Origin of the sequence: Brevibacterium sp. H602, from assembly GCF_051172395.1 — a bacterium.
Taxonomy (GTDB): domain Bacteria; phylum Actinomycetota; class Actinomycetes; order Actinomycetales; family Brevibacteriaceae; genus Brevibacterium.
Window position 1 is genome coordinate 115,343 of record NZ_JBPIZD010000003.1, and the last position, 55,786, is coordinate 171,128.

General features: G+C 64.4%; 53 protein-coding genes and 1 pseudogene (2 of these 54 cut by a window edge). 31 read left to right on the top strand and 23 right to left on the bottom strand.

Going from position 1 to position 55,786, the window contains the following annotated elements:
* The 3 genes from ACSBQT_RS03670 to ACSBQT_RS03680 form a co-directional block, all read right to left on the bottom strand.
* Positions 1 to 1,259, bottom strand: the 5' portion of a protein-coding gene (locus tag ACSBQT_RS03670) for an amino acid adenylation domain-containing protein (RefSeq protein ID WP_435000915.1). Its footprint begins 9,391 nt before the window's first position; the window shows 1,259 of its 10,650 coding nt (coding positions 1–1,259); its start codon is at positions 1,257 to 1,259; its stop codon lies off the left edge, out of view.
* 116 nt (positions 1,260 to 1,375) lie between these two features.
* Entirely contained in the window at positions 1,376 to 1,591 is a 216-nt protein-coding gene (locus ACSBQT_RS03675) for a hypothetical protein (RefSeq protein WP_410709818.1), read from the bottom strand.
* Positions 1,592 to 1,846: 255 nt separating this feature from the next.
* Positions 1,847 to 2,008: a hypothetical protein gene (locus ACSBQT_RS03680; protein ID WP_435000916.1), complete on the bottom strand. Its 162-nt coding sequence runs from the start codon at positions 2,006 to 2,008 to the stop codon at positions 1,847 to 1,849.
* A gap of 61 nt (positions 2,009 to 2,069) precedes the next feature.
* Between ACSBQT_RS03680 and ACSBQT_RS03685 the strand changes: the two genes are divergently transcribed.
* The 3 genes from ACSBQT_RS03685 to ACSBQT_RS03695 all read left to right on the top strand — a co-directional run bounded on the left by ACSBQT_RS03685 (position 2,070) and on the right by ACSBQT_RS03695 (position 3,628).
* Positions 2,070 to 2,378, top strand: a complete 309-nt coding sequence (locus ACSBQT_RS03685) for a dihydrofolate reductase family protein (protein ID WP_410709820.1) — start codon at positions 2,070 to 2,072, stop codon at positions 2,376 to 2,378.
* Positions 2,379 to 2,456: 78 nt separating this feature from the next.
* Entirely contained in the window at positions 2,457 to 2,981 is a 525-nt protein-coding gene (locus ACSBQT_RS03690; RefSeq protein ID WP_410709821.1) for a hypothetical protein, read from the top strand.
* 14 nt (positions 2,982 to 2,995) lie between these two features.
* A complete protein-coding gene (locus ACSBQT_RS03695; protein WP_410709822.1) occupies positions 2,996 to 3,628 on the top strand; it encodes an RES family NAD+ phosphorylase in 633 nt (210 codons plus the stop codon).
* A gap of 167 nt (positions 3,629 to 3,795) precedes the next feature.
* Here ACSBQT_RS03695 and ACSBQT_RS03700 read toward each other — a convergent pair.
* Both ACSBQT_RS03700 and ACSBQT_RS03705 read right to left on the bottom strand, forming a co-directional pair.
* A pseudogene (locus tag ACSBQT_RS03700) lies at positions 3,796 to 4,074 on the bottom strand (C4-dicarboxylate transporter DctA); the annotation flags it as partial.
* Positions 4,053 to 5,591, bottom strand: a complete 1,539-nt coding sequence (locus ACSBQT_RS03705) for an AMP-binding protein (protein WP_410709823.1) — start codon at positions 5,589 to 5,591, stop codon at positions 4,053 to 4,055. The pseudogene ACSBQT_RS03700 and the gene ACSBQT_RS03705, both read right to left, overlap by 22 nt.
* A gap of 149 nt (positions 5,592 to 5,740) precedes the next feature.
* Here ACSBQT_RS03705 and ACSBQT_RS03710 point away from each other — a divergent pair, with 149 nt between their 5' ends.
* A complete protein-coding gene (locus tag ACSBQT_RS03710; protein WP_410709824.1) occupies positions 5,741 to 6,547 on the top strand; it encodes an SDR family oxidoreductase in 807 nt (268 codons plus the stop codon).
* 5 nt (positions 6,548 to 6,552) lie between these two features.
* Here ACSBQT_RS03710 and ACSBQT_RS03715 read toward each other — a convergent pair whose 3' ends face one another.
* Together ACSBQT_RS03715 and ACSBQT_RS03720 are read right to left on the bottom strand one after the other, a co-directional pair.
* Positions 6,553 to 7,938: an MFS transporter gene (locus tag ACSBQT_RS03715; RefSeq protein ID WP_410709825.1), complete on the bottom strand. Its 1,386-nt coding sequence runs from the start codon at positions 7,936 to 7,938 to the stop codon at positions 6,553 to 6,555.
* 98 nt (positions 7,939 to 8,036) lie between these two features.
* Complete coding sequence (locus ACSBQT_RS03720) at positions 8,037 to 8,996, bottom strand: phosphotriesterase family protein (RefSeq protein ID WP_435000917.1); 960 nt, start codon at positions 8,994 to 8,996, stop codon at positions 8,037 to 8,039.
* A gap of 180 nt (positions 8,997 to 9,176) precedes the next feature.
* Between ACSBQT_RS03720 and ACSBQT_RS03725 the strand changes: the two genes are divergently transcribed.
* From ACSBQT_RS03725 to ACSBQT_RS03755, 7 genes are all read left to right on the top strand, one after another.
* On the top strand, positions 9,177 to 9,656 hold the full coding sequence (locus ACSBQT_RS03725; protein WP_410709827.1) for a MaoC family dehydratase: 480 nt from the start codon (positions 9,177 to 9,179) through the stop codon (positions 9,654 to 9,656).
* Positions 9,657 to 9,670: 14 nt separating this feature from the next.
* A complete protein-coding gene (locus ACSBQT_RS03730; protein WP_410709828.1) occupies positions 9,671 to 10,453 on the top strand; it encodes an SDR family oxidoreductase in 783 nt (260 codons plus the stop codon).
* Positions 10,454 to 10,586: 133 nt separating this feature from the next.
* Positions 10,587 to 11,594 (top strand): NADPH:quinone oxidoreductase family protein, encoded by a 1,008-nt coding sequence (locus ACSBQT_RS03735; protein WP_410709829.1) that lies wholly within the window; start codon positions 10,587 to 10,589, stop codon positions 11,592 to 11,594.
* Positions 11,595 to 11,630: 36 nt separating this feature from the next.
* Complete coding sequence (locus tag ACSBQT_RS03740; protein ID WP_410709830.1) at positions 11,631 to 12,854, top strand: acyl-CoA dehydrogenase family protein; 1,224 nt, start codon at positions 11,631 to 11,633, stop codon at positions 12,852 to 12,854.
* Positions 12,851 to 13,879 carry a phosphotransferase family protein gene (locus ACSBQT_RS03745; protein WP_410709831.1) on the top strand — a complete coding sequence of 343 codons (1,029 nt, stop codon included), beginning with the start codon at positions 12,851 to 12,853 and terminating at the stop codon, positions 13,877 to 13,879. The genes ACSBQT_RS03740 and ACSBQT_RS03745 overlap by 4 nt, the downstream gene beginning before the upstream one ends.
* Positions 13,880 to 13,928: 49 nt before the next feature.
* Positions 13,929 to 14,615, top strand: coding sequence for a TetR/AcrR family transcriptional regulator (locus tag ACSBQT_RS03750; protein WP_410709832.1), 687 nt, complete (start codon positions 13,929 to 13,931; stop codon positions 14,613 to 14,615).
* A gap of 109 nt (positions 14,616 to 14,724) precedes the next feature.
* The gene (locus ACSBQT_RS03755) at positions 14,725 to 15,696 is read left to right on the top strand and encodes an alpha/beta fold hydrolase (RefSeq protein ID WP_410709833.1); all 972 of its coding nucleotides are present in this window, start codon (positions 14,725 to 14,727) and stop codon (positions 15,694 to 15,696) included.
* Positions 15,697 to 15,865: 169 nt separating this feature from the next.
* Here the strand turns inward: ACSBQT_RS03755 and ACSBQT_RS03760 are convergent, their stop codons facing one another.
* From ACSBQT_RS03760 to ACSBQT_RS03775, 4 genes are all read right to left on the bottom strand, one after another.
* Entirely contained in the window at positions 15,866 to 17,251 is a 1,386-nt protein-coding gene (locus ACSBQT_RS03760) for a cation:dicarboxylate symporter family transporter (protein WP_410709834.1), read from the bottom strand.
* A gap of 200 nt (positions 17,252 to 17,451) precedes the next feature.
* A complete protein-coding gene (locus ACSBQT_RS03765; RefSeq protein ID WP_101546193.1) occupies positions 17,452 to 17,757 on the bottom strand; it encodes a hypothetical protein in 306 nt (101 codons plus the stop codon).
* A gap of 38 nt (positions 17,758 to 17,795) precedes the next feature.
* Positions 17,796 to 19,187, bottom strand: coding sequence for an alpha,alpha-trehalose-phosphate synthase (UDP-forming) (locus tag ACSBQT_RS03770; RefSeq protein WP_410709835.1), 1,392 nt, complete (start codon positions 19,185 to 19,187; stop codon positions 17,796 to 17,798).
* A gap of 122 nt (positions 19,188 to 19,309) precedes the next feature.
* Positions 19,310 to 19,525 carry a CsbD family protein gene (locus ACSBQT_RS03775; protein ID WP_410709836.1) on the bottom strand — a complete coding sequence of 72 codons (216 nt, stop codon included), beginning with the start codon at positions 19,523 to 19,525 and terminating at the stop codon, positions 19,310 to 19,312.
* Positions 19,526 to 19,798: 273 nt separating this feature from the next.
* Between ACSBQT_RS03775 and ACSBQT_RS03780 the strand changes: the two genes are divergently transcribed.
* From ACSBQT_RS03780 to ACSBQT_RS03795, 4 genes are all read left to right on the top strand, one after another.
* Positions 19,799 to 20,455 (top strand): TetR/AcrR family transcriptional regulator, encoded by a 657-nt coding sequence (locus ACSBQT_RS03780; protein WP_410709837.1) that lies wholly within the window; start codon positions 19,799 to 19,801, stop codon positions 20,453 to 20,455.
* A 101-nt stretch (positions 20,456 to 20,556) separates the two neighbouring features.
* On the top strand, positions 20,557 to 20,985 hold the full coding sequence (locus tag ACSBQT_RS03785) for a hypothetical protein (RefSeq protein WP_101546189.1): 429 nt from the start codon (positions 20,557 to 20,559) through the stop codon (positions 20,983 to 20,985).
* A complete protein-coding gene (locus tag ACSBQT_RS03790; RefSeq protein ID WP_410709838.1) occupies positions 20,985 to 22,721 on the top strand; it encodes a sensor histidine kinase in 1,737 nt (578 codons plus the stop codon). The genes ACSBQT_RS03785 and ACSBQT_RS03790 overlap by 1 nt, the downstream gene beginning before the upstream one ends.
* Positions 22,711 to 23,412, top strand: coding sequence for a response regulator (locus ACSBQT_RS03795; protein WP_410709839.1), 702 nt, complete (start codon positions 22,711 to 22,713; stop codon positions 23,410 to 23,412). The genes ACSBQT_RS03790 and ACSBQT_RS03795 overlap by 11 nt, the downstream gene beginning before the upstream one ends.
* A 156-nt stretch (positions 23,413 to 23,568) precedes the next feature.
* On the opposite strand, the gene ACSBQT_RS03800 is transcribed toward ACSBQT_RS03795, so the two are convergent.
* Positions 23,569 to 24,504, bottom strand: a complete 936-nt coding sequence (locus ACSBQT_RS03800; protein ID WP_410709840.1) for an Ltp family lipoprotein — start codon at positions 24,502 to 24,504, stop codon at positions 23,569 to 23,571.
* Positions 24,505 to 24,850: 346 nt separating this feature from the next.
* On the opposite strand from ACSBQT_RS03800, the gene ACSBQT_RS03805 reads away from it, so the two are divergent.
* Positions 24,851 to 27,091, top strand: coding sequence for a helix-turn-helix transcriptional regulator (locus ACSBQT_RS03805; protein ID WP_410709841.1), 2,241 nt, complete (start codon positions 24,851 to 24,853; stop codon positions 27,089 to 27,091).
* Between the two features lie 43 nt (positions 27,092 to 27,134).
* Here the strand turns inward: ACSBQT_RS03805 and ACSBQT_RS03810 are convergent, their stop codons facing one another.
* Positions 27,135 to 27,485: an ArsR/SmtB family transcription factor gene (locus ACSBQT_RS03810; RefSeq protein WP_410709842.1), complete on the bottom strand. Its 351-nt coding sequence runs from the start codon at positions 27,483 to 27,485 to the stop codon at positions 27,135 to 27,137.
* 120 nt (positions 27,486 to 27,605) lie between these two features.
* Between ACSBQT_RS03810 and arsB the strand changes: the two genes are divergently transcribed.
* Genes arsB through ACSBQT_RS03825 form a run of 3 tightly spaced genes read left to right on the top strand, consistent with a single transcriptional unit; the run spans position 27,606 to position 30,602 of the window.
* Positions 27,606 to 28,703: an ACR3 family arsenite efflux transporter gene (gene arsB, locus ACSBQT_RS03815; protein ID WP_410709843.1), complete on the top strand. Its 1,098-nt coding sequence runs from the start codon at positions 27,606 to 27,608 to the stop codon at positions 28,701 to 28,703.
* Positions 28,700 to 29,182 carry an arsenate reductase ArsC gene (locus tag ACSBQT_RS03820; RefSeq protein ID WP_410709844.1) on the top strand — a complete coding sequence of 161 codons (483 nt, stop codon included), beginning with the start codon at positions 28,700 to 28,702 and terminating at the stop codon, positions 29,180 to 29,182. Before arsB ends, ACSBQT_RS03820 begins: the two co-directional genes overlap by 4 nt.
* Positions 29,175 to 30,602, top strand: a complete 1,428-nt coding sequence (locus ACSBQT_RS03825) for an NAD(P)-binding domain-containing protein (protein ID WP_435000918.1) — start codon at positions 29,175 to 29,177, stop codon at positions 30,600 to 30,602. The genes ACSBQT_RS03820 and ACSBQT_RS03825 overlap by 8 nt, the downstream gene beginning before the upstream one ends.
* A 60-nt stretch (positions 30,603 to 30,662) precedes the next feature.
* On the opposite strand, the gene ACSBQT_RS03830 is transcribed toward ACSBQT_RS03825, so the two are convergent.
* Both ACSBQT_RS03830 and ACSBQT_RS03835 read right to left on the bottom strand, forming a co-directional pair.
* Positions 30,663 to 31,316 (bottom strand): histidine phosphatase family protein, encoded by a 654-nt coding sequence (locus ACSBQT_RS03830; RefSeq protein ID WP_139469872.1) that lies wholly within the window; start codon positions 31,314 to 31,316, stop codon positions 30,663 to 30,665.
* Between the two features lie 63 nt (positions 31,317 to 31,379).
* Positions 31,380 to 32,279 carry a LysR substrate-binding domain-containing protein gene (locus tag ACSBQT_RS03835; protein ID WP_139469873.1) on the bottom strand — a complete coding sequence of 300 codons (900 nt, stop codon included), beginning with the start codon at positions 32,277 to 32,279 and terminating at the stop codon, positions 31,380 to 31,382.
* Between the two features lie 158 nt (positions 32,280 to 32,437).
* On the opposite strand from ACSBQT_RS03835, the gene ACSBQT_RS03840 reads away from it, so the two are divergent.
* The 3 genes from ACSBQT_RS03840 to ACSBQT_RS03850 all read left to right on the top strand — a co-directional run bounded on the left by ACSBQT_RS03840 (position 32,438) and on the right by ACSBQT_RS03850 (position 35,687).
* Positions 32,438 to 33,352, top strand: a complete 915-nt coding sequence (locus tag ACSBQT_RS03840) for a CoA transferase subunit A (protein WP_181271956.1) — start codon at positions 32,438 to 32,440, stop codon at positions 33,350 to 33,352.
* On the top strand, positions 33,349 to 34,197 hold the full coding sequence (locus tag ACSBQT_RS03845; RefSeq protein WP_410709846.1) for a CoA-transferase subunit beta: 849 nt from the start codon (positions 33,349 to 33,351) through the stop codon (positions 34,195 to 34,197). Before ACSBQT_RS03840 ends, ACSBQT_RS03845 begins: the two co-directional genes overlap by 4 nt.
* A gap of 158 nt (positions 34,198 to 34,355) precedes the next feature.
* Positions 34,356 to 35,687: an MFS transporter gene (locus ACSBQT_RS03850; RefSeq protein WP_435000920.1), complete on the top strand. Its 1,332-nt coding sequence runs from the start codon at positions 34,356 to 34,358 to the stop codon at positions 35,685 to 35,687.
* A 212-nt stretch (positions 35,688 to 35,899) separates the two neighbouring features.
* Here ACSBQT_RS03850 and ACSBQT_RS03855 read toward each other — a convergent pair whose 3' ends face one another.
* A complete protein-coding gene (locus tag ACSBQT_RS03855; protein ID WP_435000921.1) occupies positions 35,900 to 38,428 on the bottom strand; it encodes an HNH endonuclease signature motif containing protein in 2,529 nt (842 codons plus the stop codon).
* An 802-nt stretch (positions 38,429 to 39,230) separates the two neighbouring features.
* On the opposite strand from ACSBQT_RS03855, the gene ACSBQT_RS03860 reads away from it, so the two are divergent.
* On the top strand, positions 39,231 to 40,436 hold the full coding sequence (locus ACSBQT_RS03860) for an NAD(P)-dependent malic enzyme (protein ID WP_435000923.1): 1,206 nt from the start codon (positions 39,231 to 39,233) through the stop codon (positions 40,434 to 40,436).
* A gap of 264 nt (positions 40,437 to 40,700) precedes the next feature.
* On the opposite strand, the gene ACSBQT_RS03865 is transcribed toward ACSBQT_RS03860, so the two are convergent.
* The 3 genes from ACSBQT_RS03865 to ACSBQT_RS03875 form a co-directional block, all read right to left on the bottom strand.
* Complete coding sequence (locus ACSBQT_RS03865; RefSeq protein WP_101546164.1) at positions 40,701 to 41,123, bottom strand: organic hydroperoxide resistance protein; 423 nt, start codon at positions 41,121 to 41,123, stop codon at positions 40,701 to 40,703.
* Between the two features lie 33 nt (positions 41,124 to 41,156).
* Complete coding sequence (locus ACSBQT_RS03870) at positions 41,157 to 41,714, bottom strand: MarR family winged helix-turn-helix transcriptional regulator (protein WP_435000924.1); 558 nt, start codon at positions 41,712 to 41,714, stop codon at positions 41,157 to 41,159.
* A gap of 271 nt (positions 41,715 to 41,985) precedes the next feature.
* Positions 41,986 to 43,164 carry an SPFH domain-containing protein gene (locus ACSBQT_RS03875; RefSeq protein WP_435000925.1) on the bottom strand — a complete coding sequence of 393 codons (1,179 nt, stop codon included), beginning with the start codon at positions 43,162 to 43,164 and terminating at the stop codon, positions 41,986 to 41,988.
* A gap of 201 nt (positions 43,165 to 43,365) precedes the next feature.
* Here ACSBQT_RS03875 and ACSBQT_RS03880 point away from each other — a divergent pair, with 201 nt between their 5' ends.
* Positions 43,366 to 44,064 (top strand): FadR/GntR family transcriptional regulator, encoded by a 699-nt coding sequence (locus ACSBQT_RS03880; protein WP_410709853.1) that lies wholly within the window; start codon positions 43,366 to 43,368, stop codon positions 44,062 to 44,064.
* 78 nt (positions 44,065 to 44,142) lie between these two features.
* Positions 44,143 to 44,925, top strand: a complete 783-nt coding sequence (gene nagB / locus ACSBQT_RS03885) for a glucosamine-6-phosphate deaminase (RefSeq protein ID WP_410709854.1) — start codon at positions 44,143 to 44,145, stop codon at positions 44,923 to 44,925.
* 123 nt (positions 44,926 to 45,048) lie between these two features.
* On the opposite strand, the gene ACSBQT_RS03890 is transcribed toward nagB, so the two are convergent.
* The 4 genes from ACSBQT_RS03890 to ACSBQT_RS03905 all read right to left on the bottom strand — a co-directional run bounded on the left by ACSBQT_RS03890 (position 45,049) and on the right by ACSBQT_RS03905 (position 49,575).
* Positions 45,049 to 45,735: an N-acetylmannosamine-6-phosphate 2-epimerase gene (locus tag ACSBQT_RS03890; RefSeq protein WP_410709855.1), complete on the bottom strand. Its 687-nt coding sequence runs from the start codon at positions 45,733 to 45,735 to the stop codon at positions 45,049 to 45,051.
* Positions 45,736 to 45,816: 81 nt separating this feature from the next.
* A complete protein-coding gene (locus tag ACSBQT_RS03895) occupies positions 45,817 to 46,986 on the bottom strand; it encodes an ROK family protein (protein ID WP_410709856.1) in 1,170 nt (389 codons plus the stop codon).
* Positions 46,983 to 47,900, bottom strand: a complete 918-nt coding sequence (locus ACSBQT_RS03900; protein ID WP_435000927.1) for a dihydrodipicolinate synthase family protein — start codon at positions 47,898 to 47,900, stop codon at positions 46,983 to 46,985. The genes ACSBQT_RS03895 and ACSBQT_RS03900 overlap by 4 nt, the downstream gene beginning before the upstream one ends.
* Positions 47,901 to 47,910: 10 nt before the next feature.
* Positions 47,911 to 49,575: a sodium:solute symporter gene (locus ACSBQT_RS03905; RefSeq protein ID WP_435000928.1), complete on the bottom strand. Its 1,665-nt coding sequence runs from the start codon at positions 49,573 to 49,575 to the stop codon at positions 47,911 to 47,913.
* Between the two features lie 320 nt (positions 49,576 to 49,895).
* On the opposite strand from ACSBQT_RS03905, the gene ACSBQT_RS03910 reads away from it, so the two are divergent.
* From ACSBQT_RS03910 to ACSBQT_RS03935, 6 genes are all read left to right on the top strand, one after another.
* Positions 49,896 to 50,726 carry a CoA transferase gene (locus ACSBQT_RS03910; protein ID WP_435000930.1) on the top strand — a complete coding sequence of 277 codons (831 nt, stop codon included), beginning with the start codon at positions 49,896 to 49,898 and terminating at the stop codon, positions 50,724 to 50,726.
* 155 nt (positions 50,727 to 50,881) lie between these two features.
* Positions 50,882 to 51,835 (top strand): CHAP domain-containing protein, encoded by a 954-nt coding sequence (locus ACSBQT_RS03915; protein WP_435000931.1) that lies wholly within the window; start codon positions 50,882 to 50,884, stop codon positions 51,833 to 51,835.
* Positions 51,836 to 51,941: 106 nt separating this feature from the next.
* Positions 51,942 to 53,021 carry a glycosyltransferase family 2 protein gene (locus ACSBQT_RS03920; RefSeq protein ID WP_435000932.1) on the top strand — a complete coding sequence of 360 codons (1,080 nt, stop codon included), beginning with the start codon at positions 51,942 to 51,944 and terminating at the stop codon, positions 53,019 to 53,021.
* Positions 53,018 to 53,935: a hypothetical protein gene (locus ACSBQT_RS03925; RefSeq protein WP_435000934.1), complete on the top strand. Its 918-nt coding sequence runs from the start codon at positions 53,018 to 53,020 to the stop codon at positions 53,933 to 53,935. The genes ACSBQT_RS03920 and ACSBQT_RS03925 overlap by 4 nt, the downstream gene beginning before the upstream one ends.
* A 12-nt stretch (positions 53,936 to 53,947) precedes the next feature.
* Entirely contained in the window at positions 53,948 to 54,409 is a 462-nt protein-coding gene (locus ACSBQT_RS03930) for a DUF3151 domain-containing protein (protein WP_435000936.1), read from the top strand.
* A 127-nt stretch (positions 54,410 to 54,536) separates the two neighbouring features.
* Positions 54,537 to 55,786 carry the 5' portion of an MFS transporter gene (locus ACSBQT_RS03935; RefSeq protein ID WP_435000937.1) on the top strand. Its footprint extends 196 nt past the window's final position, so only the first 1,250 of its 1,446 coding nucleotides appear in the window; the start codon lies at positions 54,537 to 54,539; its stop codon lies off the right edge, out of view.

Genomic DNA, 55,786 nt, shown 5'->3' on the forward strand with positions numbered 1-55,786 from the left:
CTCGGATCGAACTGGCGCAGGACGGAGAGGAACTGCCGCAGGTGCTCGGCGAGGCTGTGCTGATCGTAGAGTTCGGCGTTCGCCTCGAACCGAACGATGGCCGGCCTGCTGCCTCCATCGGAGCTGGGATCCGCTCCGATGCCGTGGATGATGATCGAGAGGTCATCGACCGGGCCGGTCGACAGCAGGTGCAGCGAGGCGGTCGACATTCCGAAGTCAATGTCGTCGACGTGCGGGAAGATGTTGACCGAAGGCCCGATGTAGTCGCTGTCGGTGCTCAGCTCCTGATACTGGAAGCGCTGGTGAATGAGCGTCTCGCGCAGTGTGGCGCCGGCGTCGGCGACGAGATCTGCCGACGTCATCCCTGGTGCTGCCTGCACCTGTACCGGCAGGATCTTCGACATCATGGACGGCACTGATTTGGACAGGGCGCTGCGACGAGCAGTGACCGGAAGGCCCACCGAGATGGACTCTCGTCCGGTCATGCGGTGCAGGTAGGCCGCTGCGGCGCTGAGGATGAGAGTCGGTGCCGACCGGGAGCCGGCCAGGCGTGATGAGAGCTCCTGGGGGATGTCGGCATCGCAGGTGACAAGCCGTCGTGCCGGTGATGCCGGACGGTCGGCCAGGCCGGTGGCCGTCTCCGACTCGGAGCGCACCTGCTTCCAGAACTCGGCGTCGGTGGTGAAGCGCTGCGAGGAACGGTACTGAGCCTCCTCGGCCACCAGATCGTCGAGGTTGCCGAAGGGCGAGTCCGATGCGGTTCCCTGATCGGCGAGTTCCCGGTAGACCTGGGATTCGCGGCGGAGGACGAGGACGGCGGAATAGCCGTCGACGAGGAGGTGGTGGGCCCGCTGATAGAAGATCCAGTGGTCGGGTCCGATGTGGAACAGCTGGGACCGGAGCAGGTCACCCTCATCGACACCGTGGACGGTTTCGAGATCCTCCTGCATCAGCGCATGGGCCGAGGCTTCGGGATCCTCACTCGACTCCGTCCGCAGGTCACGGACCAGGAGATGGCTGCGTGCCGGTCCGAGCTGTTGGAAGGGACCTTTTTCGTCCTCACCGAAGACGACGTTGAGCGAGTCGGCTTCGGCTACGGTCGTGGCGACCGCCTTGCGCATTCTGTCGACATCGAGCGGCCCGCGAATATCGACGTAGAGCCCGATCTGGAACGTCGGGTTGTCTGGTTCGATCTTCTGGGCGTACCAGATTCCGCGCTGTGCTGAGGTGAGGTCGATTCGAGCGTTCTCGTCAGTCATCGTGTCTTTCGCATTGGGTGGGGGTTTCCTGGGCGAGGTTTCCGTCGGCAAGGAGGCGCGCGGGTGCTCAGCGCAACCCGGCTGTAGGCTCACGTGAGCAAGCAGGGGATCGGTCGTTACTGGAACTGTCCGATGTTGATATCGCCGAGGAGGTGGCCCAGATCGATGATCGGGCCGTTGATGAGCGCCCCCGAGGCCTCGGTCGAATCGGTCGGTGAGGTCTCGGCAGCGGAGGCGCTGACTGGCGCGGCCATGAGGCCGACCGAAATGAGGATGGCCGCGAGTGCGGCACCGGAGACGGTGCGGGCGTTGATGAGCTTGAGATTCTTCATGGTCCCTGTCCTCTTCTGGCATCGGTTGCAATCGTCCGTATGGGGACGGACATGTGTCATTCGGAAGACTCGCGAATGTGGATTGGCTGGCCAAGAGTTTTTCTTGGTCCGATGTCTCGAACCCTTCGTCACAGCACTACGACAGGGGAGGGCCGCCTCGGCGAGGGGAGACGAAAAACCACGGGTGCCGACGTCCTCATGATGAGGACATCGGCACCCGTGGTGGTTGTGGAGCGGGAGCGACCGAAGGTCAGCTCACGGCGACCTTTTCGCCGTCAGTGCACGGCACTCGGGCATGAACATGTCGATGCCGACGATGACGCCCATTCCGTCGGGGAGCCCGACCACGGTGCGTTCAGGACCCCAGAACCTCTCGAAGAAGCCATTGATGACTGTAACCGCGAGGTCTACGCTCAAACTGATTGCAGGGCACAATCACAGCGGACTGTTGTCATCGGGTGAGCCGCGGAGGAGCACCATGAGCAGTGTCATCGTCAACCAGACCATCAGCCTCGACGGGTATGCCGCCGGGACAAACGAGACCGAGGAGCGCCCGTTCGGCGACGACGGCGGCGATGGCTGGGGCAACAGGCTGCACGCCTGGATGTTCGACCAGGGTGAGGAGAACCGTGCCGAAGTCGACCAATTGGCCGGCGCGCGTGTACACATCATGGGCCGAAACATGTTCGGGCCTGTGCGCGGCAAGTGGGACCGCGACTGGAAAGGGTGGTGGGGAGACGACCCGCCGTTCCGCGGCCCGGTATTCGTGCTCACCCTGAAAAGGTAGTTGACATGGTTGACGCGGTTGAAGTGAGGTGAGATGCTGGTTGACACGGTTGACAACATATAAGATTGAGGCCTGAGCATGAACTCGCCGACCGCTGCGCACCAACGACGTGCTGCGAACGAGCGCGCGATACTTGAGGCTGTCAGGCGCGAGCTCGCTGAAGTTCCGACAGCTGACCTGGAGAACGTCAAGGATGCCGAAGCTCTCGGCTCCAAGATGGTCGCCATGGTTCCGCGGAGTGCGGGAGGCCAACTAGGCAGAATCATCGGCCCGGTGTACTCCACTAAAGCATTGATGACGATGTGGGGAATCACCCGTCAAGGTGTGAGTAAGAGGGTCCGTGAAGGTCGCCTTTTCGTGTTGACCGTTCAGGGGCGGACACTATTCCCCGCGTTTCAGTTCAACCGCAAGCGTGTCCGCGAGGACGTCCTGCGTATAGTCGGCATTCTCCGCGTTTCAGCTGATGCGTTCACCATCGCACAATGGATGCGTACACCACTGGTCGAGGCAGGGGACCGAACACCAATTGAGCTGCTCGACGCAGATGAGACTGACCTGGTGGAGAACCTGGCCAAGCGCAGTGCTTCTCGTTGGTCTGCGTAAGTCGACGCCAAACAATGGACAGAGAGACCGTTGCACAGCGACAACCGGATCCTGATCGCGATCTGAGCACTTTCCCAAGCCGACCCGTGGATGCCGGCACACGCTGGCGGAGAGGGCACTGGCAAAAGTATGAGCCGTGGTATTTCGCTTCGGACGGAAAGGGGCGGTTCAACCTCGCTGCGCCGTTCGGTACCTGTTACTTGGCGAGCAGTGACGACGTTGCTGCTCGTGAGGCCATTGGCCCCGATATTGCTCGATCCGGTGTGGTTGCCAGCACATTTCTCGAAGGCAGGGTTGTATCGAGTCTGACTTTGGCCGAGTCGATCCAGGCGGCGCATGTCTCGAGTGATGAAGCTTTTCCGTTCGGGGTTACGTCTGAGTTGTGCTCTATGGCGAAGTTTCAAGTTCCTCGTCAGTGGGCTCATAGCTTGCACGAGTTCGGATTCGAAGGGATTTGGTACCACCCGCGATTCTCTCCAGGTGCAGATGCACGCGCCATCGCGGTATTCGGTCCAGCAGGTGTGGAAACGGGTGAAGTCCACGAGCAGAAGTCACTTCGCGCCGTTGTTGAGAGCATGGCAATCGAAATTGCCGATCCTGACAATCTCGAAGAATTCGAGATCCTGGACGAGCCGACCGAAACGTAGATACACGACGGCCCGAAGGGCCACTGTGGACTCACCAGTGTGTCAGACGATGGCATGACGATACTGCTTCCCGCCTCGGCGAGGGGAGGCGAAAAACCACGGGTGCCGACGTCCTCACGGTGAGGACGTCGGCACCCGTGGTGGTGTGGAGCGGGAGCGACAGTCGGTCAGCTCACGGCGACCTTTTCGCTTTCAGCTGGGCGAGCCGCCTCGGTGGCATTGGTCGACGTACCGTGCGTATCCGGTTCGAGCGAGAGCTCGTCGAACGGGTTCTGACCGGACAGGGTGGCGCGAGCCTGGTCCATATCGATCTCGCCGGTCCACTTGCCGATGAGCAGGGTAGCCACGGCATTGCCGGTGAAGTTCGTCAGCGCACGGCACTCGGACATGAACTTGTCGATGCCGACGATGACGCCCGCCTGCCTCAGCCCGTCTCGGTGCTCGGGGTGAACATGCGCACGATCTCGCGCTTGAGGATCTTGCCGCTGGGTCCCTTGGGGAGTTCGTCGAGGAATTCGATGATCCGCGGGATCTTGTAGGCGGCGAGATTCTCCCGACAGAACCGCTCGACCTCATCGGCGTCGAGGTCGGAGCCTGGGGTGCGGGCGATGACAGCCGTCACCTGCTGACCGTACTTCTCGTCCGGGGTGCCCACGACGCTGGCCTGATCGACCTCGGGGATCTCATAGAGGACCTCTTCGACCTCGCGCGGGTAGACGTTGTATCCGCCGTGGATAATGAGGTCCTTGATGCGGTCGACGATGAAGAGGTACCCGTCCTCGTCCACCCGGCCGAGGTCGCCGGTGCGGAACCAGCCCTCGGCGTCGAGCACCTCGGCGGTGGCCTCGGGTTTCTTCCAGTAGCCGGCCATGACCGCGGGCCCACGGAGCAGCACCTCACCCACCTCACCGGCAGGCAGCTCGTCGCCGGTGGTGGGGTCGATGATCTTGACCTCGAATCCGGGCACCGCCGGACCGACGCTCGTGGGCTTCCTCGTCCCGTGCAGCGGGTTGAAGGTGCCCAGCCCGGACGTCTCCGTGAGCCCGTAGCCCTCGGCCAGCGGTGCCGTGAAGCGATCTTCGACCCGACGGACCACCTCGGCGGCGATCGAGGCGCCTCCCGAGCTGATGATGCGCAGGTCCGGGGCGTCGCCCTCGGGTGCCTTCGCCAGCACCGACATCCACATCGTCGGTACGCCGGAGACGATGGTCGTCTCATCCTCGGCGAGGGAATCGATGAAGGCCTGCGGATCCCAACGGGGGAAGAGCGTCACCGGTGCGCCGGCACTCATCGCCGGCAGGGTGACGGCCGCCAGACCGAACACGTGGAAGAGCGGCAGACCGGTCGCGGACCGATCCGACGGGGTGGCCTCGATCATTTCGCGGACGATGTCGGTGGCCGAAATGAAATTGCCCAAGGTCAGCATCGTCCCCTTCGGCTTGCCCGTCGTGCCCGAGGTATAGAGGAGCGCGGCGAGGTCATCCCAGGCGAAATCGGCACGATCGACGGTGACATCGGACTCGGCGCCCACCTCGGCGCGCGGACCCTCATTGCCGACGATGGCCAGGGTCCGGAAGCCGACATCGTGCTGCGCAGCCGCGGTCTTCCCTGCCTCGGCCGAAGCAGGATGAGCCACGAGCACGCGGGCCTCCGAGTCGGCGAGGATGTAGTCGAGCTCCCTGACCGTCGAGAGCGGATTGACGGCGACGACCACCAGCCCGGCAGCGTGCGCACCGAAGAACTCGACGAGGAACTCCGGGCAGGTGGGCGCGATGAGCACGATCCGATCACCCGGGCGGACATCCGCAGTCAGGTACCGGTCACGCGCGGCACCGATCTCGCCGAGGAGGCGCACCTTCGACAGTGACACCCGATCCGGTCCCGGAGGCGTGGCCGCTGCGACGGACTCCGGGTACTTCTCCGCCCACGGGGTGAGCAGGTCAATGATCGATGTGCGGGTCATGAAACTCCTTCGGATCACGACGTGGACGGGCCCGCGGCGGGGCTCGACAGCAATACGTGGATGCTGAAATACTTGAACCTGAGTACAGGTTCAACTATAGGTCGGTCGCGTTTCGGACACAACGGGGTGCGCCGGAGAGGAAGAGGGCTATGGACATCGAGGGACGCACCGCCGTCGTCACCGGGGCGGCATCGGGGATCGGGGCGGCGCTGGCCGCGGCCCTGTACGAGCGCGGAGCCCGAGTGCTGCTCGCCGACCTCGCTGAGGCGGTCGCGGACACCGCGACGCAACTGGGCCAACCGCACTGGACCGGGGACGTCTCCACGGCGACAGGCGTGGACGATCTGTTGGCCACCGCCGAGAGCGAGCTCGGCGACGTCGAGCTCTACTTCGCCAATGCCGGGATCGCCGGAGCCTCCGGAATCGGCGGCGAACGCGACTGGGACCGCATCCTCGACGTCAACTTGCGGGCGCACGTCCGCGCCGCAGAACGGCTCGTGCCCCGCTGGCAAGCTCGGGGAGAAGGATATTTCGTGGCCACCGCCTCGGCGGCGGGACTGCTCACGCAGATCGGGCAGGCCGGCTACTCGGTGACCAAGCACGCCGCGCTCGCCTTCGCCGAATGGCTGTCGGTGACCTATGGCGACGACGGCGTGGGCGTCTCCGTGCTCGCCCCGATGGGAGTGAACACGAAGATCCTGTGGGGCGAAGACCCGGACTCCCTGACTGCAGAGGAACTCGCCGCCCAACGGGCCGTGTCCGAGGCCGGCAATGTTCTTGAGCCGGCGGACGTCGCCAAGACCGTCATGGCCGCCGTCGAAGCCGAGACCTTCCTCATCCTGCCCCACCCCGAAGTCCTGGATATGTACCGGATGAAGGGGTCGGACTACGACCGCTGGATCCGCGGGATGCGCCGCTACCAGGCAAAGCTGCGTGGCAGCGGCGCTGCGGGCTGAGCCGATTAAGCAGGCTGGGCCGCGACGGTCTCCGTGCGCAGGTGCTCACCTGGCACGGCCGTCGGGGACTGCCTGACGGATTTCGGGTTCGTCTCCTTCAGAGCCAAGGTCGACACAACCGTGATCAGCGCCATCGCACACACGAACAGCGTGATCCCCAGCGTCGATCCGTCCATCTTCGCGATCAGCCACGTCATGACGATGGGCGTCGAGCCCGACACGACGATCGCGCTGAGCTGATAGGCCAGAGAGACCGCGGAGAAGCGGATCTGCGGGGCGAACAATTCGCCGAAGTACGCGGCGATCGGGGCGTAGATGAGTGACTGGAACACGCTGGCCACGCTGATCGAGACCGCGAAGAGGACGATGTCCGTCGTATTGATCAGGGCGAAATAGGGGAACGCCCACGCCAGCAGGCCGACGCCACCGATGATGATGACCGGACGGCGACCGATCTTATCGGCGAGCCTGCCGCCGATCAGAATGGTGGCGATGCCGAACACGCAGGAGAGCATGGCGGCGATGAGCATCTGTCCGTAGTCCATCCCCAGGTAGCTCGTGCCGTAGGACAGGGCACCGGCGATCGTGATGTAGAAGACGCAGTTCGTTCCCGACAGTGTGCCCGCCGCCAGCAGGATCGTCTTCCAGTGCGATCTGATCGCCTGCCACAGTGGGGCCTGCACGACCTTCGGCTTGGCCGCGGACACATCGTTCTCGAGCTTCCTGAACTCGGGGGAGTCCTCGACCTTGAGCTGGATGTACATGACGATCGGCACGAGCAGCGCCGTGGCCCAGAACGGGATCCGCCAGCCCCAGGAGACGAATGCCGCCTCATCGACTGCGGACGAGACGATGACGAAGGCCAGATTGCCCAGCAGGGCGCCGGTGGGAACGCCGACCTGCATGAACGAGCCCGAGAATGCTCGGTGCTTGGGCCCGGCGGACTCGCTGAGCAGCAGTGCCAGTCCGCCCCACTGGGCGCCGCAGGCGATGCCCTGGATGAATCGGCACGTGACGAGCAGGACCGGGGCCATGATGCCGATGCTCCCGGCCGAGGGCAGGCAGCCGATGAGGAAGGTGAAGACAGCCATGCCCAGCAGGGCGATGACCACCATCGGTTTGCGGCCGATCTTGTCGCCGAAGTTGCCGGCGACGAGCCCGCCGACCGGCCGCGCGATGAAGCCGGTGGCGAAGGTCGAGAACGACAGGAGTGTGCCGGTGACCCCGCTCGCATCAGGGAAGAAGACCTGAGGGAAGACCAGTGCGGCCGCTGTGCCGTAGAGGAAGAAGTCGTACCACTCGATTGAGGAGCCGACGAGACCGGCGGCTCGCAGCCCGGCATGCTTGGCCGGTGCCGCCTGCGGTGGGGTGGTTTGTGCGGTGGCTGACATGGGAGATTTCCTTCATCGTTGAAAATGGTCTCTCAGTGCATGTGGTCAGTGCATGTGGTCGGTGCGTGCATGGGGTCGGTACGTGTAGTCAGCGCATGTCACTCGAAGTAGCGGCGCGGATTCTTCACCAGCATCGTGTCGATATCGTCTTCGGATACGCCCTTGTCCAGCAGCATCGGAATGACGTCGTCGCTGATGTGGCGGAAGTGCCAGTTCGGCTGGATCTGCGCCTTCTCTTCCTGAGTGAAGTAGTCGATGTAGCACGCTGCATCGTGGGCCAGGGTGATGCGTTCGACATAGCCGCGACGGACGAGTTCGACGATGGTGTCTACGCGCGGTTCGGTCGGCAGATAGGCGTCGATGCCGAACCGGTCCATGCCCAGGAACGATCCGTTCTCGGCGATCTGGGACAGGTAGTCAAGATCCGTCGAATCGCCCGAGTGGCCGATGATGACCTTCTCCAGCACCGCGCCCTCCTCCTTGAGCACACGCTGCGTGACCAGGCCGGAGCCGGTAGCCGGATTGGTGTGCACGGTGATGGGAGCACCGGTCTGAGCGCTCGCCTGACCCACCGCCCGCATCGTGCGCTCGACTCCCTCGGTGAGTCCGGGGGATTCGATGGCGCATTTGAGGAATGCGGCCTTGATGCCGGTGTCGGCGATGCCCTCCGTGAGGTCGCGGACGAACAGCCCCACGAGTGGTTCCGGTTCGTCGATGAGCAGGCCCGGGCCGCGATGTTCGAACTGGTGGGGGAGATCGGTGAAGGTGTAGAGGCCGGTGGCCACGATGATGTTGAGATCGGTCCGCTCGGCCACCTTCTGCACTCGGGGGATGTAGCGTCCGAGGCCGACGACCGTGGGATCGAAGATCGTGTCGATGCCTGCGGCCTTGAGGTCATTGAGCTTGGTCACGGCGTCGGAGATTCTCTCCTCGTCGTCCCATGTCGTGTCATAGTTCTGCCGCATCTCCTCGCTGAGGACGAAGATGTGCTCGTGGACGAGGGTCCTGCCGAGTTCGCTGCTGTCGATGGTGCCGGTGACGGTCTGGACTTCTGTCATGGGTGCCGCTCCTTTGCGTAGACGTCCCTGCCGTGTGGTGTGTTTCGGTTGCACCTTGAAGTGACCCGGCATACACGGCTAGTCTCAGACTAATGAATCTGAACTCAATTTCAAGAGTGGTTTCAGATTCCGGATTCACCTGATCGATTCCGACTCGCTCCACTGATCGAAAGGCAGACAATGACGACTCCCATCAGGCCCACGACGATCGCCGAGATCGACGCGCTCGTCGGCAAGGAACTCGGTCCCACCGGCTGGCACACGCTCGTCCAGGACGACATCAACACCTTCGCCGACCTGACGAATGACCACCAGTGGATCCACGTCGATGAGGATCGTGCCGCTGAGGGTCCCTTCGGCGGCACGATCGGCCACGGTCTGTTCACCCTGTCTCTGGGACCGGCGTTCATGGAGGAGCTCATGGCCTTCGACGGGTTCGCCCACAGTCTCAACTACGGCTACGACAAGGTGCGCTTCCCGCAGCCTCGACCGGTGGGCTCGAAGGTGCGCATGCGGGCCACGATCTCCGCCGTCGACCCGCGCGGAACCGGTTCCGCACAGGTGACCACCACCCAGATCTTCGAAGCAGACGGCATCGAGAAGCCGATCTGCGTCGCCGAATCACTCGGCTACTTCACCGAACACGGCGCAGATATCTGAAAAAGGGAGTTTCCATGGACATGTCGACACTGTTTGCACTGAAGGGGCGCAGCGCGCTGATCACCGGCGGCTCGCGCGGGATCGGCAGGATGATCGCCGAGGGGTTGGTGCAGTCGGGCGTGCGCGCCTATATCACCGCCCGCAAGGCCGAGGCCTGTGACGCGACCGCGGCCGAGCTGTCCGAACAGGGAACCTGTGTGTCCCTGCCCGGCGACATTTCGACGAAGGAGGGACTCGCCTCGGTGGTGGCCCGACTCCGGGAGCACGAGACGAATCTGGACATTCTCGTCAACAACGCCGGTGCCGCCTGGGGTGCGCCGTTCGACGAGTTTTCGGAGGACGGGTGGGACAAGGTCATGGACCTCAACCTCAAGGCGATGTTCTTCCTCACCCAGGCACTCGCGCCGGACCTGCGGGCCGCCGCGGCCGCGGGCGACCACCTCGCCAAAGTCATCAACGTCGCCTCGATCGACGGCATCCGACCCAATCCGCTGGAGACCTACAGCTATCACGCGTCCAAGGCCGGAGTGGTCCACCTGACCAAACGCTTGGCCTCCCGACTGGCCCCAGACGGAGTGATCGTCAGCGGCATCGCCCCCGGAGCCTTCGGGACGAAGATGAACAAGGACGCCCGCGACCACGGCGACGAGGTGAAGACGCAGATCCCGGCAGGACGGATCGGCACCGGTGAGGACATGGCCGGAGTCGCGGCCTACCTCGCTTCTCGGGCCGGGGACTACGTCGTGGGGGAGACGATCGTCGTCGACGGCGGTGTCGTCGCCTCGTCTCGTCTCTGACGTCCTCGACGACGACCCAGTCGGCCGCCCCGCTGACGGCTTCACTCGCTGCTCCGCCCAGATCCGCTCCCGATCGACCGCCCTGACAGCATCACCCACGTGGCGAACCCAAACGAAAGGACCCCCGACCATCATGAGAGCAATGCAGCTGAGAGCCACCGACGGCCCCGGCTCCCTCGAACTGCGCGACATCGAGACTCCGACACCCGGGCCTGGCGAGGTCCTCATCGACGTCGCCTATGCCGGCGTGACCTTCCCCGAACTGCTCCAATCTCGCGGGCAGTACCAGATGCAGCCGCCGCTGCCCTACACAGTGGGGTCGGAAGTCTCCGGAGCCGTGCGTGAGCTGGGCGAAGGCGTCACCGGTCTCAGCGTCGGCGACCGCGTCGTCGGGGTGGCGAATACGGGGGCCTACGCGGAGTCCATCGTCGTCCCGGCCGCCAGCGTCCTCCCGCTTCCGGAGTCCGTATCGCTGACCGCAGGAGCAGGAATGCCGATGAACCTACTGACCGCGGACTTCGCGCTGCGCGTGCGCGGGAGACTCGAACCGGGTCAGACGGTCCTCGTCCACGGCGCCGCAGGCGGACTCGGCAGCGCCCTCGTCCAGGTCGCCCGCGCCTACGGCGGAGAAGTCGTGGGCGTGGTCTCGACCGAGGAGAAGGCGGAAACGGTGCGCAGCCTCGGCGCTTCTCGTGTGGTCTTGGCCGAACGGTTCAAAGACACGGTCAAGGACCTGCTCCCTGGCGGTGTCGACCTCGTCGCCGACCCGGTCGGCGGTGATCGGTTCACCGATTCCCTGCGCACACTGAAGACCTTCGGCACTCTTCTGGTCCTCGGATTCACCGCAGGATCCATCCCCGAAGTCAAGGTCAACCGTCTGCTGTTGAACAACATCTCCGTGGCCGGAGTGGGGTGGGGCGCGGCACTGGCCGGACGACCGGAGATGGTCGCCACCCAGTGGGACACGCTGTGGCCGCATCTGAGTTCAGGGGCACTCGATCCCGTCATTCACAGCGTGCTCCCGTTGGAAAGGGCGCAGGAGGCCCTCGAGCTCATCGACTCCCGATCCGTGCGCGGCAAGGTCGTCCTCGAAGTCAGAGGAGAGACCGGCGGCGCCGGTGCCCATGATCAACAGACCTGACACCGCATACACCCTCTCACCGAGAAAGCAGGAACTATGGACTTCGCACCAGATGAGACGACCCGCGACTACCAATCCAGACTCAACGCCTTCATGGACGACTTCGTCTACCCGGCTGAGCCGGTCTACCACCGGCAGCGGGCCGAGGCCGGGGACCCGAACTTCCACCCGCCCGTCCTCGAAGACCTCAAACGTGAGGCCCGGTCCCAGGGACTGTGGAACCTGTTCCTGCCGTACGACGAATGGGGTGCAGGACTGACGAACCTCCAGTACGCCCACCTCGCCGAGATCACGGGACGCAGCGCAGAGATCGCCCCCGAGGCCATCAACTGCAACGCCCCCGATACCGGGAACATGGAAGTGCTTGCGCTCTTCGGAACCGACGAACACAAGGAGAAGTGGCTCAAGCCGCTGCTCGACGGTGAGATCGCCTCGGCGTTCTGCATGACGGAGCCAGCGGTGGCGAGCTCTGATGCGACGAACATCGAGATGAGCATCGTTCCTGATGGGGACGACTATGTGCTCAATGGGCGGAAATGGTTCGCCTCGAACGCTCTGCACGCCAACTGTCGGGTCTTCATCGTCATGGGCAAGACCGACCCGAACGCCGAGGCCCACCGACAGCAGTCGATGCTCGTCGTCCCCAAGGACACCCCCGGCATCACCGTCGTCCGGGGACTGCCCGTGTTCGGCTACCTCGACCGGGAAGGCCACGCCGAGGTGGTGTTCGAGGACGTGCGAGTGCCGAAGACCGCGCTGCTGTCCGGTGAGGGCGACGGATTCGCCATCAGCCAAGCCCGGCTGGGCCCGGGCCGCATCCACCACTGCATGCGCTCGATCGGGATGGCCGAACGCGCCCTCGACCTGCTCATCGACCGTGCTCAGGAGCGGGTGACCTTCGGTCAGCCGCTGGCAGAGCGGGCGAACATCCAGGACTGGATCGCCGAGGCGCGCGTCGAGATCGAAGCCACCCGCCTCCTCGTGCTCAAAGCTGCGTGGATGATGGACACGGTCGGCAACAAGGAAGCGGCCACGGAGATCGCGGCCATCAAGGTCAAGGCCCCGAACATGGCGCTTGAGATCATCGACCGGGCGATCCAGGTCCACGGTGGCGGCGGAGTCACCGACGATTTTCCGTTGGCCAGCTTCTACGCCCATCAGCGCACCCTGCGTTTGGCCGATGGCCCCGACGAAGTCCACAAACGTTCGATCGCGCGGCGTGAACTGCGGCGCAGGAAGAACGCACGGGAGTCTCGATGAGCGTCGAACTCGATCTGCCGAGCCTGGCCGGCTGGATGCGGGACGCGGGCGAACCGGTGACCGGTTCGCTCCGCGGTGCCCGTGTGGGTCAGGGGCAGTCGAATCTCACCTACCGTATCGACGACGAGGCGGGCCGGTCCTGGATCGCCCGTCGGCCCCCGCTGGGACATCTCCTCGCCTCGGCCCATGACGTGGCCCGCGAGTTTCGGATCATCTCCGCACTGCAGTCGACCGAAGTGCCGGTGCCTGCCACAGTCGGAGTCTGTGAGGATCCCGCGGTCGCCGATGTCCCCGTCGTCATCATGGAACATGTCGAGGGAACCGTCATCGACGATGAGGAGGCCGCGCGCAAGCTCGCCCCCGAAGTACGCAGACGTCTCGGTCTCGAACTGGCTCGGACCCTGGCGAAGATCCATGTCGCTGATATCGACGCCGTGGGCTTGGGTGACCTGGCTTCGCGGAAGCCCTACGCGCCGAGGCAGCTGAAGAGGTGGAGCCGCCAACTCGAGGAGAGCCGGACCCAGGACCGCCCGGATCTCGACGCACTGACGACGGTGCTGACCGAGCACCTGCCCGAGCCTGGCGAGATCACTCTGGTCCATGGCGACTTCCACATCCGCAACGTCATCATCGACGACGCCACCGGTGACATTCGGGCTGTTCTCGATTGGGAACTGGCGACATTGGGTGACCCGCTGGCCGATGTGGGCAGCTCGTTGGCGTATTGGACTCAGGCCGGCGAGACGCCCGATGAACCCCTAGCCCCCACGGCAGTGGACGGATTCCCGACCCGGGCCGAGATCGCTGCCGAATACCTGGCGGCATCGGGCCGCAGCGGGCGAACACTCGGTTTTTGGCACACACTGGGGCTGTGGAAGATCGCGATCATCGCCGAGGGCATCCGTCGTCGGGTGTCGGAGAACCCTGAGAATGCTGCCGCCCATGGCGTGCCCACAGCGCGTGACATCCAGGAACTCATTGATCAGGGATGGGCCGTTGCGCGGGAGAGCGGGCTGGCATCATGAGGCCCTCACCTCGCTCGCACCGAAGAGATGGATTGTAGGATTGGCTGTCATGTCGATGACCGAAGATTCAGCTGAGGATCTGCCCACGCTCGTGGATGGCGCGCTCCTGCGTGATATGCCGACGACCACGCGAGGAATCCGCACCCGAGCGGCCTTGGTCGCCGCCGCTCGAGTCGTGTTCGAACGTGATGGTTTCATCGATTCTCGGCTGACCGACATCACCAAAGAGGCCAAGTGCTCCACGGGCACGTTCTACACCTACTTCGACAGCAAGGAGCAGGCTTTCGCTGCTGTGCTCAGCGAAGCCCAGGAGGACATGCTCCACCCGGGCCCGCCGCACAGCGGCGACGAAGAGCGCACCGTTGTCGAGCAGCTCCAAGCCGGACATCGGGCCTATGTCGAGTCGTATAAGCGCAACGCGAAGCTGATGCTCCTGCTCGAACAGGTCGCCGCGATCGACGCGAACTTCCGTCGCCTGCGCCTCGACCGGGCGAGGGCCTTCGCCGAACGCAATTGCCGGTGGATCCAAAAGCTCCAGGACGAAGGCTACGTGGACCCGAGCCTCGACCCCCTCATGTCCGCCCGGGCGCTGTCAGCGATGGTCGGGCGGATGGCGTACTTCAAATATGCGGTCGAGGAACCAGGGTGGGGCAGTGACGATCTGATCGTGGAGACTGCGACGAAACTGTGGATCAACGCACTGGGCATTCCCACCGACGGTTCACGTCGCAAATAGCAGTCACCGGGCCGCCGGGTGCCCAGCATCGGCCGACGGCCCAGCGGCCGGTGGCGGGTGGCCGCTGGACCGAGAACCCATGCACCTTGATCAACGAGGAGACTGACCCATGACAATATCGACGACGTCCCAGCCCTTTAGCGGTGCCCCGTTCGACAACGCCTCGGTGGCCGCACGCTTGGCAGAGCTGCCGGCGACTGCTGACGCCGAGGCGCTGACGGTGACCACTGACCAGGGGGAGTTCACCGCTTTCCGAGCAACGCCGACGCACCCGGATCCCGACCTCGGCGAGGCGATCCTTCTGCACGGGTGGCCTGAATACGCCTCCTGCTGGGAGAGGACTGCTGGCCTGCTCCTCGCACAGGGGATGGGGGTGTTCGCCTATGACCAACGAGGATATTCGCCGGGAATACGGCCGGATTCAGTCGGGGAGTATACGATCGCGCGCCTGGTCGCCGACCTCGACGAAGTCTCCCGCGCGGCGGGACTCGAACGCTTCCACCTCGTCGGTCATGATTGGGGCGGACTGGTCGCGTGGCCCTTTGTCGCGAACCACCCGCAGCGTCTGCACACCTGCACCGTCGTGTCGACGCCGCACCCCCGAGCGCTGGGCAAACAACTGAAGACGGACGACGATCAGTATGAACGCATGGGCTATATGCGGTCGATCCAAGACCACCCGGAGGGAGTGGCCCGAACATTGCTGCGCGATGTCGGAAAGAAGCTGGTCGATCTCTACGGCGGCGCCGTCCCCGAAGATCTCGCAGCCTCCTATGTTGCGCGATTCAGTGAACCGGGGGCTTTTCTGTCCGTGCTCAAGTACTACCAGGCGATGGATGGCCGCGATCGGACGCCGAGCACTCCCGTCACGGTGCCCACCAGTCTTGTGTGGGGCAGCGAGGACATCGCATTCTCCCGCACAACTGCAGAGCTCAGCGCTCGCTACGTCGATGGGCCCTATCGTTTTGTCCCTCTCGAGGGCGCGTCTCATTGGCTTCCCGAATCACACCCGAACGACATCGCTTCCACGGTCATCAACCAGGCACGGGAGCACGCGGCGGACCGCCTGAGATGTAATTAGTTTCCCGGCGGCCCGGAGGACCGCTGTGAACCCGCCAGGGCGTCAGCCGATGACATGACGATACTGCGCCCCCGCCTCGGCGAGGGGAGACGAAGCACCACGGGTGCCGACGTCCTTACGATGAGGACATCGGCACCCGTGGTGGTGGTGGAGGGGGAGCGACCGAAGGTCAGTGCACTGTGACCTTTTCGCTTTCAGCGGGGCGAGCCGCCTCGGCGGGGGCACCGTGTGCATCCGGTTCGAGCGAGAGCTCATCGAACGGGTTGTCACCCGACAGGGTGGCGCGGGCGACGTCGAGGTCGATCTCGTTCGTCCACTTGCCGATGAGCAGGGTGGCCACGGCATTGCCGGTGAAGTTCGTCAGCGCACGGCACTCGGACATGAACTTGTCGATGCCGACGATGACGCCCATGCCGTCGAGCAGCTCGGGACGGTGCGACTGCAGACCCGCGGCCAGGGTAGCCAAGCCCGCACCGGTGACTCCGGCGGCGCCCTTCGACGCGATGATCATGAACACGAGCAGCGAGATCTGCTCGGGGATCGACATCGGCATGCCCATGGCCGAGGACACGAACAGCGAGGCCATGGTCAGGTAGATGGCGGTGCCGTCGAGGTTGAACGAGTAGCCGGTGGGCACGGTGATGCCGACGACCGGCTTCGAGACTCCGGCGTGCTCCATCTTCGCGATGAGGCGCGGCAGGGCCGACTCGGACGACGAGGTGGAGAAGATGAGCAGGAACTCACGGGCCAGGTACTTCAGCAGCAGGAAGATGTTCAGGCCGGTGACGATCTTGAGCAGACCGCCGAGGACGATGACGATGAACAGCGCGCAGGTGAGGTAGAAGGCGCCCATGAGGGTCGCCATGGCACCGATCGCGGCCCAGCCGGTCTTGCCGACGACCGCGGCGATCGCACCGAAGGCGCCGACGGGAGCGGCCCACATGATCATCATCATGAGCTTGAAGACGACCGCCTGGATGTGCTTGATTCCGGTGAGCACGGGCTCGCCGGCCTTGCCCATCGACTGCAGGGCGAAGCCGACGAGGAGTGCGAGCACGAGGGTCGGCAGCACCGGGATGTCACCGGGGATGAGGCTCATGAGGAAGCCGACCATGCCGCCTTCCTCACCGCCGGCAGCTTCCTCGTACGGCTGGAGGTGGAGTCCGTCGCCGGGGTGGATGAAGTTGCCGACGACGAGGCCGATGACCAGGGCGAAGGTCGCCATGACCAGGAAGTAGATGAGGGCCAGTCCGCCGACCTTGCCGACGGTGGCCGCCTTCGCCACGGAGCCGACGCCGAGCACGATGGTGCAGAAGATGACCGGGGCGATGATCATCTTGATGAGCGCGACGAACGCCTTGCCCAGCGGTTCGAGTGCGATTCCCGCCTCGGGGGCGATTAGCCCGATGGCGGCACCGGCGAACACGGCCACGATGACCATGATGTAGAGCCAGTGAGTGCGATCCTTCTTCCGCTGCGGGGCTCCCGGTTCAGGAGCGTTCGCCGCGGCGGTGCTCTCCTTGTCGAAGGAGCCGCCCTTCTGTTGTGGCGACATTGCCATGATTCCTCCAAATGCTGTTCGCAACCTCACCCGTCGGTGGATGTGATTGCGCGCGACTGCTGGCCGCGGTAGTTCTGTACCCGACAACTGTGCCAGCCGATGTGACGGGTGTCTCGGTTGCGTTCATAGTGTTCACAGGAGGAGTGAGACGCGCCGAGGCAGGAGCATGGCCAGGGAGGACGGGCCGGCGAGGGTCAGGCCTGCGGCTCCTCCGCGTGCTGGTGATCGGCATCGGCACGCGGTGCCCGCTGTTCGAGGGCCTTGAGGCCGATGGGGCAGGTGATGGTGAGCTTGAGGCGTCGGCTCTTCGCGTCTTCGACGGCGCGCCGCATGAGCTCTCGGCGGTGCTGATCCGCCTGCATAGGCTCGATAGCTTCGCAGTAGATGAACATGACCTCATTGGCATCAGGCTCGAGTTTGTAATGGAGCGCGGCCACGAGTCTGCCGGGAAGGTAGAGGTCGTACTTCGAGGATTCCTGGTTGTTGAGCATCGTGTACATAGTGGTCTCCTGGGGTGGGTCGGTCAGAATGGTCGGTGTCACCAGTCGCTGGGCGACAGAGCCGCCGCAGATGCTGGGTCTCGCAGGTCATGGAGGAAAGTTTGCGCCCAGTGGCGGACGTCGAAAGCGGCGACGGTGTCGGCCATCGCATCCATGCGCTTCCGGGCCTCGTCTTCGCTGAGCGTGGCCGCGTGATGGATGGCCGCCTTCAGGCCGGCCCGATCATGGGGATTGACGATGATGGCTTGGTCGAGTTCTTCGGCGGCTCCTGAGAATTCGGAGAGGACGAGTGCACCGCCCCTGCCTCGGCGGGCAGTGACGAATTCCTTGGCCACGAGGTTCATCCCATCCCGCAGGGAGGTGACGAGCAGGATGTCGGCGGCCAGGTACAGGGCGACGGCTTCCTCTGTCGAATGTGAGTGGTGGGAGTAGTGGATGACATCGCCGCCGAGAGTGGAGAACCTCCCATTGATGCGCCCGACCGTATGTTCGACCTCGTCGCGCAGGTCCTGGTAGGCGCGCACGCCTTCGCGAGAGGGGACTGCGATCTGCGCGAGACAGGTTCCCTGCGCATCGAGCAGTCCGTCGTCGATCAGCTCCTCGAAAGCCCACAGCCGGTGCAGGATTCCCTTCGAGTAGTCGAGGCGATCCACCCCGATCATGAGGGTGGCGGGATCGCCCAGGTCACGGCGAAAGCATCGGGCCATCTCCTGTACCGCGGGGGATTCGGCCGCGGCCCGGATCTCATCAACGTCGATCGAGATCGGGTACGAGCCGACGCGGCCGCGAAGTTCCTCGGGATCCATGCCCAGCAGCTTCTGCATAGCCTGGCGGGCCTTAGCGGCATCGGCCTCTCGCTGGAGACCGATGACATCGGCCCCGAGCAGGCCGCGGAGGATTTCGTCACGCCAGGGCAGCTGGGCCATCTGCTCGACGGGAGGGAACGGAATATGGCAGAAGTATCCGATCCGGATGTCCGGTCGTTGAGCGCGGATCATCGCCGGTACGAGCTGGAGGTGGTAATCGTGTACCCAGACTGTCGCCCCAGTCTCGGCGGCCTCGACCGCGGCCTGTGCGAATCGCGCGTTGACTTCCCGATAGGCCAGCCACCATGAGCGGTGGTACTGCGGTGCGACGATGAGGTCGTGGTGCAGCGGCCATAGAGTAGCGTTGCAGAATCCCTCATAGTACTGCTGATGTTCGTCATGGCTGAGCGAGACGGGGACGAGGCTCATCCCGTCGAAATCGAAGGGCTCGAGGCTGTCGTCATGTGTGTTCGCCCAGCCGACCCAGGCTCCGGCGTGCTCACGCACCACGGGAGCCACGGCTGAGACCAGCCCGCCGGGCGAGGCCTCCCACGTTCCGTCGATGCGGTCGACGGGGAGGCGATTGGCCACCACGACGAAAGCATGGCGGTCAGTTTCCATCATCTTCTCTTCTTCTCGTGCCGCCGGGCCGGATCGTGCCGGCACATCGACTTCTGGGACATGGGATCTGAAAGCATGGCCGAAGGGCGGAGGCGGACAGTGCCTCCGCCCTCCAGCCGCGTCCCTCAGTTCTCCGGAGAGTTCTTGAGCGAGTCTCTGACGCCCTTCAGCGAATCTTTGGCATCGTCGCCGACCTGCTTGATCTTGCCTTTGGCAGCGTCGGTCTTGCCCTCGGCCTCGAGGCTCTTGTCATCGGTGGCCTTGCCGGCAGCAGCCTTCGCCTTGCCCTTGAGCTCCTCTGCTTTGTCTGAGGTCTTGTCGGCCTTGTCGTGGGAATTCATGATTCGTCCTTTCGTGTGGATCGGTCTGGACGTCCTGCTCTGTCGAGCACTATTCATGTTTACGGTGTAATCAACCTAGCAGACCGAGTTTTCGCTGCGCAATAGATCCGGCGAGTCGGGTGGTCGATGGAGGGTGATAGCTTAGTCATCCATGAGGAGTTTACAGTGTAATCGCGTTATCAGAGGATCTCTCGACGCGTCGGATCAAGCGAGTAGACTGACGGTGAAATCCGCCCGGTCTGCGACATCTCCGACGAGGAAAGGGAGGCGCGCGTGGTTCAGCAGCGACTTGATCGTGCACAGGTCGTCGAGTCGGCGATCGCCTTCGTCGACGCCTGCGGTCTCAGCGAGCTCACGATGCGTCGCCTCGGAACGGCCTTGGACGTAGAGGCGATGGCACTGTATCGGCATGTTTCGGGGCGGGGGGACCTCCTCGAGGCCATGGTCGACGAGCTCATCGACGGCCTCTTCGACGACGATCTCATGACAGAGGACTCCCATTCGTGGGAGGAGTATCTGCAGCGTGTCGCCAATGCCACGCGGAATCTGGCCCTCAAGCATCCGCGGATCTTCCCGCTCATCGCCACCCAGCCACCTCAGGCGCCCTGGCTCCGTCCGCCGCTGCGAAGCGTGCGCTGGGTCGAGGACTTCCTGTCCTCGCTGCAGCGCTTCGGATTTGCCGACGCCGAGGCGGTGGCGGCATACAAGGCCTTCACGAGCTTCCTCGTCGGCGCGCTTCTGCTCCAAGCGGCCTCCCTGACCCCGGAGGTCCTCGGAGATGAGGAAGAGTCCTCCGCCGGCGACGACCTCAGCGAGTACCCCACGGTGGCCCGATTGCAGGGCCTGCTCATGGAAGACCACGCCCAGCGCGAGTTCGACGACGCCCTCGACGATCTCATCGAGCGGATCCGCACCACCACGCAGGGCTGAGAATCTCGGCAGATGGCTCCGAGAGCCCTTGAGCTGTGGCGTGCCTGCGCCCTCACGGATAGTCTTGGCTCAGTGACGATCCGATTACAAAGGAGCAGGATATGAAACTCAGCACCGCACTTCTGCGCGCAGTTCCCGGCGCATTCATCCTCAATTCGGGCATCGGCAAGCTCGGTCTCGACGAGGAATCCGCGGCCGGACTCCAGCAGATGGCCGCCAACGGTGTGCCGATGGTCGAGAACATGACCCCCGCCCAGTTCGGGAAGTTCCTGTCCTACGGTGAGATCGCCGTCGGCTCCGCCCTGCTGCTGCCGTTCGTGCCTACCCGCATCGCCGGTGCCGCGCTGACGACCTTCGCCGCCGGCCTCGTCGCGAACTACTTCTCCATCGATTCGATGACCAAGGACGACGGCATCCGCCCGTCCGAGGACGGCACCGCAGTGGCCAAGGACACTTGGCTGGCCGCAATCGGCTTGGCTCTCCTCATCTCCGGCGGCAGTAAGAAGAAAAAGAAGAGCGTTAAGAAGTAATGGCGTCCCTCCCGGCCCCTCCATGGCGGGGTCGGGAGCGATTCCGGGCTCGCCGAGGCGGAACCACCCTGGCGAGGCGTCTGTTCCTCGTCCAGCTCGTCCTCATCGTCCTCGTTTGCACCGCCCTGTCGGTGACGAGCTACGTGACGACGCTGAACAACATCCGGCACGCCACCGGAGAGCGGGTCCTGTCCATCGCCGAGACGCTCGCCCACGATCCCTATGTCACCGAGTCTGTGACCGGGGACGATCCCTCCGCCCGACTGCAGCCCTACGCGCTGACCGTCATCGATTTCGCCGAGGTGGACTTCGTGACGATCATGGACCGCGACGGCACGCGCTACACCCACCCCGACCCCGAACAGCTGGGCAAGAAATACATCGGCAGCACCGCGAAAGCCCGCGCCGGACAGACCGAGACCGAGGAATACGTAGGCACGCTCGGGCCGTCGGTGCGCGCGATCGTGCCGATCAAGGACGCCGCCGGCGAGGTCACCGCCATGGTCGCCGTCGGCGTGACCCTGGAAACGCTGTCCGTGGCGCAGGCGGCCTCCCTGCCGCAGATCATCCTCGTCGGCCTCGCCGCGCTCGCCCTCGGCGGACTCGGCTCCTGGCTGCTCGCCCGCTACCTGCGCCGAGTCACCCTCGGCTACGGTCCCGAGGAGCTCCGTCGGCTGTTCGCGTTCTACGATTCGGCCCTGCATTCCCTGCGCGAGGGCCTCATCCTCGCCGACGATTCCGGGCGGCTCGTCCTCTACAACGACGAGGCCGCGTCCCTGCTCGGCCTGCCCACAGTGGAGGAATCGACGCCGATCTCCCTCGCCGAGGTGGCCCTGCCCGAATCTGTCCGTGACCTTCTGGCATCCGGTCGGGTCGCCGTCGACGAAATCCACTTCACCGAGGATCGTGTCCTCGTCATCAGTCAGAAACAGGCTCGGCAGCCGCGCGGCGGGCGCGATGAAGGCGGAACGGTCGCGACCCTGCGCGATCGCACGGACATCCAGGAACTCACCGGCGAGCTGGCGACGATGACGACCCTGTCCGAGGCCCTGCGTGCCCAGACTCACGAGCATGCCAACCGGCTGCACACGGTCTCCACGCTCATCGAACTCGGTCGGGTGCAGGAGGCGCTCGACTTCGCGGTCAAGGACGAGCAGGAATCGCAGCGGCTGACGGATTCCTTCGTCGCCTCCCTCGACGAGCCATTCATCACCGCTCTTATGATCGGGAAGGCCGCGCAGGCCAATGAGCGCGGAGTCGAACTCACCGTCACCGCCACCGGCGAACTCCCTCCCGAACGACTCGACGCTCGCGACCTCGTCACCGTCGCCGGAAACCTCCTCGACAATGCCTTCGACGCGGTCGCGGACTCGGATGAGAAGCACGTGTGGGCGGACTTCGTCGCCGCTGACGGGGAGCTCATCATCACCATCGCCGATTCCGGTGCCGGAGTTGCGGGGGAAGACATCGATGCGCTCTTCCATCTCGGCGCCTCGGCGAAACCCGAGACCGGGGGAGTGGGACGGCACGGTTTCGGGCTCGTTTTGGTTCGGCAGGCGGTGAGCCGCCTCGGCGGACATATCGATGTCGATTCCGATCGCGGTGCGATCTTCACGGTGACGCTTCCTCTGGGGGACATCGACACGGCCGGCGACTACGATTCTTCGGAGAATCACACCACTGACGGTGAGGATTCGAGACAGGATCGGGCGGAAGGAGACTCACGTGAGCGATGATGCCGCGCTGCGGGTGCTCATCGTCGAAGACGATCCGATGACGGCGCAGGCGCATGCGGACTTCGTTGTCCGGATTCCTGGGTTCGAGGTCGTCGGAACGTGTCTGGGCGGGCACGAGGCGATCGAACGCTTCGACGAACTCGCCGCGGCCGGGACGCCAGTCGATATCGTCTTACTCGATATGAATCTCACGGATTCTCACGGTCTCGAAGTTGCCGGGCGCCTGAACTCGCGCGGTCAGGATGTTGACATCATCGCGATCACCGCGGTGCGGCACCTGCAGGTGATCCGATCGGCGATCTCGTCGGGTATCACGCAGTACCTCATCAAGCCCTTCACCTTCGCGTCGTTCCGGGAGAAGTTGGAGAACCAGCGGGAGTTCCGGCGCGGACTCAGCGGATCGGGGACGTTGGCGACTCAGGCCTCGGTGGACAATGCGCTGTCCGCCTTGCGGTCGGTATCGTCGACGACCCTGCCGAAGGGCCTCATCGCCGAGACCTTGGACGCGGTGTCCGCGTTCGTCCGGGACTCTCCGGTTCCGGTCTCAGCCAGCGAGGTGGGGCGTCGGCTTGATCTGTCCCGGGTCACCGTCCGTCGGTACCTGGAGCACCTCGTCTCGACGAAGCAGGCGATCAAACAGCCTCGACATGGGACTCCGGGGCGGCCGGAGTACGAGTATCGGTGGGTGTGAAGGCACGGACTCAATCAGCGTTTGGGGCCGCTGGGTTCGAGCGAATCGGACACATAGACCAGATGTACGAAGGCGGGCGAAGGAATCTCTTCGTTCGCCCGCCTTCGAGGTTGGCAGATCAATGGATCTATCTGCCCAATCAGGTGTTGACGTCCGTCAGTTGTTGAGGTTCTCGATCGCGTAGTCGGCCTCAGACTGAGTGAACTGTTCACCATATTCGCTTGTCAGCTGGTCATGGATTGCGGCTGGCGACATCGACATGTTGTCCTGATACGACCGTGCCTTCTCCAGAGCGTTCTGCTTCCAGTCGGCCTGGACATTGTCGATGGCGTACTGGGCAGCGTCGGCGGAGAACTGCTCGCCGTATTCGCTCGTCAGCTGATCGTAGAGGCCCTTTTTGCTCATGTGCATCATGTCCGAATAGGACTCGGCTTTGGTCAGTGCGGAGCTGTACTCGGCGGGAACGCTCGAGTCGGTCTCTTCCTCTGCCGACGCTGCGGGATCTTCGGCGACGGGCTCTTCTTCGACTGCTTCTTCAGCAGGTTCCTCAGCGGAGGGTTCTTCCGCCGGTTCCTCGGCAGGTTCCTCTTCGACCGCGGGGTCGGCTTCAGCGGGTTCCGTGACAGCTTCGGGGGCAGGCGCTTCTTCGGCGGCAGCTTCCTCTTCGGAGACGATCGGCGCGTTGTCGCTCGGTGCATCCGACATTGCTCCCGCTTTGACTCCGTTGATGATGAGGCCGAGAACGAAGAAGATGCCGGTGACGATCCAAGCGACCTTCTTATGCTGGTCGTACCCCTGGAGGCGCAGACCCTTCTTGTCTTTCTGCTTGCCGGCAAGAGTGATGATCAGGTCGACGAGGTACCAGATGCCGAACCCGCCGAGGGTGATGAGTTTGAGGATGCCGGTGCCGATCTTGCCGAGGTAGAAACGGTCGACGCCGAGTCCGCCGAGCAGCCACGACAGCAGCCACGTAGCGAGGAACGATTTCTGCCCGACAAGGGGGTGGTACTGGCCGAATGAAGGCTGGAATGAGGGCTGAGCTGGGGTCCACTGGTTCGAGTTGTCGACCGGTACTGGAGGCTGCTGTGTCATTATCACTTCCGAATGTTCAGAGAGGAGGTAGTTGCACTTTCAACTATAAGTTAAAATTTCAACTAAGTACACCAGGTGTTGTCTCGATTGGGTAACAAATCCGCTTGTCGGAGTTGCCGGCCCCGTGTGGGGAGCCTCACTCAGGAGTGCAGTGCGGGTTCCGGGGCTCCGAGGAAAGAGTCAGGTTCAGCGTCGTCGATGACACGTGATTCTCTGTCATACTCGTGAACGCACCCCTCATCTCCATGCGGCCGACCCAGCCGCACCTCGACGTGAGTCGAGCCGAACCGAAAGTTCCCCATCCGTGTCACCTCAACAGATCAAGCGAGGCGAAAACCTGAACTGTATGTCGGACTCTGATGGACCGCCATCGGACTTCGACGCGCAATTCGGACCGCGAGCCTCCTCGGCGAAGGACTTCGCATCTGCGGTCGACGTGCGCGACACACTCTCCGAGTCCGAGCTGGAGCGGATCTTCCGGGCCAGCGGCGGTCGTACCCGCATCGCTGCCTCCCTCGTTCAGGCGCGAGCCGAAGCGGGACTGCTCGCGAGCGATACCGACCCTGACCGGACTGTCGCTATGCTGTCCCCATCATTGAATCCGACGCTCGCGAACGCCTCCCGCGAATCGGCCGCGCTCTATCTGCTCGCTCTCTTCTCCTGGACGCCGAGGATCACCTCGAACATGGTCGACCTCGTCCACGCCGCCTTCGCCGCCGCGAAGGTCAGGAGCGATGCCACTCCCGATGACCTCACCCCGCTGCTGACCTCGGCCGGACTGCTCGCTGTTGCCTCCGGCGACGAGGTCTTCACCGTTCCCACCTTCATCCGCATACTCATGCGACGCATCACCGCCGTCGACGACGGCCTCGCGAAGAGGACTCCACGCGAAGCTCTCGGCATGGCCGTCGCCGACATGATCGGCCGCCAGCGCGCGGACCGCCGTGAAGGACTGCCCGAGCTGCTCGACCTCGTCCTGGAGATCAGGGACTGGAAGATCCTCGAGCGTGGGTGGGCACAACGGTCGGTGAACGTCTTCATAGATGTGCCGACTTCGATCGAAGCCTTTCTCAGTGTCCCCGAGGCGGTGATCGCGAAGAACCCGATCCTCACCCTGGCCCGCAGCGCGGCTCGACGCATCGATTCGACCCGGCACGTGCTCGGAACCGATGACCCCTGGCAACTCATGTCGGCGACCGACTTCGACAGCATCGTGGTGCCGGAGCTGCACGGCCGGCTGACCGATCCGAGCCTCCCCCTCTCCGGCGACGAAGTAGCCGTGCTGACCATACTGGAGGCGCGCAGTCACCGATTGAACCGGAATTACGAGGCGGCGCTCAACGTCATCGAGGTGGGACGGAAACGCTTGCTCAGCCTCGGTGCCGGAGAACCGGGGCCCACGCTGATGCTGCAGGCCGAACTCAATCTTGAACGCGGGCGGAACCTCGTCGCAGCCGGTCGATTCACCGAGGCGACACCGGTATTGCAGAGCGTCGTGCACTTCGCGGGAATCTATACACCGAACTCACCGCATCCGCTGCTGGCAGGACTGGTCGAAACCGCATTGGCCGGGCTGGGGCACGGACACGGGTCGGACATGGACCGCTGCCTTGAGCGGGCGCGAGAGAACGCTCGCCGCTTCGGGATGGAAACGCTGCAGGACGAGCGGACGGCGCTGAGCATTGAGCTGATGCGCAGCCTCGACCGGCTCGACCTCAACGCGGCGGAGGACATCCTCGGTGCCCTGGATCAGGTGAAGTCCACTCAGTCTCTGGGGCCGATGCCGGACTGTGGCAAGGCGCTGTACTACGTGTACCGCGGGCGGGCGTCGATTGCTGCGAAGCTCGTGACGGAGAGCCCGACGGTGCAGATCCTGCCGACGGCGGCCGGCGATGCGAGCACTCAATTCTCCGGAATCGTCAACGCCGTCGGGTTCGTGCTCGCTGCGGCGGGGGAGACGAAGACGCTTCAGGACATGAGCGATCGCATGAGTTCGGCCAACCCCGGTGATTCGATCATCAAGGCTCGACAGGCGCTCGTCTTCGGTCAGCATGACCGGCTGTGGACGGCGACCGGGCAGGCGCTCAGCAGTGATCAGGGGCCCAGACTCAAGAGCTGTGCCATGGCCTTGCGCGCCGACATCCTCCACCATGAGGGGCACGCGGATGAGGCGCTGGAGACCTTCGTGCACATGCTCGACTACTGTGCGATCACGGCATCGGTGTTCGCTGCGGCGCAGCTGTCGAAGTCGGCTCGAGAGGCGCTCATTGCCGCATCGGCCGATTTCTCCGAGTGGGAGGCCGTGGCCCGGTCATTCAATTCTGCGGAGATCACGGCGGTCGTGCTGCAGAAGCGACTGCTCGAGCTGCCGGATACCTCGCCTGTGGCCCCGGACTTCCAGACCGATCTCACCCCGGCCGAGCAGTCGCTGCTGTTCGCGATCGACTCGTCGAAGTCGATCGCGCAGATCGCCCGCGAGTTCGGAGTGGTGTCCGGGACGCTGAAGAATCGGCTGTCCGCGCTCTATCGCAAGCTCGGCGTGCGCAGTCGCGCCGAAGCCGTGGCGCACGTCCACCGGCAGCGGTAGGGAGTGAGTCGCCTCGGCGAAAGAGTCCTACCCGTGCGCCGCCTCAGCCGGGGGAGAGGAATTCCGACAGGCGGTTCAACGTGGTGGCATCGAGCGAATAGTACGACCAGACGCCGCGCTTCTCACGGTGCAGGACCCCGGCATCGACGAGGATCTTCAGATGGTGGGAGACGGTCGGCTGGCCGAGACCGACGGGTTCGGTGAGATCGCAGACGCACGCTTCCTGCTGCTCGTGCCCGGCGATGAGGGAGACCAGGCGCAACCGGGTCGGGTCGGCCACTGCTTTGAGGATGCGCGCGAAGTCCTGGGCGTCGTCGAGACTCAACGGCGAGACGGTCAGCGACGGGCAGCAGACGTCCGCCTCGGTCGGAGAGAACGCGGGCTGTGTGGTCATTCCTCCATTATGCCCATACATTGACATTTGTCGATGCCTTGTGGTCCCATCGTATCGATGAACTTCAATGCGCCGGCATGTCAGCGCGGCGCAGAACCGACTCGGACCTCAAGGGAGACCATGCATTCCACGGAGACTGCCAACGCTGAATCACCGGTGGCGGCGAAGATGTCGACGCTGGACCGATTCCTGCCGCTGTGGATCATCGGTGCCATGGCCCTGGGCCTGGTGTTGGGCAGGCTCGTGCCCGGTCTCGACGAGGCTCTGGACTCGGTCAAGGTCGCCGACGTCTCCCTGCCGATCGCCATCGGCCTCCTGGTGATGATGTTTCCGGTGCTCGCCAAGGTCCGGTACAACGAGACCGGGCACGTGCTGGCCGACAAGAAGCTCATGGTCACCTCCTTGGTCATCAACTGGTTGGCAGCTCCGGCGTTCATGTTCGCGCTCGCCTGGCTCTTCCTGCCCGACCTGCCCGAATACCGCACCGGACTGATCATCGTCGGGCTGGCCAGGTGCATCGCCATGGTCCTCATCTGGAATGACCTGGCGTGTGGCGACCGCGAGGCCGCCGTCGTGCTCGTGGCCATCAACTCCGTGTTCCAGGTTCTCGCGTTCGGTCTCCTCGGCTGGTTCTATCTGCAGTGGCTGCCGAATCTGCTGGGGCTGCCGACGACGAGCAGCGAGTTCTCCTTCTGGGCGATCACCCTCAGCGTCCTCGTCTTCCTCGGAATCCCGCTTCTCGCCGGCTTCCTCACACGCACGGTGGGGGAGAAGGCGAAGGGGCGTCAGTGGTATGAAGATCGCTTCCTCCCGAAGGTCGGGCCGTGGGCGCTGTACGGACTGCTGTTCACCATCGTCGTGCTCTTCGCCTTCCAAGGTGACGAGATCACGTCGCACCCGGGCAATGTCGCCCGCATCGCCTTGCCTCTGCTCGTCTACTTCGTCGTCGTCTTCGCTGTCGGGATGGTCATCGGCAAAGCCTTGAACCTGGGCTATGAGAAGACGACGACCCTGGCATTCACCGCTGCCGGCAACAACTTCGAACTCGCCATCGCAGTGGCGATCGGGACGTACGGCGTCGCCTCGGGGCAGGCGCTCGCCGGAGTCGTCGGCCCGCTCATCGAGGTGCCCATCCTCGTCGCCCTCGTCTACGTCGCGCTCTGGGCACGACCCCGTTTCTTCCCCTCAACTTCTGTTCAAGGAGCGAATCGAGCATGAGTCCCACACCAACGCCAAAGCCGAGTGTCCTCTTCGTCTGTGTGCACAATGCCGGCAGGTCCCAGATGGCGGCCGGATTCCTCCGCGAACTGGCCGGGGGATCAATCGAAGTGCGGTCCGCCGGCAGCGCACCGGCCGAGACGATCAACCCCGTCGCCATCGACGCCATGCGGGAGCTCGGCATCGACATCACCCGCAACAGCCCCACTCTGCTCGACGCAGATACCGTGCGCACCTCGGACGTCGTGATCACGATGGGCTGCGGCGATGCGTGCCGGATCTTCCCCGGCAAACGATACGAAGACTGGGTTCTCGACGATCCCGCAGGTCAGGGCCTGGAATCGGTGCGCCGAATCCGTGATGAGATCCGGACCCGAGTCGAAGCCCTCATCGTCGATCTCGCCCCCGACGCAGGGACGAAATCCACACAGTCGACGACCACGTCGAACCCCATCGCCGAGGCGGCTCCCAATGACTGATATCGCGCTCGCAGATCTGCCGGTCGCCGTGATCGGTTCCGGTCCCGTCGGCCTCGCGGCCGCGGCCCAGCTGGTCCGACGTGGAATCCGACCGCTCGTCCTCGAAGTGGGATCGTCCGTCGCGGCGGCAGTGGCCGAGTGGGGTCATATCGGGTTGTTCTCACCGTGGAAGTACAACATCGACGTTGCGGCCCGCAGCCTGCTGGCACCGACCGGTTGGCAGGAACCCGACGGCGAGCACCTGCCCACAGGGGACGAACTCATCCGGGACTATCTCATTCCGCTGGCCGAGACAGATGAACTCCGGGACGCCATCCTCACCGATACCCGGGTTGTGGCAGTGAGCCGAGTCGGAATGGACCGGACCGGCACCGCGCAGCGTGAATCGACTCCCTTTCTTGTTCGCACTCAGAACTCCGATGGAACTACGACGGACTTCAAGGTCAGGGCGGTCATCGACGCCTCGGGGACATGGGAGAGCCCGAACCCGATCGGGCAGTCCGGGCTCGCAGCGCCCGGCGAAGTCGAGGCCCGTCGCAGCGGGTTCGTCACCTCGCCTCTGCCCGATGTGACCGGCCGTGACCGTGAGCATTTCGCCGGGAGGCGGACTCTTGTCGTCGGTGGAGGGCATTCGGCGGCGAACACGCTCTTGGCACTGGCGGAGCTGCGTGCGGAAGTGCCGGGCACGCGAATCGGCTGGGTGCTCAGGCGCGCAGACCCGGCATCCGTCTACGGTGGGGAGGACCAGGACGGTCTGCCGGCTCGCGGAGCCCTGGGCGCGCGGCTCCGCCGTCTTGTCGAAGACGGAGCCATCGATGTGTATGCCTCCACGACGATCACCGGGTTCGCCGCCGACGGTGGTGGCACCGTGGCTTCCGAGACCGGCGGTGAGTCGGTGACGCTCCACGCCGATCGGGTCGTTCCCGCCACTGGCTTCCGTCCGGACCTGGGATTCCTGCGCGAGATCCGGTTGGACCTTGACCCGGTTGTCGAAGCTCCGCAGCAGTTGGGGCCGCTCATCGATCCCGAGTATCACAGCTGCGGAACGGTCCCTCCGCATGGTGCCAGGGTGTTGGGGCATCCGGAGCCAAATTTCTACATCGTGGGCATGAAGTCCTACGGGCGCGCCCCGACGTTCCTCATGTACACCGGTTACGAGCAGGTCCGTTCCGTCGTCGCAGCGATCGCGGGGGACCTGGAAGCTGCGGACCGAGTCGAGCTCGTCCTGCCGGAGACCGGCGTGTGTTCGACCGACATTGGATCTTCGTGTGACGCGCCGACCGGCAAGCCTGGTTCTGTCGACTTGCCCGCGGCAGGCGCACCGGACGCAGGCGGATGCTGCGGACCTGCGGAACCGGTAGTGATCGGGATCCCCACGGGGACAGAACACGGGCGATCAGGAGAGACCGGGAACGACTGACTCGCGGGCTCGGCTTACGTCGCCACGGCGGACTGACTCGCCGGTTCGGCCCTCGCCGCCTCAGCGGTAGGTGGCGTTCTTCGGATCCTGGTGGCCGTGGTCGTTGAACGAGATGAGGCTGGTTCCGCCTCGGCCGGTGATGATCTTCGTGATGCCGGTGTTGATGGTCACTCGGTTGAAGGCCATCCACTGATCGAAGCCGCCGCCGATCAGTCGGGCCGCGGTCCACGCGATGGCGCCGGCGCTTGAGACGACGATCGTCGACTGTCCCGAGCTCATCGCACCGGTCGCCTCGTCGAGGGCTCGATCGACGCGTGACGTGAACTGGTTGTAGGTCTCCGTGTAGTCCTCATCGTGCTCACCCGAGGCCCACCGGGCGGCACCGCGCTCGAGTTCGCCCTGGAAGATCTTCGAATCGTGCTGAGCGCGCGGATCGAGATCCGTGAGCACGCCGGTGAGCTCCCATGCGGCGTATTCGTTCCAGCCATCGTCGACGTGGGCGTCCATATCGAGGCCGAGTCCTGCGAGGAGGCCTTCTGCGGTCTGGCGCTGCCGCAGCATCTCACCGTGGATGATGCGATCGGGTTCGAGTCCTTGTGAGGCGAGGAAGCGACCGGTGATGCGGCTCTGCTCTTTGCCGAGATCGGACAGCCTGTCATAGTCATCCGTGCCGAACGACGCCTGCCCGTGCCGAACCAGATAGAGCACACTCATGAATCACACATCCTCGTCGTGAAGCCCACGCTGCTTTTCGAGTGATCGTTTACTGATGTGAGTCTACGGGACATCGGTGGGGAACAGCTGCTCGGCCAGTCGAAGCACCTCAGCGAGGGCAGGACTGACGTCATCTCTGCGCCATGCCATGAGCAGCGGGAACGGCCCCTTCGGGTCTTCGAGGGGGACGAAGGCGATATTGGGGAAGGAGGCGTTCTTCGGCACCGACGCCACTGTGACTGAACAGCCGATCTCCGCACCGACGAGCGAGAGTATCGTCCACGTGTCCGGAGCCACCTGGATGACGGTGGGGTTGAAACCTGCGGCCTGCGACAGCTCGTAGAGCCGTTCGATCGTCGTCGACCCCGGATTCGGCGGCACCGTGATGAACTCCTCTCCCGCGAGCTCGCTCATCGACACCGACTCGCGGCCTGCTAAGGCATGCTCTCTGTGCATGGCGACGACAAGCGACTCCTGGGCGACGATGCGAGTATCGACCGACTGTGGCACGAATGGCCAATAGCCGAAGACGAGGTCCACTGAGCCGTCGGCGACGCTGTCGATGGCCGGCATCCCGAAGGAGGCGCTCTGCAGACTGAGGTGGATTCCCGGATGAGTCCCGCGGACCAGTTTGAGCAGCCGTCCGATGAGTTTGTGGGTCGCGATGCCGGTGAATCCCAGGCGCAGATGTCCGACCTCGCCTTTCCCTGCTGCCTGCACTGCGGAGTCGGCGAGGCGATGACTCATGAGGATGTCGCGCGCAGGTTCGACGAGCGCCTGTCCTGCCGGAGTCAGGCGCACGGACCGAGTGCTGCGTTCGAACAGCTGTGCCGACATGTCGGACTCCAGGCCCCGGATGAGTCGGCTGAGGGGAGGTTGGGTCATATGCAGTCGTTCGGCGGCTCTGCCGAAGTGAAGTTCCTCGGCGAGGACGAGGAATGCGCGGATGTGCTTTGTGTCCATATCGGTGTCTCAATCGTGAAGGCGGCCGCCCAGTGAGGATCGGGCGATATTCGTGCAGTGACTGCATTAATCGTCTCCATTATAAGTATTGGACTGGTATCAATGATTTTGAAAGGATTACCCAGGTCACAGTCATCCGAGGTTCGAGGAGGAACGCGATGGACAAGACGATGAGTCTTCCCCAGGCGATCAGCACCTATCTGCGCAACGGGGATACAGTCGCCCTGGAGGGCTTCGGCCACATCGTGCCGGTCGCTGCCGCGCACGAGATCATCCGGCAGGGCTTCACTGATCTGGTCCTTGCGCGCATGTCCTGCGACGTCATTGTCGACCAGCTGCTCGGAGCGAACTGCCTGAAAGGTCTCATCTCCTCGTTCATCGCCAACAGTTCGGCCGGTTCCCTTCACGAGCTTCGGCGGCGCATTGAGAAGTCGGACCCGGAACCGCTGTGGTTCGACGAATACAGTCACGGCGGAATGGTCGCCCGCTATCAGGCCGGTGCCTCGAAGCTTCCGTTCCAGCCCATCGCCTCCTACCGGGGCAGCGACCTAGCGGCGAAGAATCCGCGGATCAAGTCCGTTCCCGATCCCTACGGTGGACCGGACATCCACGTCGTCCCCGCACTCAATCCCGACCTCACGATCATCCACGCCCAACGTGCGGACATGCATGGAAACGTGCAGGCATGGGGGATGCTCGGGATTCAAACCGAGGCCGCATTCGCCAGTCACCGACTCATCGTCACAGTTGAGGAGATCGTCGACGAGGCTGTCGTCCGCTCCGACCCGAACCGCACAATCGTTCCCGCGCATGTCGTCGATGCCGTCGTCGCCGTGCCACGCGGCTCGCATCCTCATTCGGTCCAGGGCTATTACGACCGCGACGACGAATTCTCGAGACAGTGGTCCGCGCTCGCCCGCGACGCGGCGGCGGTCCAGGACTGGCTCGAGACCAATATCCGCGGCACGAGTGACCACGATGAGTTCCTTGCCACCCTCGGATCGGAACATTTTGAGCGGATGGCCATCCACGACGCATATTCGACGCCTGTGAACTATGGAGGGCGAGCATGACATTGAGTGCTCACGACACCACTGAGACCCGGTCCCGCGACGAGCTCAGCGAGACCACAAGCAGCGAGGTCGCTGGCGACGTGGTCACCAGCAGCGAACTTCTCACCGTCCATTCGGCGCGGGCGCTGGCCGGACGCAACGTGGTCTTCGCCGGGCACGGCCTGCCCACACTGGCCGTCTCTCTGGCCCAGCACACCGTCGCACCGGACATCGAGATCGTCTACGAGTCGGGAGTCACCGGAGCCAGGCCGCCGGCCATGCCGCGCAGCATTTCGGACTCGATCCTCGTCCCGGGAGCTGCCTCGGTGATGCCGATGACGCACCTGTTCAACTATGTTCTGCAAGGCCAGCGAATCGATGTCGGCTTCCTCGGTGCCGCGCAGGTCGACAAGTTCGGGAACCTGAACTCCACCCTCATCGGCGAGGACTGGGAGCACCCAGACAGCCGACTTCCGGGCTCAGGAGGAGCCATCGAGGCCATGGCGGGCGCGGCCGAGATCTTCCTCGTCATGCGCAGGCACACCCCGCGTACCTTCGTCGAATCCTTGGACTTCGTCACCTCCCCGGGGCCGAAGAAGGCCGCTGAGGCTGCGGTCGGTTCAATGCCGGCTGGTTCCGGCGTGACCCACGTGATCACCGACCTGGGCATCATGACGCGCTTCGCTCGGGATGAGGAGCTCACTCTGACAGCCGTTCACCCCGGTGTCGACCCCGCCGAGGCGGTGCGGCAGACCGGATGGAACCTCCAGGTATCGACCGACCTCAAGACGACGCAGCCGCCGACTCCGGATGAGCTGGCACTGCTGCGAGAGACGCTCGATCCCACCCGGATCTACCTGCGCTGAACCGGAGCCCTCACCCACTGACCGATGTCCGCGGCCAGCTGTAGGCGACAGTCGCCCACTGCGGCTCCCTGCTGAGCAAGCGAGAATTCGAATCGAAGAAAGTTGAAATCATGTCAATGAAGACAAACGCACAGGTTACCTCCCCTCCTGATCCGAATGTGACTCGGCCCGAACTGCGCCGTGCCGCGTGGTCGTCGTGGCTCGGCAGTTCGCTCGAGTACATGGACTTCACCTTGTATACGCTCGCCTCGGCTCTGGTCTTCGGACCGCTCTTCTTCCCCAATGAGACTCCTGCGGTGGCGCTGATCTCCAGTCTCGGCGTCTACGGGTCCGGTTTCGTAGTCCGGCCGATCGGTGGATACGTCTTCGGACGGGTCGGTGACAAGCACGGACGTCGGATCGTCCTCATCGTCACTCTGTCGATGATGGGCATTGCCACCATGGGCATCGGTCTTCTGCCGACTTATGCGCAGATAGGCATCTGGGCGCCTATGCTGCTCGTCGTACTCCGGCTCGTGCAGGGGTTCGGAGCCGGAGCCGAATTGGCCGGAGCTTCGGTGCTCTTGGTCGAATCGTCGCCTGTGCGTCGCCGTGGGCTCTTCGGGGCGATCGTGGCGATGGGGACCAACAGCGGAATCTTCCTGGCCACTGTTCTGTGGACGCTGCTCACCCTGCTGCCGGACGAGGCTTTCCTCAGTTGGGGCTGGCGGGTGCCCTTCCTGCTCAGCATCGTCACCACTTTCGTGGCTCTGGCAATTCGTACGAAGGTCAGGGAGTCCCCGGTGTTCGAAGAGGCGAAGGAGCGCCGCGCCGAGGTGGCCGCGGACAAGAGCGATCAGCCGAGCATCCTCGTCGAAGCGCGTCGGTCGACGAAGTCGTTCCTGCTCGCCTTGGGCATCCGAATGGGAGAGAACTCCGCAGTCTACCTCGTCAAAGGCTTCATGGTCGGGTGGGTGGTCACCACGACGGGAATCGACTCCTCCATCGTCACCACCGGCATCATGATCGGCACCGTCATCGGATTCGCGACTGTGCCGTACTTCGGCAAGCTCAGTGACAAGCTGGGTCGCCGACCCGTGTTCTTGGGGTTCACTCTATTCCAGATCCTCTTCGCGATTCCGGCCATGATCCTCATCGACACGGGCAACCCGATCATCATCGCGGCCGTCTTTGCGGTCTTCGTCGGCGGGCCTCTGCCGAATCTCTACGGTGTCGAGTCGAGCTGGTTGGTCGAACTGTTCGGATCGAAGCATCGGTATACGTTCATGACCACTATCAAAGAGGTCGGATCGGTCGTCTCCGGCGGTCTGGCGCCGGTGATCGCGGCCTCGCTCGTCGCCGTGATCACCGACTCATGGTGGCCCGTTGCGATCGTTCTCATTCTGTTCGCCGGCTGCGGCCTGCTCGGTGCGCTCTTCGCGCCCGAGACCCGTGGTCGCGACCTCACGACTGAAGTCGACGCAGTGGACGAATTGCGACCGCAGCAATAGGCAAGGGCTGGGACCCCGCGGCGGGCGAGGGCCGGGACCCTGCGATACGCGACGGCCGCCCCGGTGAGGTGGACTACGACCAGCCCGCTGGGGTAGGCGACGGCCCTACTGCCGGATTGCGGTCAGTTGTTGTGGCGCGGAGGCACTCTGCCACCAGTGCTGTCGCTGCAGCTCTGCGTTGAGAGCGATGCCACAGGCTCCGTGGGGCGTCATCAGAACGGTGGGGGATCGACTTCGAGGTCGTGTTCCCAGTTCACCGTCTTGAAGACGAAGCGGTGGTCCCAGGGATCGTCGGCTCCAGCGTCTTTGGAGTCGGAAGCGTCCTCAGACTGCGCCTTGACCTCCGAGTCGCTGATGCTCGAGCCGGTGCTGGTACGAGCGCTGGGTTTGTCGAGCCCGTTCGGGTCGACGGTGATGTCGTCGATGGCGAGACCCGCGAGACGCGACCAGTTAACTGCCTTTGCATACTTGGCGTTCCCAGTCAGCTGCTTCATTGCAGCTGGGTCGGTGCCGGCGGGAAGACTGAGCTGGTGGGCAGACTTCTCCCAATTGAGGCAACGTTCAAGCCGCAGCCGCCTGTTTTCTGCCTGCTGCTCCCGATACGCCTCCGACAGTCGCCGCTGTCGGGCTTCGCGTTCCTCTCGCTGACGCCTCTCCTCGTCGCGCCGGCGCTTCTCTGAGTCGCGCTGGCGGATCGTCGACTCACCGGGCATGAGTTCGAGCACCCTTGGCGTTGGCGGGACCATCGACCAGGGCAGTTTCCACCGTTTGAGACCCAGTCGTCCCAATGCATCGAATTCGAGCGCTTGGGCCACATTGATCGGCTGGCCGGGCGCCGACACAGTAGTCGTGATCCCGTGCTTGAACTCGTAGTCGAGCTCACCGGATTTCGGCATAGTGACCCGAAGGCGACCGGCGGTCTTCAACGCATGGTGTTTCTTGCACAGAGGATGCAGGTTTCCGAACCGGGTGAGACCGCCCTTGAGCGGATTCAGGTGGAAGAACGGAACGACGTGGTCGATCTCCGACTTCTCGGCCCGACGAGAGCAGCCGGGAACGGTGCACACCGTCCACTGCTCGACCAGGGTCTTCCGAAGATCCCTGGGGACTTGGTAAGTCGTCGCTTTGGCGTCGACAGGAGTGCCGGTGCCGGGGTCGGTGAGGATCCGTTGGATGCTCTTCGAGCGGCCGGCGATAGTGCGGGCCACCTCGGCGGGTACAGGCGAGCCATCGGCAAAGGTGCCGGGCAGGTCCGAATCTTCGGTGAGGGTGAGGAAGGGAACGGCCACCACGGTGGCGGCCTGATGCGACAGCCACCACGAATTGGTGGGCATGCGCAGCTTGACGAAATACCCAACGGGTCCATCAGCGTCCTCGCCGTCGGGGGAAAACGCCGAACCGAATGACTGGTCGGCAGCAGAGCAGGCGTCGGACGACACCCCGTCGCCGCCGGCTGAACACCCGTCGGACGACTCCATTGCGTCGTCGGCTGAGCCCGAAGCAACATGCTTCGCAAAGTCGGCGACAGCGTCGTCGGAGTTCATATCCGGAATGAGCTCGCCGTCGGCGTCGAGCAGCGATGTGTCTTTGGCTGTTTGGATTCCCGTGATCGGGTCGACCGAAATGACTTTGACCTTGAGTTCCGGGACAGGCCGGATGAACAGATCGTACTCGAGCTGAGAGATGGAGCGGTCATCGCTGATCTCAACGCCCACAGGCAGATTGAACGCCGACTTGTTCTTTCCATGCACGGCCAGCGCCATGCCCTGGATTCGGTTGTAGCAGGCGAAGATCTCCGCTGAAGGCCCGCTGACGGTCAGGCAGGCCGAGCCGTCCTTGTAGCCTTCGACATCGACGCGGCGACGCTTGGTGGCGAGTTCGGTGTTGTCGACCGGCGGAACGAGCAGGGCGACCATCTTCGCCAGATCCCGGCGCAGGGTCTCGCAGGTGATATCGGTGCGCCGGGCTGCCAGGAAGATATCGAGTTTCGGAAGGAAGGCGAAAGCGACGTCGGCACACTGGCGGGCGACCACTTCGACATGGGCTTGGGTGAACTCTCCGGCGCGGACCCGGTCGGCGAAGCGCGGCAGGCCATAGAAGATCGTCATCGCGCCGGTGAGCTGACGGTAGGTACGGGCAGTGTTGGTCCCCAGCACCGTCGAGATCTCGACGAGGTCCTCAGCGTCGACATTGTCATAGACCCATTTCGAGAAGCAGATGCCCTCATCGAGCTCGGGGAACTCGGGCAGCGCCTTCGTTTCGGGCTCAGTCGCCTTGCGCAACTGTTCGCGGGCGAAGTCGGCGTCATAGAGCACAACTGTCGCGGAAGGGGAGCCGCCGGTGCTGGTCGTGTCGTCAGTGGGCGACGACGCGCCGTTGGACGAAGACGCGCCCTTGGTTGACGACGCGCCCTTGGGTGAGGACTCCGACTTCTCCGCAACGCCGAAGACGGTGTTCTCTTCGGACTCTTTGGCGCGGCGTTCGAAGGATGCGGAGATCGTTTCGCAGCGAAACGGTTCGGAACGTTCGGGCACGGGTAGTTCGAGGGCGATGAAGACCTGTTCCAACACAACTGAGGAGACTGACTCGAGGAGGGAGAAATGGGCACGGTCGGAAGCGACCGCGTTCTCGGCAAAGCGAGACATGCTTGATTCGAAGCGGATGGAGAATCGGGGCGACGGCTGTGCCACACCCGGCTCGTCTGCTTGCGCGGGAGTCGAACGGTTGGTGGTGCCCTTCATTGCGTTTTCACCTGCCTCGGACTTCGTCGTCGGGAGTGGTGCTGATTGGAAAAGCTGTTAACTCTATGTTAAGCGTTCAAACGGACATTCACAATAGAAAACAAAGAAAAGATTCGAATATTTGTCGATGAGAGATCGAAGAGGTTCTGATTACCCCATTATCTTTGCATCCGGCACTGACATGAGAGTGTTGGATTTCATCCATGCAGGTCAGGCACGGTTTCTGGATGAGTGCGGTTCCTGGGTGGGGATTGCGGTGAAGGTCTGCTGCAATTTCGGGGGAGAATACGCCTCCTCGGTACTGACCCGTCGCGGCTGCAGAATGAGTCGGCCATCGGGGGCGTGCCTCCTCGGCGACCACAACGACGACGTTCCAGCCTTGAGTCCAAAGGTCTGGAGAACATGCCACCGGAACGGCGGGACAGCCTCGGTAGGGGCCGGATTGCCGGGTGAAACGGGTCACATCATCGGTTATGATGATCGAGTTGTCGGATGCGACCCATGAGGTCGGTACTCGCCTCATGCGAGCCGTATCCGCACTGCGCGCAACCGCGTCGCCCTTCACCTAGGGTCATGTCGCGGGCCGCGTCGACGTCACCGCGCCATCCTTCACTGGTGACCAGTTCTTCGCCCAGACCATCGCCTGCGCTCAGGGTCGACCGTGTCCGCGCCGGCCGACGGCCAGACGATCACTGCCGGCTGCACCGATGATCCGATCATCGAACGGAGTGCTCGCTCGACCGAGAACTCACGAGCCCAGCAGGCTCACCAACCGCCGCCGTATCAACCACGAGGATCAACCATGACGACCACCGCCCACAACTCAGCCGCCTCCGACCAGGGCTCGAAGGGCCCGATCACCGACGCCGAGATCTTCGAGGCACACGAAGGCGGCAAGCTCTCCGCCGAGCTCACCTCACCGCTGCAGACCCAGCGCGACCTCTCGATCGCGTACACCCCGGGCGTGGCCAAGGTCTGCACCGCGATCAAGGACGAACCGCAGCTGGCGCGCACGCACACGTGGACCGGCCGACTCGTCGCGGTCATCTCTGACGGGTCGGCTGTGCTCGGACTCGGTGACATCGGTCCGGCCGCCTCGCTGCCGGTGATGGAGGGCAAGTGCGCCCTGTTCAAGTCCTTCTCCGGGCTGAATGCGATTCCGATCGTACTCGACACCAATGACACGGACGAGATCGTCGAAACCATCGTCCGCATGGCCCCGACCTTCGGAGCGATCAACCTCGAGGACATCTCCGCTCCGCGCTGCTTCGAGATCGAGGATCGGGTCAAGGAAGCCCTCGACATTCCCGTCATGCACGATGACCAGCACGGCACCGCCGTCGTCGTCCTCGCCGCGCTGACGAATGCTCTGCGCGTGGTGAAGAAGTCCTTCGAGTCCGTCCGCGTCGTCGTCTCCGGTGCCGGAGCTGCCGGTGTGGCCGTGGTGAAGATCCTCGCCGACGCTGGTGTCAACGACATCGTCGTCCTCGATTCCAAGGGCGTCGTCGAGTCCGGTCGCTCAGATCTGACCGAGACGAAGCAGTTCCTCGCCGAGTCGACGAATCCGCGCGGAATCTCCGGCGGGATCGGCGAAGCCCTCGACGGTGCCGATGCCTTCATCGGCGTCTCCGGCGGCACCATCGACGAGGCGCATCTGGAGAACATGGCCGACGACGCGATCATCTTCGCCCTGTCGAACCCCAACCCCGAGGTGGCCCCCGACGTCGCTGCCAAGTACGCCACCGTTGTGGCCACCGGGCGCAGCGACTTCCCGAACCAGATCAACAACGTCCTCGCGTTCCCCGGAATCTTCCGCGGTGCGCTCGACGCCGATGCCAATGAGATCACCGACGATATGAAGCTCGTCGCCGCTCGTGCGATCGCCGATCTCGTCGGCGATGACCTCGAGCCCGGCTACATCGTGCCCGGTGCGCTCGATTCCCGTGTCGCTCCGGCCGTCGCCGAGGCGGTCGAGAAGTCCGCGCTGGAAGCCATGGCCAAGCGCTGAGCTGAGAGCGTCGCGCTGATAGTCGCATGCGTCCGCTGGTCTCCGCTGATGTCAGCTGGTGTCCGCTGACGTCAGCTGGGGTTTGGGTGGGGCAGGGCCTGCGGGCCGGCTGCTGAATCCGAACGGTACTGAGGGGCGGGTGAAGAGAGATCTTCACCCGCCCCTCAGCTGTTGTTGCGGCCGGAGGTCGTGGCCCGCGCCGGCGCGCCGTCGTCGGTCGGCCGTCGGAGGGCTGCCGACCGACACCGGCGGCCGCGTTGCCGCTCAGTCGTCGGTGACGGTGATGGTGACGTCGATGTTCCCGCGGGTGGCGTTCGAGTATGGGCAGACCTTGTGGGCCTTGTCGGCCAGCGCCTGGGCCTCAGCCTTCTCGAGGTGCGGGAGCGTGACCTCGAGTTCGACGGCGAGCTGGAACCCGCCCTCATTGTCCTTGCCGATGCTCACGCGTGAGCCGACCGTGGAATCGTCGACGTTCGCCTTGGCCTGACCGGCCACGAGGCGCAGCGCTGAGTGATAGCAGGCCGCGTAGCCGACGGCGAAGAGCTGTTCGGGATTCGTGCCGTTGCCGCTGCCGCCCATCTCGGTCGGAGTCGCGAGATCGACATCGACCTTTCCGTCGCTCGTGCGTCCGTGGCCGTCGCGGCCTTCGCCTGTGGCCAGTGCCTCTGCTGTGTAGAGAGCCCTCATGATGTTTCCTTCCGTTGTTGGTGCATTGTCGGATCAGTGGTGATCGGTGGGGTCGGTGGTGCAGTACGGGTTCAGTGGCGCACTGTCAATGCAGATGCGCGGTGCGAGTTCAAAGGTGCGGCAGGGGGGGTCGGGGGACTCGACGGGCGCGGGTTCCGCGCGCAGGTTCCTCGTCAGTGCGCGCAGAGTCTCCAGCAGCTCGGGCATCGACGCGGGGTCGAGATTCGTGCGCTCGCCGATCCGGGCCGGTACGCATTCGGCGCGTTCTTTGGCCGCTGCGCCCTCGGCAGTGGCGCGGACGAGAACTCTGCGCGAATCCTCGGCGGAACGATGGCGAGTGACGAAGCTGAGCGATTCGAGTCGTGACAACAGAGGGGAGAGCGTGCCCGAGTCGAGCTGCAGACGCTCGCCGAGGCGCTTGACCGTCACACCCTCGTCGTTGGAGCCCTCTTCCCACAGCACGAGCATCACCAGATACTGCGGATAGGTGATGCCGAGTTCGGCAAGCAGGTCCTTGTACGACGCGGTCATCGCTCGCGACGCCGAATAGAGGGCGAAGCAGAGCTGCCTGTCGAGGTCGAGCGCGTTCATACGAAAATGATTGCACACAATTCAATTGTGCACAACTGATTTATCGAAATGCGGGTGAGCAGGGATCGCGGTGAACACAGCGGAGGGGCGGGTGAAGATCTCTCTTCGCCCGCCCCTTTGCGTGGCTTGCCGCCTGCGTGGCCGGCATCCATCACCGTTAGTGGCTTAACGCCCCAGCCCGCGGGCATCATTCACCGTTCGCGCCTTTTCCTCCCGTGGGAGCGGGACGGTGCGAGGCGCCGGGTGGGTGATGCTGTTGTTGGAGGGGGTTCTATTGCTGAGGATTCTGCGGCGGCTGCTGGCCGTTCTTCCACTGCTGAGCAGCCTCCCGCGCCGACTGGGCTGCAGAGCGAACGGACTGGCCGCGCGACTGGCCGGAACCTCCGGGGCCACCTGACCGACCGTCATGACCCGAGCCGTCGGAACCATTGGAGCCGCCCGAGCTCGGCGGGTTGGACGGCTGCGGGGGAACGCTGGCCTGCTCGGAGCGGTGGCTCGAGGTGTACCTGCTCTCGGGCGCCGTGAAGGTCGCCCCATCCTCGGCGGCGTTGGCGGCGAACAGGGCGTTGCGGATCTCCTGGCCCATCTCGCCGAGGCCGCCCGGGTTCGAGGGCATGAACAGCACGTTCGACCGGCCCTCCTGAGCGACGTTCTGCATGGTGTCGAAGTACTGGGTCATCATCAGCAGCTGCTCGGCCGTCTTGTCGATGCCCACCTCCTGCAGCTTCGCGTACTGCTCGGCGATACCCGTCGCGATCGCCTTGCGCTGAGCGGCGACACCCTCACCGTGGAGGCGCATCGCCTCGGACTCCGCCTGAGCCTGGGTGACGCGCTTGATCTTGTCCGCCTCGGCGAGCGACTGAGCGGCGACGCGGTCACGCTGTGCGGCATTGATCGAGTTCATCGAATCGCGGACCTTCGGGTCCGGGGTGATATCTGTGACCAGGCTACTGACGATCTTGAAGCCGTAGCGCTTCATCGATTCCGAGAGCCGGCCCTCGACGTTCTCCGCTATATCGTCCTTCGACTCGAACGCCGTGTCCAGAGTCAGGCCCGACAGTGCCGAACGAACGGTGTCGAAGACGTAGGAGCGGATCTGCTCCTCGGAATTCGCCAGCTTGTAGTAGGCGTCGGCGACATTGTTCTCTTCGACGACGTACTGGACGGCGACGGGAACGGTGACGAAGACGTTGTCCTTCGTCTTCGACTCGATGTTGACCTCGAGCTGCTGGACGCGCAGCGAGATCGGCCGACTCGTCGTCTCGATGAACGGCACCTTCGTGTTCAGTCCTGGCTTCGCCACCTTCTTGAACTTGCCGAATCGCTCGACGATGACGTTCTCCTGCGTCTTCACCGTGAAGAACATGCTGGTGCGCAGCTTGCCGAAAAGCAGAACGGCGATGATGAGGATGACGATGATTATGGCGAATGTGGCCACCAATCCAGTCATGGGTGCTCCAATGCGTCGTAGATTTCGGCCGCCGAACGACCGCCTGTGACTACCACCCTAGTAGCCAGGACGACATCCGCATATGCCAAGGTCGGTTGGCGTCACGGCCCAAGTGTCTCGACATCGAAGAACGACTGCCGGAACATCTGATGTCAGACGTATAATGGAGGCTCAGCGTAGAACGACCAGCAGAAGGTGATCATGGCGGAGCCGACAGAGACCGGACGGAAAGTGACGACCTCCGACAGAATCAAGGATCTCATCCTCTCCGATGGTCTGCGTCCCGGAGACCTGCTGCCGACCGAAGGCGAACTGTGCACCCGCCTCGGCGTCTCGCGGTCGAACGTCCGGGAAGCCATCCGCAAGCTCTCGACCCTCGACATCGTCGACGTCCGGCACGGTCATGGCACCTACGTCGGCGAGATGACGCTCGACGCGCTCGTCGAAGCCCTCGTCTTCCGCGGTGTGCTCAGCCCCGGCGACGACCTCGACGCACTGCGCGATGTCGTCGAAGTGCGCAAGGCCCTCGACCACGGAATGTCCGAACAGATCGTCCACGTCCTCAACGGCACGGAGAATTCCGAGCTCAAGGACCTGGTCGACGAGATGACCGCGCTCGCCGCTGACGGCAAGACCTTCCCGCAGCAGGATCGCGCCTTCCACACGGGACTGCTCGCGAAGCTCGGAAACTCGCTCGTCGGCCAACTCGTCGCTGCTTTCTGGGACGTGCACACCGCCGTCCTGCCTAAACTCAACGTCGCCGTGGCTTCCGACCTGGAACAGACTGCCCGTGCCCACGGCCTCATGCTCGAAGCGGCAGAATCCGGCGATGCCGAGGCCTTCCGAGCCGCGATCACCGCCCACTATGAGCCGATCATGCGGGCCCTCGAACAGAAGTGATTGACTGAAGGCAGAGACGCCCGCACAACCGACCGGGGCAGCGCCGAATTCAGACCGCAGTACGCCGAAGGAGACCACATGGAAGTCGTCATCGCCGACGAATACACGCTAGCGGAGCTCGCCGCCGACGCGATCGAGCGGTTGCTGCGCACCGAAACCGCACCGGTCATCGGCCTGGCCACCGGGTCGAGCCCACTGCGCATCTACGACGAGCTGACCACCCGCCACAAGAACGAGGGTCTGTCCTTCGCCCACGCGCAGGCGTTCATGCTCGACGAATACGTCGGCATCGCCGACGACCATCCGCAGCGCTATCGCAACGTCATCGACGCCGAGATCGCCACTCGAGTCGATTTCGCCGAGGGGGCCGTCCACGGTCCCGAGGGATCCGCCGATGACCTGGCGGCCGCCTCGGCGGACTATGAACGGGAGATCGCCGAGGCGGGCGGGATCGACCTGCAGATCCTCGGGATCGGCAGCGACGGTCACATCGCGTTCAACGAACCCGGATCATCCCTGGCCTCGCGGACGCGGGTGAAATCCCTGACGCACCAGACCCGGCTCGACAATGCGCGGTTCTTCGACGGCGACGTCGAGCAGGTGCCGAAACTGTGCCTGACCCAAGGGTTGGGCACGATCATGGAAGCGAAGCATCTCGTGCTCGTCGCGACCGGAGGCAACAAGGCCGAGGCAGTGCATCAGATGGTCGAAGGGCCGATCTCGGCGATGTGGCCGGCGACCGTGCTGCAGATGCACCCGCATGTCACTGTCATGCTCGATGATGCGGCGGCGTCGAGGCTGCAGCTCGGCGACTATTACCGCCACGCGTATGAGAACAAGCCGGAGTGGCAGAGCCTCTGAGCGATTTCGGCCTGGGCAGGCAACTGGCGGGGCCTCGGAGCGAGATCAACCCGGGCGGGTAGCCGGTCAGCTCATCCCGGGCCGCTTACCTGCGAACTCAGCCCGGGCAGCTGACTCGTGAACTCAGCCCTCGACGGCCTCGGTGAACCATGAGGTGATCGTCGAGGGGTGCGTGATCGCGGTGCCCACGACCACGGCGTCGGCGCCGGCTTCACGGGCGGCGGAGGCATGCAACGGGGTGTGGATGCGGCCCTCGGCGACGAGCAGCGCAGGCAGTTCCGCCGCGCGGATGGCACTGATGAGCTCGAGGTCGGGGCCTTCGGTGGCCGGTCGTTCTCCCGAGTACCCGGCCAAAGTCGTGCCGACGATGTCCGCTCCTGCATCTGCCGCTGCCTTTGCATCGTCAAGGCTGCCGCAATCGGCCATGACCAGGGCGTTCGTCTGCTCGTGGAGGCGTTCGACCGTCTCGGCCAGGCTCAGTCCGTCGGGTCGTTCCCGCCGCGTCCCATCGAGAGCGACGATGTGGGATCCAGCCAGAGCCACTGCATACGCGTGTTGAAAGGTCGGGGTGATGACGACTCCGTCTTTGCCGTCCTTCCACAGCCCGATGACCGGGACGTCGACGGCCGAGCGGGTTGCCTGAATGTCGCCGAGACCTTGCACTCGTACGGCAGATGCTCCTCCGCTGACCGCCGAGGCCGCCACCTGCGCCATCGTCCTCGGATCGCGCATCGGCTCGCCCGGATAGGCCTGAGCGGAGACGATGAGCCGTCCCCGCAGCGCCTCGAGGATCTCGGTCTTCGACAGCATCAGTGAGTCTCCTTCTTCTGGCGGTTCTCCTCGCCGTTCGGCGAGTTCGTCAGTGTGTTGGTTTGACAGGAGGGAAGCGTCTCAGTGCTTCTGGCCAGGCGCGTCATTCCAGAGGCCGGCAGCGCCGATGAGCGCGGCGTCCTGCCCCAATTCTGCCTTCACCAGCCGGGTTCCGGAGGTGGCGGGGATGAGTTCCGCGGCGAAAGCCTCGCGCAGAGGTGCCCACCAGGTCTCGTCCATATCGGCGAGTCCGCCGCCGATGACGACGACCTCGGGGGAGAGCACGTTGACGATCCCACCGAGTGCCGAGCCGAGGGCACGCGCCCCGATGTCGAAGGCGCGAAGCGCCAATGCATCCCCCGCCGAGGCGGCCGCCGCCAATTCTCGGGTGTTCGCCGGGACCGGCGCGGGCGTGAAAGTTGGGGTGAAGGAGTCGCACGGTTTCGCTGAGGCGGGGCTTGAGACGGGAGACTGCCCTTGTGCCGCACGTTCCGATTGCCCGTGGCCGGGCTCGGTCGATCCTTCGACCAAACGCCGGTAAGTCTCGAGAATAGCCGGACCCGAAGCGATGGCTTCGACGTGGCCGTTGCCGCCGCAGGGGCAGTCCAGTCCGGCCGCTGCTGCAGAAGGTACGTGTCCGATATGCCCGGCGGCCGAATTCCGGCCCGTGAGCAAGCGGCCACCACTGATGAACCCGCCACCGATACCGGTGCCTGCCGCGACGAGCAGCGAACTTTGCGTACCGGTGGAGGCTCCGGCAGCCGCCTCGCCGAGGGTATGAGCGTGCACATCGTTGACGGCGCGCACGGGTAGGCCGGTGCGGGCGGTGAGTTCGGAGACCACGTCTGTTCCGGCCCACCCGGGCAGGGAATCCGTCGCCGAGACCACGGCCCCCGTCGTCGTGTCGATGACCCCGGCCGCGCCGACGCCGATCCGCCACGCGAAATCGGAATGCGATCCGGCCTCGCCGAGACCGGCGGGCTCGCCGCTAACGGCCGACTCAAGGCTGGTGCCAACGGCAACCCCGCCACCGGGGTCGGACCCACCCGAGCCGGACTCGGCGCCACGCGAACCCGACGTCTCCACGATGACGGCGGCGGCCACCTCGGCGATTGTGTCGAGTACCGCCTGGGCACCTGCGATCGCGGGCGTCGGCACGCTGCGCACGTGCGCAAGTTCGCCGTCGATGACGGAACCGGCACGGATCTTCGTGCCTCCGACATCGACGGCGACGGTGGCGGGCAGGGTCACAGCAGTCCTGCGGCGGCGACGATTTCGCGGACGCGCTCGGCCTCGTAGGCGTTGAGCGCTTCCATCGGCTCGGCCATCCGGTTCGAACCGATGACGCCCATGAGCTGCAGGGCGGTCTTGAACCCGCCGAGGCCGGCCGCACCAGCGGACACGCGACCCGGGGTCGCGGCTCCGGTGATGTCGAACAGCGCCGCCACACGGTCCTGCTCGGCAGCTGCGGCCTGCCAGTCGCCGGCCTTCGCCGCATCATAGATGCGCACATATCCGGCAGGGTCGACATTGCCGAGCCCGGGGACGATGCCCGCCGCGCCGCCGAGCATCGCACCGTCGGTGACCACCTCGTGGCCGGTGAAGACGGCGAAGTCGGGCAGGTGCTTCGTTGCGAGGAGCAGCCGGCGGAAGCCGACATCATCACCGGAGGAATCCTTGACTCCGGCGATGACGCCCTCCTCGGCGAGGCGGACGAGGACGTCGAGCGGCATCTTCATATGCGTGCGCACGGGCACGTCATAGGCGAACAGGGGCACGCTGATATGGGCGGCGACGGCGCGGAGGTGGCGCTCCACCTCGGCGGCATCGGACAGAGCATAGAACGGCGTGGTCACGACGGCTGCGTCACCGCCGATGGCCAGCAGGCGGTCGGCCTCTTCGAGGACCCGGGTCGTCGTCTGCTCGCTGATGCCCACGAGGACGGGCACCCGGCCGGCGGCGGCCTCGATCGCGGTCTCGAGGACGAGGTCACGCTCGGCGTTCGTCAGGTACGGGACCTCGCCGGAGGACCCGAGCACGAAGATTCCGTGTACACCGCCGGCGACGAGGTGGTCGACGAGGGCGGCCAGCCCGGCGCGGTCGACCTCACCGTCGGAGGTTCGCGGGGTCAGCAGCGGCGGGATGATTCCGTGGAAGTCAGTCATGGTCGTGTCCTTACTTGTCGTTCTTGCTGTTGCTCGCCGAGGTGGCCCCGGGGTCGGCCGGAGCCGATCCGTTCGGCGGGGCAGAGTCGGCGGAGACCGCGGGGGAGGAGGCCACGGATGCGGCGGGCTCCCGGGCAGGTTCGGTGGGGACTCGGCGAGTGTAGGCCGAGCGCTTTCCGTAGATCGTCAGCGGCAGCACATCGTGGTCGCTGCGGCCGGTCTGCATCGCTCCGGTGAGCAGAGAGATGAGGTAGCCGAAGACCATGGCGGCGATGAACGCGACCGCGGAGACGGCGAACGGTGTGAGCCCGGCCTGTTCCTGGACGATCCAGGCCAGTGCGGCACCGAGCAGGAGGCCGGCGAGCACTCCCGAGGTGTTCGCCCGCTTCGTGAAGATGCCGAGTGCGAAGACGCCGGCCAGCGGGACACCGAAGAGTCCGGTGATCGAGAGGAACAGGTCCCAGGTTTGGGCCTGATCGGTCGCCGCGAGGTAGAGCGCAACCCCGACGGACAGGACACCGACGATGACGATGACGGCACGGGAGAAGCCGACTCCGGTGCGAGGCTGGCCATCCTTGGGCGGAAAGAAGCGGTCGCGGATGTCGACGGTCACGCAGGCCGAGATCGAGTTGAGGCTCGAGGAGATCGTCGACTGTGCGGCGGCGAAGATCGCGGCGATGAGCAGACCCGAGATGCCGGCCGGCAGGGCAGTGACCGCGAAGTAGGGCACGAGCGCCGAGGTGTTGAAGCCCTCCGGCAGAGCCTCCGAGTGCTGGTAGAAGCTGTAGAGCACGGTGCCGATGCCGTAGAACAGCGGGATCGTCAGCAGGGCGAGGAAGCCGTTGACGATGAGCGAACGGGCCGTCGACTTCGGCGAATCCGTGGTCTGGTAGCGCTGGACGACGTCCTGGCTGGCCGTGTACTGATGCAGGTTGTTGAAGACCGAACCGAGGAAGACGATCGGGATGGCCGCTGCGGCTCCGCCGAACTTCCAGTTGTCGGCGGAGATGAACTTGTCATCGGCCGCAGCGTCGGCGGCGACCGTGCCGAGCCCTCCGTCGATGGCCATGACGCCGAAGACGAGGATGACCGCCGCGCCGACGAGGAGGATGATGCCCTGAACGACATCGGACCAGATGACGCCTTCGATGCCGCCGAGGAAGGTGTAGACGACCGAGAGCACGCCGACGGCTCCGGCGACGAGCGCCGGGTTGATGTCGGTGACCGAGCTGATGGCCAGTGTCGGCAGGTAGATGACGATGGCGACGCGGCCGATGTGGAAGAGGACGAAGAGGACGGAGCCGAGCACGCGGATGCTCGGGCCGAAGCGCTCCTCGAGGTACTCATATGCCGTGGTGACGTCGAGCTTGCGGAAGAAGGGGATGTAGAAGATCACGAGCAGGGGGACGATCGCGAAGATCGCGATGTTGCCGGCCGCATAGGACCAGTCGCTGAGGAAGGCCTGCTCGGGCGTGGACATGTACGTGATCGCCGACAGCGTCGTCGCGTAGATGGAGAAGCCCGCCGCCCAGGCCGGGATCCGCCCGCTGGCCTTGAAGAACTCCTCTGTTCCGCCGCTGGCTCGCCTGGTGAACCAGACTCCGATGCCGAGGGTGGCCAAGAGGTAGATGATGATCACGGCCCAGTTGAGGCCGCCGAGTCCCGGAGCGTCCATGCTCCCTCCTCACGTGGATGAACGTAGGGGACCGGCGCGGGCGTGAGTGCGAGCGGAAGTCCCATCTGACATAGAAGACCAACACGTAAGACGTATGATGTCCTATGTTGTGAATGTACGGGAATGTGCGGCACGGCACAACCCGGCAGGCGGCGGATGTGCTATCCGCGCAGGTGAGGGCGGGTAGATCGTGAGGGGCCTGCGACATTCGGACGCCCCTTATTGAACACTCTTTCAGTTTCCAATACATTCGGTGAAATACGATGACGTGCAGCAGTCGTGCTGTGAGCCGCTTCCATGGCCGAATACGAGGAGACACGGTGCCCGACCAGCAGCCACTTGACGGAGTCACGGTGATCAGTCTCGCCGTGAACCTGCCCGGCCCTTTGGCCGCCGCCCGATTGAGCGCACTCGGAGCCGAAGTCATCAAGATCGAACCATTGACCGGTGACCCTCTCGATGCCGCTGTGCCCGAATACTACCGAGAACTGACCGTCGGCCAGGACATCCGCAGAATCGACCTCAAGGATCCCGCCGGCGAGGCAGAGCTCGAGGCCCTCGCCGCCGATGCCCAGGTGCTGCTGACGGCGATGAGACCGCGAGCCGCCGCTGCTCTCGGCCTGCCCGAGTTCGTCGAACAGCACGGACTCGTCCATGTCGAGATCGTCGGCTTCGCCGGTGACCGCGCCGATGTGCCCGGTCACGACCTCACCTATCAGGCGGCACATTCCACACTCGTGCCCGGAACGATGCCGACCGTGCCTGTCGCCGACGTCCTCGGCGGCGAACACGCCGCCCTCGAGGCGCTCGCCGGTCTGCGCCAGAAGGAGCAGCTGGGTGCCGCCGGCGGCATCGTCAAGCGGATCGTCCTCGATGATGCTGCCGCATGGGCGGCAGGACCGGCACGGCACGGTCTCAGCTCACCCGGGGGCCACCTCGGCGGGGGATCACCGTTCTACCGGACCTACCCGACCTCCGATGGGCACGTGGCCGTCGCTTGCCTCGAGCCCCATTTCGCGAAGGCGCTGGCGGCGCACATCGGCACCGAGGAGGCCGTGCTCGAGAGCACGTTCGCCGGGAAACCGACCGCGCACTGGGTGGAATTCGCCGCAGAGCACGACCTGCCCATCGAGGCGGTCCGGGCGGGCTGACCGCCTCGGCGAGCATGTGAGCTCGGCGCCCACTTCATGTGACGTAGTTGTGACTGAAAATGACTTGTCGAGTCTCAATCGTGATGATTTACTGAGCTCAACCTGAACCGGGAACGACGATACTTCTGCCGCTGAGCACTTCCCACTGATGCATTGTGACCTATGAGCGCGATTACCCCAGGATAGTCCTATTTCGCGAACATTCTATTCATCTCACCTGGGGGATCATTATGATTGCCATCAGCAAGCGTGCCGTGATCGGCATACTGCTCGCACTAGCACTCGTTGCAGGAATGACGGGACTTTCCGTCGTCTCGGCCACGGTCGAAGCTGCTCCGGCGGCAGCGAAGACATCGAAAGCTCCGATGAGACAATCCGCGTGGAACTGTTACAAGAAGTACTCGAAGGCATGCATAACTCGGTTCGGCTACAGCGGAAAGTCAACATGGGGATATCCGAAGGACAAATACGGCAACAATTGCACTAACTATGCGGCATTCAGGCTATCGAAAGATAAGAAGAAGAACCCGGGCAACCTCGGCAATGCAAACCAATGGGCTGCGGCTGCGAAGAAGAAGGGGCTGAAGGTCAGCAAGACTCCGACGGTCGGATCGATCGCGCAGTGGAACGGCCCCGGTTACGGACACGTCGCTTATGTCGATTGGGTCAGTGCCGACGGTAAGACCGTCTATGTTTCGGAATCAGGCTACGGTGTCAAAGGACTCGCCAGTATGTCTGGCCGTTCAGTGCTTCGCAAAGGCAAGAAGAACATCGGTCCTGATGCTCACCTCGGTTGGCCCTCAAACTTCATCACCTTCAAGAAGGCTTCGTCGAAGCCCGCGCCGCCCAAGGCCGTGACCGGGAAGGTGATGGTCAAGACCCAGAAGATGTCGAAGGCGACACTGAAGTCGACACAGAAGGGCTGGTACGCGAAGGGCAGCAAGCTGACTCTCAAGTGCTATGTCCGCGGCCAGAAGGTCAAGGGCTATTACAGCGCTTCGTTCAAGGGCGGCTGGGATGACCTCTGGTACAAGATCTCTGACGGCTACTACGCCGCCGATGTTGACCTCAACACCGGGTCGAACAAACCGGTGACGAAGAAGTGCTGAAGGTCAGGCATTGACGCGCTGACGGAGGTGGGGCCCGGTGCATGCAGGGCCCCACCTGTATGCCCCCTCAAGACCGAGCATTCGCGCGTGTGGGAAGATTGAGGGCGTGTCGAAAGTACTTGAGATCCTGACCCCGGAGGGCCTTCCGCCGCTTAACGAGAAGCCCGGAGTCTCCTTCATCATGCCGGTCCTCAACGAGGCCGAGCACATCGAACAGGCGATCACCACGATCCTCGCGCAGGAGTATGACGGAGACAAGGAGATCGTCCTCGCCCTCGGCCCCTCGACCGACGATACGAACGCCATCATCGAAACGATGGCCGCCCGCGACCCGCGGATCCAGACTGTCGACAATCCGCAGGCCGCGACCCCGATCGGACTCAACCTCGCTATCGCCGCGACCCGCCACCCGGTGATCATCCGCGTCGACGCGCACTCCGGGCTCGGCGCCGACTACACTCGGCAGGCCATCGACACCCTGCGTGAGACGAAGGCCGCGAACTGCGGCGGACTCATGCTCGCCCGTGGCAAGACCTCCTTCCAGAAGGCCGTGGCGCGGGCATACATGTCCCCGGTCGGCCTCGGCGGTCCCGCCTACCACTCCGGCGACGAGGCGCAGGAAGCCGAATCGGCCTACCTCGGCGTCTACCGTCGGGAAGTGTTCGACCACCTCGGCGGATTCGACGAAGGCATCAAACGCGGTCAGGACTGGGAACTCAACCTGCGCATCCGCTCCGCCGGCGGCCGCATCTGGTTCAACCCGGACATGGAAGTCACGTACTGGCCGCGCGGCACGTGGTCGAAGATCGCGCAGCAGTTCTGGGCCACCGGAATCTGGCGGGCCGAACTCATCCGCCGTTACGGATCGCAGAACTCCATCCGCTACTTCGCCCCGCCGCTGCTCGTGCTCGGCATGAGTGCGGCCGTGATCGAGACCCTGCTCCAGCTGTCAGGATCGACGAAGCGGTGGCCGAAGTTCCTCCGCCGCTTCACCTCGCTGATCCACGTGCCCAGCTTCGGCTACATCGCCGGAATCCTGGCGACCGCCTCGGCGGCGAAGGACTGCGGACGACGCGAGCGATTCTGGTTCGGCATCGTCCTGCCGACCATGCACCTGTGCTGGGGCGCCGGGTTCCTCCGGGGACTCGTCACCGGAGCCGGAACGACGAAGGATGGCAGTCGATGAGCAAGAAGAAGCCGAGCCGGGCCCACCGGGACCGATACGGCCGCGGCACCACTGATCCGCTGCCGAGCGTCGATCCCGAATCCCGCGAGCGGATTCCCGTGCCCGAGCGTCCCGCGCCGAAGAAATTCAACGCACCCCTGTGGGCCGGCGCCATCGTTGTCCTCCTCGTCGCGGGTGTGTTCGCGATGAACATCTTCGGTTCCGACGACCAACTGACGGTCGATTCGCTCAACCCACCGGCCGTGGGCGCCCTCGACGGCGGATCCTCGGTGTACCCGGCGAACTCGAAGCTCGCCTTCACCGAGAACGTGAAGTTCGGCTACCTGCCCGCGCCCACTCTGTCGGCGTTGGGCGACGGCACGATCGTCGCCGCGAACCCGGAGACCGCGGCCGAGGACATGGGCCTGAAGAAGTCCCTCGACGAGCTCGACTCCGCGGAATTCCTCGACCAGACCATCAAACCGGCCCGCAAGAACACGAGCCCCAGTGAGCCCATGACCTGGGATCAGATCGTCGACGAGTTCGGCGGGGACACAGTATTCCTGCCCGCCATCGATTCCGCCGAGGTGGCCACCCCGGCATTGAAGACCATCACCGAGGCGGGGCTCGAGGACTCGACGCTCGTGCGCACCGATGACGCCGAGGTGGCCCGCGCCGCCGCCGATGCCGGCGTTGGCGCCATGTTCACCGGAGACGTGACAGCTACCGGGAACGAGTCGCTGTCCAGCGACGGGTACACGGCCTTGGCTGTCGAGGCCGATGCCGCAGAGAAATGGACCGGAGTCGACCTGGCCGTCTGGGCCACCGGAGTCAAGGACAAGAAGCAGCTCGAGAGCCTCGCCGACGCCGGGGTCACCGGCGCGCTGAGCGAGAACCCGTACAAGATCCTGCCGTCCGAAGTGAAGACCGACTAAGAAGGAGACGCAATGACTCAGCCCATCGGCAACCCATCGCATATCGGGAATCTGAATGCCAGCCAGCTCGGCCCGCAGCCGACCTACCTGCCCGATGATCACCCCGACGTCGACGCTCGCAAGCGCATCGACGCAGGTGAAGAGCCCATCGACGTCGCCGCGGCACTGCCGGCTTCCTCCCTGGCCTGGGCGGAACTCGCGGATGAAGCGCACAAGGAGGGCCGCCTCGTCGACGCCTATGCCTACGCCCGCGTCGGCTACCACCGCGGACTCGACGCCCTGCGTGCCGCCGGATGGCGCGGCGCCGGACCGATCCCGTACTCGCACGAAGTCAACCGCGGATTCCTCCGCGCGCTTTACGCCCTCGGCCGTGCCGCCGGCGCGATCGGTGAAGGTGAGGAAGCCGCCCGCATCGAAGAGTTCCTGCACTCGTCAGATCCGACGGCAGTGGAGGCCATCGGCCGCGGGGAGTAGACCCGCCGCAGCTTTTTCGGACACATCGGCCTCCGTAGTGCGTGAGCAAACGCACCTCGGAGGCCGATTGTGCTTGTCGGCAGGGCGGCGTAGAACTATATGAATGGGTAATGTTTCCGAGACAGTCATGACGGCAGAGCAGCGCAAGATCCTGGCGGTGATGCTCGTCCCGATGTTCATGTCGCTCCTGAGCGTCTCGATCGTCAATGTCATCCTTCCCGACATGCAGCGCTCGATCGGGGCCTCGAACTCGGCGATCCAATGGGTGCTCTCGGGCTATACGCTCGCCTTCGGCGTGCTCCTCGTCGCCGCCGGCCGAGCCGGAGACCTCTTCGGACGTGGTCGGCTCTTCGTCATCGGCGTCAGTGTCTTCGCCCTCGGCTCCCTCATCTCGGGTCTGTCCCCGGACCCGCTCGTGCTCAACGTCGCCCGTGTCGTCATGGGCCTCGGCTCCGGCCTGCTCAGCCCCCAGGGGGTGGGGATGCTCCAGCAGTACTTCCACGGCAAGGTGCGCGGTCGCGCCTACGGGATGTTCGGCACGATCGTCGGCGTCTCCGTGGGCATCGGCCCCGTGCTCGGCGGCGGACTCATCGCTGTTCTCGGCGACGAGTGGGGCTGGCGTTCGGCGTTCCTCATCAACGTGCCGATCGCCCTGGCCGCAATCATCCTCGGCCGTTTCTGGCTGCCGAAGAGCGCCTGGATCGGCACCGGCACCGAGTCCGATTCGGATGGCCGACGCCGCGCCGACTTCGATCCGGTCGGGCTCGTTCTGCTCGGCGTGGGCACGTTGCTGGTCATGCTGCCCTTCCTCGAGCGCAGCGCAGGTGCTTGGATTTATGCCCTCGTCCCGGTCGGCGTCGCCGTCGTCTGGCTGTGGGTGCGGTGGGAGAACCGATACTCCCGCCGAGGCGGATCACCGATGGTCGACATGCAGCTGTTCCGGACGCGCAGCTTCGCCTACGGGGCGTCGCTGACGTCCATGTATTTCGTCGGTATGCCCGGCATCTGGGTCATCGTGGCGCTCTATCTGCAGAACGGTCTCGGATTCCCCGCCCTCCACGCGGGCCTCGTCGGTCTGCCCTCGGCGCTGCTCTCGGCGATCGCAGCACAGGCGGCCGGCCGTGTCGTGCTCACCTTCGGCCGGAAGATGGTCGTCCTCGGGGTCGCAATCGGTCTGACCGGGGTCGTCGCCTCGGCGCTCCTCGTGCTGGCGCATGAGGCCTGGGGGATCAGCATCTGGTGGCTGCTCCTCACTCTCGGGGTCACCGGCCTCGGGCAGGGCATGGCGATCAGCCCGAATCAGACGCTCACTCTGGCTGAGGTGCCCGTCGAGTATGCGGGCAGCTCGGGCGGTGTGATGCAGACCGGGCAGCGGGT

Excerpts from the sequence above, each read along its gene's own strand:
- ACSBQT_RS03810 (WP_410709842.1), bottom strand. The coding sequence starts at position 27,485 with ATGACCACACAGCCCGCGTTCTCTCCGACCGAGGCGGACGTCTGCTGC.
- ACSBQT_RS03925 (WP_435000934.1), top strand. The coding sequence starts at position 53,018 with ATGAGCAAGAAGAAGCCGAGCCGGGCCCACCGGGACCGATACGGCCGC.
- ACSBQT_RS03720 (WP_435000917.1), bottom strand. The coding sequence starts at position 8,996 with ATGACAGAAGTCCAGACCGTCACCGGCACCATCGACAGCAGCGAACTC.
- ACSBQT_RS03740 (WP_410709830.1), top strand. The coding sequence starts at position 11,631 with ATGGACTTCGCACCAGATGAGACGACCCGCGACTACCAATCCAGACTC.
- ACSBQT_RS03750 (WP_410709832.1), top strand. The coding sequence starts at position 13,929 with ATGTCGATGACCGAAGATTCAGCTGAGGATCTGCCCACGCTCGTGGAT.
- ACSBQT_RS03725 (WP_410709827.1), top strand. The coding sequence starts at position 9,177 with ATGACGACTCCCATCAGGCCCACGACGATCGCCGAGATCGACGCGCTC.
- ACSBQT_RS03735 (WP_410709829.1), top strand. The coding sequence starts at position 10,587 with ATGAGAGCAATGCAGCTGAGAGCCACCGACGGCCCCGGCTCCCTCGAA.
- ACSBQT_RS03805 (WP_410709841.1), top strand. The coding sequence starts at position 24,851 with ATGTCGGACTCTGATGGACCGCCATCGGACTTCGACGCGCAATTCGGA.
- ACSBQT_RS03715 (WP_410709825.1), bottom strand. The coding sequence starts at position 7,938 with ATGTCAGCCACCGCACAAACCACCCCACCGCAGGCGGCACCGGCCAAG.
- ACSBQT_RS03765 (WP_101546193.1), bottom strand. The coding sequence starts at position 17,757 with ATGTACACGATGCTCAACAACCAGGAATCCTCGAAGTACGACCTCTAC.
- ACSBQT_RS03690 (WP_410709821.1), top strand. The coding sequence starts at position 2,457 with ATGAACTCGCCGACCGCTGCGCACCAACGACGTGCTGCGAACGAGCGC.
- ACSBQT_RS03685 (WP_410709820.1), top strand. The coding sequence starts at position 2,070 with ATGAGCAGTGTCATCGTCAACCAGACCATCAGCCTCGACGGGTATGCC.
- nagB (WP_410709854.1), top strand. The coding sequence starts at position 44,143 with ATGGAAGTCGTCATCGCCGACGAATACACGCTAGCGGAGCTCGCCGCC.
- ACSBQT_RS03775 (WP_410709836.1), bottom strand. The coding sequence starts at position 19,525 with ATGAATTCCCACGACAAGGCCGACAAGACCTCAGACAAAGCAGAGGAG.
- ACSBQT_RS03865 (WP_101546164.1), bottom strand. The coding sequence starts at position 41,123 with ATGAGGGCTCTCTACACAGCAGAGGCACTGGCCACAGGCGAAGGCCGC.
- ACSBQT_RS03675 (WP_410709818.1), bottom strand. The coding sequence starts at position 1,591 with ATGAAGAATCTCAAGCTCATCAACGCCCGCACCGTCTCCGGTGCCGCA.
- ACSBQT_RS03760 (WP_410709834.1), bottom strand. The coding sequence starts at position 17,251 with ATGTCGCCACAACAGAAGGGCGGCTCCTTCGACAAGGAGAGCACCGCC.
- ACSBQT_RS03820 (WP_410709844.1), top strand. The coding sequence starts at position 28,700 with ATGAGTCCCACACCAACGCCAAAGCCGAGTGTCCTCTTCGTCTGTGTG.
- ACSBQT_RS03785 (WP_101546189.1), top strand. The coding sequence starts at position 20,557 with ATGAAACTCAGCACCGCACTTCTGCGCGCAGTTCCCGGCGCATTCATC.
- ACSBQT_RS03835 (WP_139469873.1), bottom strand. The coding sequence starts at position 32,279 with ATGGACACAAAGCACATCCGCGCATTCCTCGTCCTCGCCGAGGAACTT.
- ACSBQT_RS03880 (WP_410709853.1), top strand. The coding sequence starts at position 43,366 with ATGGCGGAGCCGACAGAGACCGGACGGAAAGTGACGACCTCCGACAGA.
- ACSBQT_RS03800 (WP_410709840.1), bottom strand. The coding sequence starts at position 24,504 with ATGACACAGCAGCCTCCAGTACCGGTCGACAACTCGAACCAGTGGACC.
- arsB (WP_410709843.1), top strand. The coding sequence starts at position 27,606 with ATGCATTCCACGGAGACTGCCAACGCTGAATCACCGGTGGCGGCGAAG.
- ACSBQT_RS03900 (WP_435000927.1), bottom strand. The coding sequence starts at position 47,900 with ATGACTGACTTCCACGGAATCATCCCGCCGCTGCTGACCCCGCGAACC.
- ACSBQT_RS03825 (WP_435000918.1), top strand. The coding sequence starts at position 29,175 with ATGACTGATATCGCGCTCGCAGATCTGCCGGTCGCCGTGATCGGTTCC.
- ACSBQT_RS03890 (WP_410709855.1), bottom strand. The coding sequence starts at position 45,735 with ATGCTGTCGAAGACCGAGATCCTCGAGGCGCTGCGGGGACGGCTCATC.
- ACSBQT_RS03830 (WP_139469872.1), bottom strand. The coding sequence starts at position 31,316 with ATGAGTGTGCTCTATCTGGTTCGGCACGGGCAGGCGTCGTTCGGCACG.
- ACSBQT_RS03860 (WP_435000923.1), top strand. The coding sequence starts at position 39,231 with ATGACGACCACCGCCCACAACTCAGCCGCCTCCGACCAGGGCTCGAAG.
- ACSBQT_RS03790 (WP_410709838.1), top strand. The coding sequence starts at position 20,985 with ATGGCGTCCCTCCCGGCCCCTCCATGGCGGGGTCGGGAGCGATTCCGG.
- ACSBQT_RS03710 (WP_410709824.1), top strand. The coding sequence starts at position 5,741 with ATGGACATCGAGGGACGCACCGCCGTCGTCACCGGGGCGGCATCGGGG.
- ACSBQT_RS03930 (WP_435000936.1), top strand. The coding sequence starts at position 53,948 with ATGACTCAGCCCATCGGCAACCCATCGCATATCGGGAATCTGAATGCC.
- ACSBQT_RS03745 (WP_410709831.1), top strand. The coding sequence starts at position 12,851 with ATGAGCGTCGAACTCGATCTGCCGAGCCTGGCCGGCTGGATGCGGGAC.
- ACSBQT_RS03855 (WP_435000921.1), bottom strand. The coding sequence starts at position 38,428 with ATGAAGGGCACCACCAACCGTTCGACTCCCGCGCAAGCAGACGAGCCG.
- ACSBQT_RS03695 (WP_410709822.1), top strand. The coding sequence starts at position 2,996 with ATGGACAGAGAGACCGTTGCACAGCGACAACCGGATCCTGATCGCGAT.
- ACSBQT_RS03730 (WP_410709828.1), top strand. The coding sequence starts at position 9,671 with ATGGACATGTCGACACTGTTTGCACTGAAGGGGCGCAGCGCGCTGATC.
- ACSBQT_RS03755 (WP_410709833.1), top strand. The coding sequence starts at position 14,725 with ATGACAATATCGACGACGTCCCAGCCCTTTAGCGGTGCCCCGTTCGAC.
- ACSBQT_RS03845 (WP_410709846.1), top strand. The coding sequence starts at position 33,349 with ATGACATTGAGTGCTCACGACACCACTGAGACCCGGTCCCGCGACGAG.
- ACSBQT_RS03770 (WP_410709835.1), bottom strand. The coding sequence starts at position 19,187 with ATGATGGAAACTGACCGCCATGCTTTCGTCGTGGTGGCCAATCGCCTC.
- ACSBQT_RS03905 (WP_435000928.1), bottom strand. The coding sequence starts at position 49,575 with ATGGACGCTCCGGGACTCGGCGGCCTCAACTGGGCCGTGATCATCATC.
- ACSBQT_RS03875 (WP_435000925.1), bottom strand. The coding sequence starts at position 43,164 with ATGACTGGATTGGTGGCCACATTCGCCATAATCATCGTCATCCTCATC.
- ACSBQT_RS03840 (WP_181271956.1), top strand. The coding sequence starts at position 32,438 with ATGGACAAGACGATGAGTCTTCCCCAGGCGATCAGCACCTATCTGCGC.
- ACSBQT_RS03705 (WP_410709823.1), bottom strand. The coding sequence starts at position 5,591 with ATGACCCGCACATCGATCATTGACCTGCTCACCCCGTGGGCGGAGAAG.
- ACSBQT_RS03870 (WP_435000924.1), bottom strand. The coding sequence starts at position 41,714 with ATGAACGCGCTCGACCTCGACAGGCAGCTCTGCTTCGCCCTCTATTCG.